This window comes from Bacillus sp. Cr_A10, assembly GCF_029222665.1.
Classification (GTDB): domain Bacteria; phylum Bacillota; class Bacilli; order Bacillales_A; family Planococcaceae; genus Psychrobacillus.
This window is the reverse complement of sequence record NZ_JARHXR010000020.1, coordinates 1-57,671: the sequence shown is the minus strand read 5'-3', so window position 1 is coordinate 57,671 and position 57,671 is coordinate 1. Positions and strand designations below refer to the sequence as shown.

The window sequence follows — 57,671 nt, the reverse complement described above, 5'->3', positions numbered from 1 at the left end:
ACGACGTTTGTGCGTAAGTTCAGCAAGTGGATTTGTTTGGTCCATGAACTGAGATAATTGCGAGCTACCAAAGAATTCTTTAATAGATGCAATAACTGGACGAATATTGATCAACTGTTGTGGAACAATTGATTGTGTATCGTTGATAGACATACGCTCACGTACTACACGTTCCATACGAGAAAGACCAATACGGAATTGGTTTTGTAGTAATTCTCCAACTGAACGTAAACGACGGTTACCAAGATGATCAATATCATCTGTGTTTCCAACATTAAATAATAGGTTAAAGAAATAACCAATAGAAGAAACGATATCAGCAGGCGTTATGTTTTTAACTTCATTTTCCACATACGCATTGCTAATTACATTGATTTCTTTTTGTTCTTCATCATTTGGCGCATATATTTTAATCGATTGAATTGTAATATCATCTTCTAAAACACCACCTACTTGAGATAATGTTCTAAATCCGATTCCATTTTCCAAATGAGGAATTAGTCGATCTAATACTCTTCGATCAATAAGAGTACCAGCTTCTACTAAAATTTCTCCTGTTTCTGGATCCACTAGCGTTTCCGCTATTGTTTGGTTAAACAAACGATTTTTAATATGCAATTTTTTGTTCATTTTGTAACGACCAACGTTTGCTAGATCATAGCGTTTTGGGTCAAAGAAGCGTGAATATAACAAGCTCTTTGCACTTTCAACAGTTGGTGGCTCACCAGGACGTAGACGCTCATAGATTTCAAGTAACGCTTTTTCAGTCGTTTCCGTGTTGTCTTTTTCAAGCGTGTTACGTAAATATTCATTATCACCAATTAAATCGATGATTTCTTGATCTGATCCAAAACCTAATGCGCGAAGTAAAACAGTAACCGGCAATTTTCTTGTGCGGTCGATACGAACATATACAACGTCTTTTGCGTCGATTTCGTATTCTAACCATGCACCACGGTTCGGAATAACTGTTGCTCCAAAACCTTTTTTACCGTTTTTGTCTGTCTTGTCGTGGAAGTAAACACTTGGTGAACGGACTAACTGAGATACGATTACGCGCTCAGCACCATTTATAACGAAAGTACCAGTTTCAGTCATTAGTGGGAAATCACCCATAAAGACATCTTGTTCTTTCACTTCGTCCGTTTCTTTGTTGTGGAGACGTACTTTTACGCGCAATGGAGCAGCGTATGTTGCGTCACGTTCTTTTGATTCGTCGACTGAATATTTCGGATCATTTAAACTATAGTCGACAAATTCAAGTGATAGATTGCCTGTAAAGTCCTCGATTGGAGAAATGTCTCTGAACATTTCACGTAAACCTTCTTCAAGGAACCATTCGTAAGATGCTGTTTGAATTTCGATTAAATTCGGAAGTTCAAGCACCTCACTAATACGCGCAAAACTTCTGCGGTGGCGGTGTTGTCCGTACTGAACTAGTTGACCTGTCAACTCATTCACCCCTCAATAAAGCTATAATTGGGTCTTTTCGATATGAACAAATTAGTGTATGATATCGAAAGACAAAAAGAAAACGAGTTCTAAATTAAGAGCTCATTTTTTATTAATCAAACTTTTTCTCGGCCAGTATACCCATATTTACTCCATTTAATTCAAAAGGGCATACTACCTCAAAATAATATTTTTGCATTTTATTATAATATCATAGCGATTTTGTCAAGTCAATCTTTTGTAGCCTTTAAAATCCAATATCCTTTGACTTTAACTACTACTTTCACTTGACCAAAAATCTCTTCCAAATGACTAAAAGTAGATGGTGCCCCTTGTTTCTTTTGAATCACAACCCACAATTCTCCCCCTGAAACCAACTTTTCATAGGATTCATTGTAAAAACGAAAAATAGTTTCTTTTCCAGCGCGAATCGGTGGATTAGTTATTATAGCCGCAAAGTTTGCAGTGTTTACTGCTGACAACCCATCACTTTCATAGATTCGTACATTTTGTATCCCGTTCGCAGCAGCATTTTTTTCTGCAAGTTGGATTGCACGTGTGTTAACATCTACTAAATGAACTGTTCTTCCTTCATTTGCTTTCGCAATGGAAAGACCGATCGGGCCGTATCCACACCCTACATCGAGAAAGTCTCCTTCTCGTTCCGGCGCTTCAAAAGCATCGATTAATACACGGGAGCCAAAATCTACTTCGCTTTTACTAAATACACCAGCATCTGTTTCAAACCGAAAATTATGTCCAAGTAACGTAAAATTCCAGTGACGTGGTTTACTTTCAGTTTGAGGTTTTCTAGAGTAATAGTGATCAGACACCGAATAACCCTCCATAATATACATACGAAGAAAAGCCCGTCGGTAAATGACGAGCTTTTTTCTTCATACTGTACAAAATTACTTAACTTCTACGTTAGCGCCAACTTCTTCAAGTTGAGCTTTGAAAGCTTCCGCTTCATCTTTAGAAATGCCTTCTTTAAGTGGTTTTGGAGCGTTATCTACTAATTCTTTAGCTTCTTTCAAGCCAAGACCAGTGATTTCACGTACTACTTTGATTACTTTGATTTTTTGATCTCCAGCAGAAGCAAGGATTACATCAAATTCAGTTTGCTCTTCAGCTGCAGCAGCACCGCCACCTGCAACCATTGCTACTGGAGCAGCAGCTGTTACACCAAATTCTTCTTCGATTGCTTTTACTAAGTCGTTTAATTCTAGAACTGTCATTTCTTTGATAGCGTCTAAGATTTGTTCTTTACTCATTTTGTTTTCCTCCTATAATGGATAATTTAGGCTATTTGCCTTATTTTAATTGTTAAGCCGCAATAATTATGCGCCTTGCTCTTCTTTTTGTTCTGCAACAGCTTTTGTTGCAAGCGCAATGTTGCGCATTGGTGCTTGAAGTACAGATAGAAGCATAGAAAGAAGACCTTCGCGTGATGGAAGTTCTGCTAATGCTTTAACGTCCTCAGCAGATGCTACAGTACCTTCGATGATACCAGCTTTAATTTCAAGCTGTTCGTTCTTTTTAGCAAAATCGTTAATGATTTTTGCAGGTGCAACTACGTCTTCGTTAGAAAATGCTACAGCATTAGGACCAACAAGATGTTCATTAATCCCGTCAACACCAGCAAATTCAGTCGCGCGGCGTGTAAGTGAGTTTTTGTAAACTTTAAATTCCACACCAGCTTCACGAAGTTGTTTACGTAATTCAGTTACTTGCGCAACATTTAAACCACGGTAGTCAACAACTACTACAGAAGCAGCAGCTTTAAACTTTTCTGCAATTTCTTCAACTTGCACTTTTTTAGTTTCAATTGCTTTGTTCATTTTGGCACCTCCTATAAGAATTGGCCATTTATACCGACAAAAGAAAAGCCTCTGGATCTACGGATAGACACAGAGGCAGAAAGTCATCATCTAATAAGAATCTGAATTTGCATGTCCTCGGTAGGATATTAAGTGACAAGTCACTCCTACTGTCTTCGGTACAAATGTATATTTCACAACAAAAGTCATCTTATCAGATAGACTTATGATTGTCAATTATTATTTTACTGATTGAGTATCAATTTTTACAGCTGGACCCATAGTAGTTGTAACATTTACAGACTTCATGTAAACACCTTTTGAAGCAGCTGGTTTTGCTTTTTGTACTACTTCAAATACTGCTAAGAAGTTTTCTACTAATTTGTCGTCTTCGAAAGAAACTTTTCCGATAGGAGCGTGAATGATACCAGCTTTGTCAGCGCGGTATTCTACTTTACCAGCTTTAATTTCTTCGATAGCTTTTGTTACGTCAAATGTAACAGTACCTGTTTTTGGGTTTGGCATTAAGCCTTTTGGTCCAAGTACACGACCGATTTTACCAACTTCACCCATCATGTCTGGTGTCGCAACGATAACATCGAAATCGAACCATCCTTGTTGGATTTTGTTGATGTATTCTACATCACCTGCGTAGTCTGCACCAGCAGCTTCTGCTTCTTTTAGTTTTTCGCCTTTAGCAAATACTAATACGCGTTGTGTTTTACCAGTTCCGTTTGGAAGCACAACTGCTCCACGGATTTGTTGGTCATTTTTACGAGTATCGATTCCTAGACGGAAAGCAACCTCTACAGTTGCATCAAAATTAACTGTGCTCGTTTTTTTAGCAAGTTCGATTGCTTCTTTAACTGAGTACAATGCATTACGGTCAACTAGTTTTGTAGCTTCTTGTAATTTTTTACCTTTGTTAGCCATTTAAAATGTCCTCCTTGATAGTGGTTTTAGCGGAATAAACCTCCCACGTGTAAAGGTTGCAGTTATTCTTAGGAACAACTACAACCTTCCAAAAAACAATTGCGTCATATCAAAATGCACATTAAGTATTAGTCTTCGATCGTAATACCCATGCTACGTGCAGTACCTTCAACCATCAACATAGCTGCTTCAACAGATGCTGCATTTAAATCTGGCATTTTTTGTTCTGCGATTTCGCGAACTTTATCACGTTTCACTGTCGCCACTTTTACGCGGTTTGGTTGACCTGATCCAGATTGAATACCTGCTGCTACTTTAAGTAACACTGCTGCCGGCGGAGTTTTTGTAATGAAAGTAAATGAACGATCTTCAAATACAGAAATTTCAACCGGAATGATTAGACCTGCTTGATCTGCAGTACGTGCGTTGAACTCCTTACAGAATCCCATGATATTAACACCCGCTTGTCCTAATGCAGGACCAACCGGTGGCGCTGGGTTTGCTTTACCAGCAGGAATTTGTAATTTAACAACTTTAATCACTTTTTTAGCCACGAGACACACCTCCTTAAGTCCGTGATGTGGTAATTGGGTTGCCCCTCCCACTCAAATATCTGTCTCTCAGCGAATTGCCGATAACATTATAAAAATTCATGCAGACTAATTTTCAGTCTGACCTTTGAAATGATACCACTATTTTCAACCTTTAGCAAGTAACAATGGAAAATAATATTTTTTGGCGTGAACTAGTTCAAAATTTAAACGTATCATTTCTGATTGTTTAAAAAGCTTCTGTACCCAGTCCGACAAGAATTATATCTTTGTTAATTGATCGAAGTCTAACTCCATATTAGTTTCACGGCCAAACATATCAACTGAAACAGTTACTTTACCTTTAGCAGTATCGATTGTTTCTACTTTACCTTGGAAATGAGCAAATGGTCCTTCTAGCACTTCTACTAATTCACCGATTTCAATATCAATTTCCACTTTACCTTCGGTATTACCCATTTGTTTTAACATAGATTGAACTTCTTCAGGAGCTATAGGAGTTGGTTTTGTCCCTCCGCCTGATGAACCTAAGAATCCTGTTACACCAGGTGTATTTCGAACTACATACCAAGCATCATCCGTCATAATAAGTTCAACGAATACATACCCAGGAAAAGTTTTTCTCGTTACAACACGTTTTTTTCCATCTTTAATATCTGTTTCTTCCTGTTCAGGGATGTATACTCGGAAAATTTTATCTTGCATCCCCATAGTTTCTACACGTTTTTCTAAGTTTGCTTTTACTTTATTTTCATACCCAGAGTAAGTATGAACGACATACCAATTTTTTTCCATAGTTGACGGACTAATCGTCCTTCCCTCCTTTTCTCAGACAAATGAAAAAACCCGTTCGTTTAAATAAGACGGGCTATTTCAAAAATATTAACATACTACATTTTATAAATCCAAATACCAACGGAAAAGTTCTGAAATCCCTAAATCTACTACAGCAAAGAATACAGCCATAATTACAACAGTTGCAAGTACAATCATTGTATATTTCGTAAGCTCTTTCTTTTTAGGCCAGCTCACTTTTCTCATTTCGGACATTACATTTTTAAAGAATCCTCCAACATTAGCCATTCTAGCTAAACCTCCACACGGAAAATCTATCTTTTTTTTACATACTCATAATGTTTGTTTATGAAGCGTATGCTCGTTACAGTGCGAACAATATTTTTTTAGTTCTACACGTGTTGCACTTTCTTTCGATGTAGGAAACGAATAATTTCGGTTTCCACATTTCTCACAACTCAAGACAATTTTCTTTGTCATTTTCTCACCTTTTTGGCGTGTAATCTTTTTCAAGATTATCATTTTACTAATTCAGTGTCAACAAAATCCCAGTGTTTAGGCATAATTACTACCAATCTCCATATATCTCTCTAGCTTACGTTTCACTCGCTGGAGTGCATTGTCAATTGATTTTACGTGCCGATTTAGTTCTTCTGATATTTCTTGATAAGACTGCCCATCCAAGTATAGCGCAAGAACTTGTTGTTCCAGTTCACTTAAAATTTCTGCCATTTTCTCTTCCATATAATCATAGTCTTCTCGATTGATTATCAATTCTTCCGGATCATCTATTACCGAACCGGCAATCATATCCATCAATGTCCGATCCGATTCTTCATCATAGATTGGCTTGTCCAGCGAAACATAAGAATTAAGTGGAATATGTTTTTGACGTGTAGCAGTTTTTATCGCTGTAATGATTTGTCGAGTAATACATAACTCTGCGAAAGCTCGAAAGGATGCTAGCTTTTCTTCTTTAAAATCACGAATCGCTTTATATAATCCTATCATACCTTCTTGAAGAATATCTTCCTTGTCTGCTCCAATTAAAAAATAGGATCTGCCTTTCATTCGAACGAAAGAACGATATTTCGTAATTAAATAATCAAGCGCTTCAGTGTTACCTTGATGAACCATCTCTACAAGCTCCTCATCTTGTAAACTATCTAATTGTTGTAGATTATGTTCGATCTTTTCCAATGAAGTCACCTCTGCAAGTTTACGATAGTTATCACAAGTATACAGGATGAAAATTTATCCAGTCAATGCATCATTTCATTCCTCTTCGCCATTTTTCGAAAATTTCTGCAATTTCGTCCGTTAGAGGGATCTTGGAAGACGGCTTATTATCTTGAATATACCTCACTTTTTTCGTTATATTCGACGATATAGCCGTCATTTCAATTTCAAATTCTCGAGCAGATTTTCTTAATGCGCCTTGTCCAAAAATAACTCTTTGCTCCGTCATATCAGAAGTAGCTACATAAATTTCTATTTTTCTACCACTTAATTCTCTTGTAAGCTTCTCAATTCGCTCATCTGCTGTTTCGTTTGTTCGAGTAAAAATAACTTCTACATCACGTTGCTTCTGCTTATTTTCAATTCCCGGAACTAAATGTGCGTCAAATACGACAATTACACGAATACCCGTAAACGCTTTATATTCAGCCATCAGTTCCAGAAGTCGGTCTCTTGCGTCTAGTAGTTTTTCTTGCTTTAAAACTCTTAACTCTTTCCATGCGCCGATGATATTATAACCATCGACAAGAAGAATTTGCATCAGGTTATCCTTAAAGAGGACGTCTTACACGCAATACTTCGTATAAAAGTATAGACGCAGCAACAGACGCATTTAAACTTGTTACATGACCGACCATTGGTAAATGGTATAAGAAATCACACTTATCTTTTAATAAACGACTCATCCCTTTACCTTCACTACCAATAATAAGCGCTAATGGAAGTGTTGCATCCATATGACGATAGTCAGTGGACTTTGTAGCATCTGTCCCCGCAATCCAAACTCCACGTTCTTTTAACTCATCCACCGTTTGCGCTAGATTTCCAGCTCGATACACCGGAATATGCTCAATTGCTCCAGTAGATGCCTTAGCAACAACTGCAGTTAGTCCCACAGCACGTCTTTTTGGAATTATAATACCGTGTGCCCCAACCGCATCTGCTGTTCTCATAATAGACCCAAGATTATGTGGATCTTCGATTTCATCCAAAATTATAAAAAGAGGATCTTCTTGTTTACTTGCAGCTAATTCAAACAAATCATCCAGTTCCGCATATCGATAAGCTGCAACCGAAGCAACGATCCCTTGGTGATTGGCATCGGTCAAGTTATCTAATTTCTTTTTTGGAACGAATTGAACGATGATTCCCGCTTCCTTAGCTAATTGAATTATTTCCGAGACTCCGCTTTTTTGTATGCCTTCAGCAATCCACACTTTATTCATATCTCTTCCTGAACGTAGCGCTTCTACAACGGGGTTTTTCCCAGCGATAATTTCTCCCGTTTGTTCTGTATTCTCTGCCATTTACTTCTTCTCCCCTTTCTGTCCGTCAATAAATTCAATTGAAAATAGAAGTAATTCTTCCAACCGTTCTTTTTGCTCACTTAGATATAAGCTTCCTACTAACGCTTCAAACGCAGTACTATAATGATATGTTTGGACATCTGTATTTTTCGGTACAGTACCAGACTTTGCATTTCTACCCCTTTTTAATACCGCAAGTTCCTCTTCTGTTAGGATTTTTTTATCTAAAAGCTCGTGAACAATTGTCGCCTGTGCTTTTGCAGATACATACTTAGTTCCTTCTCTGTGCAATATGTTTGGCTTAACTCGACCAGAACGAATGAGATGCTCTCGAACGACTTGTTCGAAGACAGCATCTCCCATATAAGCTAAAGCTAACGAGTTTAATTGTTTAACATCGGATAACTTAAAGTTAGTCATAAGTTTATCCTCTTTTCCATCGGATACCTTGCGCTGTATCTTCTAAAATAATATTCATTTCTTTTAATTGATCTCTTATTTCATCTGCACGAGCAAAATTGCGATCCTTTCTCGCTTGATTTCGTTCTTCGATTAATGCATCAATTTCTTCATCCAATACTTCTTTTTCTTGTTGGAGAGAAATTCCCAATACTGTAGTCAGTTCATCAAAAATTGTTAAGAATTGCTTTAACACATTTTCAGAAGTCTGTTTTTCTAATAGATACGTATTTGCTAGCTTAGATAATTCAAAAACTGCAGCAATTCCGTTCGCTGTGTTAAAATCGTCATCCATTGCAGTGATAAATTGCTCTTTTACTTCTCCTATTTTGTGCATCCAAATATCATGATGGTCACCTAAGTCCGCTGTCGCGTCTAAGCGATGTAACACATTTGCATACGATGTACGGATACGTTCTAGGCCAGCTTCCGCTTGTTCTACTAAATCACCGGAATAGTTAATTGGGTGACGATAATGTACACTCAGCATGAATAAACGCAATACTTGTGGATCAATATTTTGACGAATATCATTAACTAAAACGAAGTTACCTAGTGATTTTGACATTTTTTCATTGTCAATATTAATGTAGCCATTATGCATCCAATATCTCGCAAATGTTTTACCTGTTCTTGCTTCCGATTGTGCAATTTCATTTTCATGATGAGGGAAAGTTAAATCTTGCCCACCAGCATGGATATCAATTGTATCACCTAGTACTTCTCTAGCCATTACCGAACATTCAATATGCCACCCTGGACGTCCTTGACCCCATGGGCTCTCCCAGAAAATCTCTCCTGGCTTTGCAGCTTTCCATAATGCAAAGTCTAAAGCATCTTCTTTCTTTTCCCCTGCCTCGATGCGTGCACCTACTTTTAAATCATCGACCGATTGGTGAGAAAGCTTTCCATAACCTTCAAACTTTCTTGTGCGGTAGTATACATCACCTTGAGATTCATACGCATAGCCTTTTTCTTCTAATACTTTAATAAAATCTATTATTTCGGTCATGTGATCGGTCACACGAGGGTGCGAATCAGCTCGGTTGCATCCTAATGCCTCTACGTCTGCAAAATAAGCTTCAATAAAACGTTCCGTTAACTCAGAAACCTCTTCACCTAACTCATTTGCAGCTTTAATAATTTTGTCATCCACATCTGTGAAATTGGATACGTACGTTACTTCATATCCTCGATATTGCAAATATTTTCGTACCGTATCGTATACGATCACTGGACGAGCATTCCCGATATGAATGTAGTTATATACTGTTGGTCCACAAACATACATTTTTACCTTTCCCTCTTCCATTGGTACAAAGGGTTCTTTTTCACGTTTTAATGTATTAAAAATTTGTATTGCCATGTATACTTATCTCCTTTTCCTTTTTAAGTCTTTCTACTTCTTCTTGTAAATTTTTTATTTCATACTCCATCTCTCTACATCGATCAGCGAACGGATCCGGTAAGTCTTGGTGATTCAAATCTTGATGATGTGCATTGTGCTTTACTTTCACTCCATCTTGAATTACAACTACTCCAGGTATACCAACTACTGTTGAGTTCATTGGAACATCTTTTAAAACAACAGACCCTGCTCCCACCTTACTATTTTCTCCAATTGTAATCGAACCTAACACTTTGGCACCAGTTGCTATTAATACATTATTGGCAAGCGTAGGATGTCTTTTTCCTTTTTCTTTTCCTGTACCACCCAATGTGACACCTTGATATATCGTACAATCTTCCCCTATTTCACAGGTTTCCCCGATGACAACACCCATTCCGTGGTCGATAAAAAAACGTCTTCCAATCTTCGCACCCGGGTGAATTTCAATACCAGTGAAAAATCGGCTAATTTGCGAAATAACACGTGCGAGGAAAAATAATTTCTTATTATAAAAAGCGTGTGCAATCCGATGACTCCAAATAGCATGTAAACCCGAGTATGTTAATACTACTTCCAGGATACTTGTTGCTGCAGGATCTTGTTCAAATACAACTGCTATGTCTTCTTTGATTCGCTCAAACATCCTTTTTTCTCCTTTCTTAGAAACATGTAAACGTTGTAGGAAAAGCTAAACTTTTCTTCCACAATAAAAAGCGTCCCTGTCTATTATAAATAGACAGAGACGCTTTGGGCGCGGTTCCACTCTGATTGAAAAGGCAAATAAAACACCCTTCCCACTTCGCATCCTTAACGCAGATGATACGTCCAGCCTACTGACATGTTCGGCATGGCACTCAGAGGTGCATTTCAGTAACTCATTGGTTCAGACCACTTTCAGCCGGTGATGGTCCTCTCTAAAGAACTTGTGTTACTTACTTCTCCTCATCCTTGCTTTTTCTAGCTTCCGTTCGGAATTTGTATCCTCATTTTCACACCTTACTAGAGGAAAGTCAATATTATTGTTTTGCGTATTTAGCTACTCGAGCAATTACATTTTCTTTTCCGATAAGACTGATAGCATCTGCCAACTCAGGACCATGTGTTTGACCAGTTGTTACTACACGGATTGGCATAAATAAATTTTTCCCTTTATGGCCAGTTTCTTTTTGAACTGCTTTGATCGCAGCTTTAATTTCAGCTGCTTCAAATATTTCTAAAGTTTCTAACTGTGCTTTGAATGCAGCCATTACCTCTGAAACTTGTTCACCTGCTAACACTTCTTCCGCTTCTTCAGTATATGCAATATCATGTTCAAAGAACTGTGATGACAATTCAACTATTTCAGCACCAAAGCTCATTTGATCGTGGTATAGAGCAATTAGCTTCGTTGCCCAAGCATGTTGTTCCTCCGATAGTTCTGCTGGAAGTAGCTCCGCCTTTTGTAAGTGTGGCAATGCTAGTTCCACAACTTTTTCAAGTGGTAATTGCTTAATATATTGATTATTCATCCACGTTAATTTTTGTTTATCAAACATGGAAGGTGATTTAGATAAACGATTCACGTCAAATATTTTTATAATTTCCTCTTTAGAGAATATCTCTTCTTCCCCTTCAGGAGACCATCCTAAAAGTGCAAAGAAGTTGAACATTGCTTCAGGTAAGTAACCTAGATCTTTGTATTGCGTAACAAATTGAATAATAGACTCGTCACGTTTTGAAAGCTTTTTACGATTTTCATTAATGATTAACGTCATGTGACCGTATGCAGGATATTCCCACCCAAACGCATCAAATATCATTAATTGTTTTGGAGTGTTAGATAAATGCTCTTCCCCACGGAATACATGGGAAATTTTCATAAAGTGATCATCTAAAACTACCGCATAGTTATATGTTGGAATGCCATTTGCTTTTACAAGTACCCAGTCACCAATATCTTTGGATTCAAAAGTAACGGATCCACGAACTAAATCCTCAAATGTGTAGGTTACATTTTCAGGAACCCGCATACGGATTGTATAAGGCATACCTGCATCTTCTTTTTCTTGTACTTCTGTTGCAGATAAATGACGACATTTACCGTTGTACATAGGCGCAGCTATTCCGTTTGCTTTTTGCACTTCACGTTCTGCTTCTAATTCCTCTGAAGTACAGAAACATTTATACGCCTGCCCTTTTTCTAACATTTCTTCTGCATGCTTTGTATAAATATCTAGTCGTTCCATTTGACGATAAGGCGCGTATGGTCCACCAATATCAACTGACTCGTCATATTCGATACCTAACCATTTAAGATTTTCAAGCTGAGATAACTCGCCACCTTCTACATTTCGTTCAATATCTGTATCCTCGATACGAACGATAAACTTCCCGTTATTGTGACGTGCAAATAAATAGTTAAATAATGCTGTTCGAGCCCCTCCGATATGTAAATACCCTGTTGGGCTTGGCGCGTATCGTACGCGAACTTCTTGTGTCATTGTAAATCCTCCTAGTTTTCGTTCATATAAAGTGAAACTTCAGCTTGTGATAGTTTCCTTTACAGATGACCATATCTTACTATCCTTAAAGCGGGATAAACTTTATTTATTCTACCACTGCTAACGTCTTTTTAAAAGTTAGTCTTTCTTTATAAGCAATATTGTCGCCATTGAAGCAATTCCTTCTTCACGTCCCGTAAATCCAAGCTTTTCTGTTGTTGTTGCCTTCACGTTTACTTGGGATACATCCGCTTGAAGCAACTCCGCCACACGCACACGAATTGCCTCAATATAAGGTGCCATTTTAGGCTTTTGTGCAATAATTGTACAATCGATATTACCTAATTTGTATCCGTGAGCATCTACTAATTTCCAAATATGCTCCAGTAGCTTGGCTGAATCTGCATCTTTAAAATCTGGATCTGTATCCGGGAAATGTTTGCCGATATCCCCTTCACCGATTGCTCCAAGTGCTGCATCTGTAATCGTATGAAGCAATACATCTGCATCTGAATGTCCAATTAGTCCTCTTTCATAAGGAATTGTAACTCCTCCAATTATTAAAGGGCGATTTTCCGCAAATTCATGTACGTCAAATCCTTGTCCAACTCGTATCATCTTATTGTTCCTCCTGCTTCATTTTATTTAAAATCACATCACCAAAAAGGAGATCTTCTTTCGTAGTCATTTTTAAATTATCGTATGTACTCTCCACGATATGTACGCTTTCTCCTAAACGTTCGACTAGCATCGCTTCATCTGTCCCTAAAAAGCCTTCTTCATTTGCCAAGCGCTCTGCTTTTTCTAATAGCTCAAACTGAAAAGCTTGTGGCGTTTGAATAATCCATAAACTTTCTCGATCTACTGTTTCTTGAATTATACCATTTTCCACTTTTTTCATCGTATCTTTGGCACGAACTGCCGCTACCGCTGCTCTCGATTGAGTAGCAGTTTCAACAAGCTGGTGAATAACCCCTCGTTTAATAAACGGCCTTGCTGCGTCATGTACAAGTACAATCCCTTGGCTTGGAGAAGCTTTTAAACAAGCATATACACTATGCTGACGTTCTGCTCCTCCTTCCGTAATAGCTGCTACTTTTGTAATCTCGTGTTTCAATAATAATTGTTCAATGTATGTCTGTTCCTCTTTTTTAACCGCTAACACAATGTGTTGACACATGGGGTCATTCTCAAAAACGCGCAAAGTATGTATTAAAATCGGAATATCTCTCAACTTCAAAAAAAGCTTATTCTGCCCTGCTCCCATGCGCTTCCCACTGCCTGCAGCGGGTAATAATACCGTATACATCCCCTAATTCTCTCCTCTATGTAACAATAGAAAAAGGGTGTTATCCTATTGAAAATCTAGGAAACAACCCTCCCCTATTATTTCGAGTCTTGTGGTTTAGCAAAAATCATTCGACCTGCTGAAGTTTGAAGTACACTTGTCACTTCCACATTCAACGCTTGTCCAATATATGATTTCCCACCTTCTACAACAATCATCGTACCATCGTCTAGGTAAGCAACACCTTGGTTATGCTCCTTCCCATCCTTAATTACGACTACATGCATTATTTCCCCGGGAATAACGACTGGTTTAACCGCATTTGCCAGATCATTAATGTTAAGTACCCGCACCTGATGAAGATCGCAAACTTTGTTTAAGTTGAAATCATTCGTTACAACAATGCCATTCATCTTCTTCGCTAAACGCATAAGCTTCATGTCTACTTCTTGAATGTCTTCGAAATCATCCTCTACAATCTTTACTGCAGAAGCACGTTCTGTTTGTAATGTTTTCAATACATCTAGCCCTCGACGTCCTCTAGTTCTTTTTAATGTATCTGAAGAGTCTGCTATATGCTGTAACTCAGTTAGTACAAATTGTGGGACTACCAAAATACCTTCCATAAATCCTGTTTGTGAAATATCTGCAATACGTCCATCAATTATAACGCTAGTATCAAGAAGTTTATATGTTCCAGTGATTAAACCTTGCTCCTCTTCCTCTTGAGTTTTCTTCTTAGTTCCTGATTGCTTGGAAGGAGTAAAAACTTGCAAAAGCTCATCCCGCTTTTTAAACCCTACTTGAAAACCTAAATAACCAAGTACAATAGATAAAAGCACCGGCACAACCGAGCCTATACCTGGTATAGCAATATTATTAATAGCTGTTCCAAGTAAAAATGCAACAATCAAACCAATGACAAGCCCCAATGTACCAAACAGTAAGTCACCTATAGGGGCTTTTAAAAGACGCTCTTCCATCCATCGTATGAAATTAATTAAATAGTCTGTTAAAAATAATGCTGCAACGTAAAGTATGATTGCACCGATAATAACAGATACATATGGATTATGAATCCAAGGGTTATTGGATAAATTTATAAGTTCATATAAGTGCGGTAAAAATATTAACCCTAATGTACCTCCTATTAAAATGAATGCAATTTGAATAATCCATTTTAACAAACATTCCACCTCCAGTTATCATTTATTATAACGTCAAATTTTGTTATAAGTCTATTATGACTAACAGGAGCAACTAGTCACCCCTGTTAATTCATTTATAGAAACAAATATATTTTATTGAAAAGCTTCTTTCATGGCATCATTTACAGATTCAACGCCTACTACTTGAATGCCTTTCGGATAATCCCAGCCTCCTATATTAGAAGCAGGGATAATTGCTCTTTTAAACCCTAATTTTGCAGCTTCCTGCACACGTTGTTCGATTCTGGATACCCTTCTCACTTCACCTGTAAGTCCAACTTCTCCAATAAAACAGTCTGTTGGGGTAACCCCTGTATCTCTAAAACTCGATACTATACTTACTAGGACGGCTAAATCGATAGCAGGTTCATCTAATTTTACACCTCCGGCAACTTTTATATAAGCATCTTGCGTTTGTAACAGTAATCCCATACGTTTTTCGAGTACTGCCATAAGCAAAGAAACCCGATTTTGATCAATACCGGTAGCCATTCGTTTCGGATAATTAAAGCTCGATTGTGTGACAAGTGCTTGAATTTCCACTAAAATCGGTCTCGTCCCTTCCATCGATGCAACAATAGCGGAACCAGCTGCTCCATGGGAGCGTTCCTGTAAAAATAGTTCGGAAGGATTCAATACTTCTTTTAATCCTTGTTGTACCATCTCAAAAATAGCAATTTCGTTGGTCGATCCAAAACGGTTCTTTTGAGAACGTAAAATACGATACGTGTGATGGCGTTCTCCTTCAAAATATAAAACCGTATCTACCATATGTTCTAATAAACGAGGACCAGCAATTTGTCCTTCTTTTGTTACGTGCCCCACCAAAAAGATCGCTATATTCTTTGTCTTAGCAATCCGCATTAGTTCTGCCGTACATTCTCGAACTTGGGACACACTCCCAGGAGCACTCGTTACTTCCGGATGATGTACGGTTTGTATAGAGTCGACAATGACAAATCGTGGCTCTACACTTTCAATTGTTTCATTGATTAACTCTAAATTTGTCTCAGAATATATATATAGTTCCGCAGATGTGACACCAAGTCGTTCCGCTCGGAGTTTTGTTTGTCTAATAGATTCCTCACCAGATATATACAATACTCGCTCTCCTTTATTGGCAAGCAACGCAGAGACTTGTAATAGTAAAGTAGATTTACCGATACCTGGATCACCACCGATTAATACGAGCGACCCCGGCACAATCCCACCTCCGAGTACGCGGTTCAGTTCCATAAGCTCTGTTTCTACTCGTGGTTCTTCTACTGTTTCTACCGAGATAATAGGTGTGGCTTTTTGAGCTACCCCTGTGGAATGCTGAAAAGAACGTTTAGGTCCTTTGGAAACGATTTCTAACTCTTCTACCATCGTGTTCCATTCCCCACAACCAGGGCATCTTCCCATCCACTTAGCTGACTCATATCCACATGAATTACACATAAATTTCGTTTTTCTTTTAGCCATTACTTCCTCCTATGTAAAAAAAACATTAGCACCTGTCACTACACCAGAAGCATTTGCTTATTAGCTTAAGGGGTACTGCGCTGCCGCTATATTGAAAAAAAGGCATCCCTTACGTAAAGTATGGAATGCCCATAAAATTTTTATTAACCTTCAGTAACTGCTTTTGCTTTTGTGCGAACGACAAATTCATCGTTCTCTACGTCAAACACAACATGTTGACCATTGAGCACTTCGCCTTTTAGTAATTCTTCAGAAAGTCGATCTTCTACATGTTTTTGTAACGCTCTACGCAATGGGCGAGCTCCATAAGTTGGATCATATCCTTCTGTTGTAATCTTGTCTTGAGCTGCTTCCGTTAATTCAAGCTCAATACCTTGTTCTTTCAAGCGTTTCGCAAGCTGTTCTGTCATCAATGTCACGATTTGTTTTAAATGTTCTCTTTCTAGAGAGTGGAATACAATCATTTCATCTAGACGATTTAAGAATTCAGGACGGAATGCTTTTTTCAATTCTTCTAGCATTTTACCTTTCATATCTTTATAGTCTGTTTTTCCACCTTCATTTAAGTTAAACCCAACATGCTTATTGTATTTAAGGGCATCTGCACCAACGTTTGAAGTCATAATAACAACGGTATTACGGAAATCTACTGTACGACCTTTAGAATCTGTTAAGCGTCCATCTTCTAATACTTGAAGAAGAATATTAAATACATCTGGATGCGCTTTTTCAATTTCGTCTAATAAAATAACAGAGTAAGGTTTACGGCGAACTTTTTCTGTTAACTGACCACCATCGTCAAATCCAACGTATCCTGGAGGTGAACCAACAAGACGAGAAGTTGAGTGTTTTTCCATGTACTCAGACATGTCTACACGAATCATCGCATCTTCGTCACCAAACATTACTTCAGCTAAAGCGCGAGCAAGTTCTGTTTTCCCAACACCAGTTGGCCCAAGGAAAATAAATGAACCAATTGGACGTTTTGGGTCTTTTAAACCTGCGCGTGCCCGACGTATTGCACGAGAAATTGCATCAACCGCTTCTGATTGTCCAATTACTCTTTCATGAAGCTTTTCTTCTAGTTTTAATAACTTTTCAGATTCAGTTTGTGCCAGTTTTGATACTGGAACTCCCGTCCACATAGAAACAACTGCTGCGATATCTTCTACTGTTACCTCAGATTCTTCTTTGCCTTGTTTTTCTTTCCAAGTGTCTTTCATTTTTTCTAATTCATCTTTTAGTTTTTGCTCTTTATCACGGAAAGAAGCAGCTTTTTCAAATTCTTGACTTTGAACTGCAGCATTTTTCTCCGAACGAACCGCTTCTAGTTTCGCTTCTAATTCTTTTAAATTAGGTGGTGTTGTATAAGAGCGAAGTCTTACTTTTGAGCCAGCTTCATCGATTAAATCGATTGCTTTGTCTGGTAAGAAACGATCAGAAATATAACGATCAGACATTTTCACAGCAGCCTCAACAGCTTCATCTGTAATTTTCACACGGTGATGCGCTTCATAACGATCACGCAAACCATAAATAATTTGAATTGCTTCATCAACAGATGGTTCATCTACTTGAATTGGTTGGAAACGACGCTCAAGAGCAGCATCTTTTTCAATGTATTTACGGTATTCATCTAAAGTAGTCGCACCAATACATTGAATTTCTCCACGTGCTAATGCCGGTTTAAGAATATTTGATGCATCAATTGCACCTTCTGCTCCGCCCGCTCCAATTAAAGTGTGAAGCTCATCTATGAATAGAATTACATTTCCGGCTTGGCGAATTTCATCCATCACTTTTTTCAAGCGATCTTCAAATTCACCACGATATTTTGTACCAGCAACGACTGTACCCATATCAAGTGTCATGACACGTTTATCACGTAAAATTTCTGGCACTTCATTTTGTACTATTTGCTGTGCAAGACCTTCAGCAATAGCTGTCTTACCTACCCCAGGCTCACCAATCAGCACAGGATTGTTTTTTGTACGACGAGCCAATATCTCAATCACGCGGGTTATTTCTTTACTACGTCCAATAACAGGATCCAGTGTACCTTCTCTTGCTATTTGAGTTAAATCGCGCGCTAATCCGTCCAATGTTGGAGTACTGGCAGGTGCCGCACTATTGCTACCGTTGCCATGTGATTGGTCTGAGCTTCCTAATAATTGGAGTACTTGTTGACGAGCTTTGTTCAAGCTTACTCCTGCATTATTTAATACTCTCGCAGCAACGCCTTCACCTTCACGAATTAGTGCAAGTAATAGGTGCTCCGTTCCAATATAGGAATGACCTAATTTGCGAGACTCATCCACAGAAAGTTCAATCACTTTTTTCGCACGAGGAGTGTAATGAACGATTGGGCCAACTTCTTCTGTCCCTTTCCCTACTAACTCTTCAATTCCAGCTTCAATAACCTTCGGATCTACTTCGATTGCTTCAAGCGCTTTTGCTGCAATTCCGCTTCCTTCTCGGATAAGACCAAGTAATATATGTTCTGTACCAATAGATTCATGCTTTAAACGAATAGCTTCTTCTTGTGCTAGTTGTAGTACTTTTTGAGATCTTTGTGTAAATCGATTAAACATCATGCAAGTTCCTCTCCTTTTGTATTCAGTTTTTCTCCCATTTGCAACCGTTCCCTTAATAACTTCGCTCGAAACATATCTCGTTCCGAAGCATTTAATGTTGTTTCAGCATACTTTTGAAGAAAACCAGGTTGCATAAACACCATACATTCATTCAAAATAGTTACATCTACGTCTTGAATAAGTCCCATATCTATTCCTAAACGTACATCTGATAAGCATTTTGCCGCTTCTTCTGTCGAAATAATTCGAGCAAAAGAAAGCGTTCCTAGTGAACGGTATAGCCGATCTTCTAGTGTATTGGCAGAATGATTTAATAGTGAATTTCTTGCTTCTCTTTCTTTTTGAATAATTTGTTCGGTAATACTTTGAAGATCGGCAAGTATATCCTCTTCTGTTTTACCTAGGGTCGTCTGATTGGACACTTGATAAACATTGCCGAGCGCTTCGCTACCCTCACCGTATATACCCCTTACAACCATTCCTAGTCTTGAAATAATTGTAATGATTCGGTTCATTTGTTTTGTCATTGTCAAAGCTGGCAAATGCATCATAACGGATGCTCGTAAGCCTGTTCCCGTATTTGTTGGACAACTTGTTAAATAGCCAAATTGTTCATCAAACGCATATGGTAACTCTTTTTCTAATAATCGATCAATCTTATCAGCTTGATCGTATGCTTCTTGTATTTGTAGTCCCGGAAACAAGCATTGAATTCGGATATGATCTTCTTCGTTGACCATTACACTGACAGACTCATCATCCGATAGTAATACAGACCCTGTTTTTGGTGAATTGGCGAGTTTCGGACTAATTAAATGCTTTTCTACTAAAACTTGACGGCTTAACTCAGACAAATCTTTTATTTGTATAGAAGTAAAATTTGCGTGCAACTCTTCATTTGCATCTAATAAAGTAGCCGAAACGGATTGGTCAATTTTATGCGCTTCGTCTTCGGTAAATGCAAGCGGAAAGCGAAAGCCATTTAAGTTTCTAGCTAAGCGTATTCTAGTACTCATGACTATATCTGAATGCTCTCCATTCCCCGCCATCCAGCTTGATGGAGAATTGTCTAAAAAGCGTTCAATCGACATGTGTTTCGTCACCTCCCGTGGCAAGCTTACTTTCGAGTTCTCTTACCTCGTCTCTTAACTTAGCAGCTTCCTCGAAACGTTCTGTTTCAATAGCATCTTTCATTTGCAAACGAATAGCTTCTATTTTCTTCTTTATCTCTAGTATCTCTCCAAGAGCTCCTGGCGCCTTACCAACATGCGTAGTATTACCGTTATGCAATCGTTTAAATACATTGGGCAGTTGTTTTCTAAAGCTATCGTAGCAAGAAGCACAACCAAACTTCCCTTCATCTAGAAAACGTTGGATGGACCAACCGCATTCATCACAAACTAATTGTGGTTTACTTTGTTTCTGGTGTACCGGCTGCTGATCTGCATGACTGAACCAGTTGGACAGAAGCTGATGTAGGGAGAGTGGATCCTGTTTATACTCTACGTAAAACGGGTGGAGACTATTAGCGCAGACCTCACAATAATGTCTCTCAAAGTGTTCACCGTTATGCACTTGTGTAACCGTTACTTTCGCTGGTCTTTGTTTACAATTTTCACAAATCACTTTTCAACACCCCGTTTAATTCACTTTTTTTCATATTTTATCGTTAATAGCATGGCTCTTAAAATACGAGATCTCAATTCATCTCTTGCAGGAAGCGGAATCGAAAGAGTCGTACGATCCATCGCCGCTAAAATAAGCTTTGCTTCTCGTTTTGTAATGACTTCTTCATCGATTAATCGAAATACAATATCTTCCGTCATCGACTCAGATGCACCATTTTGTAAGCTTTGTATTATATGCTCAATCAAATCAGCCTTGTTATGCGCACGTACGCGGAGAATTCGAATATATCCCCCACCACCACGCTTACTTTCTACTAAATAACCGCGATCTTGGGTAAATCGAGTATTAATCACATAGTTTATTTGTGATGGAACACATTGAAACTTTTCAGCAATTTCGCTTCTTTTTATTTCAATTTGCCCCTTACTCTCTTCTTCTATAATTGACTTCAAATAACCTTCAATAATGTCAGATATATTTTTCATCTTCTCACCTCTTCTCGCAAACTGACTTTGACTAACTTTGACTATATTATAACGAGAAATTTTTAGATGTGCAATTGATACGATTCGTATCAAAAACAACAAAAAAACTACTAACCGGATTGGTTAGTAGTTAGGTTGTATCAAAGCCACGACTTATATTCCATAAATATTTCACTTGTAAATTAACTGTGTAATAAAGAAGTTCGGTTCTATTTCAATATCATTTATTTTATTGAATCCAAAACGTTCGTATAGCTGAATAGCAGGGGTATTTTTTGCTCCAGTTGAAACTTCAATTTGCTGATTTTCTTTTTTGATTTCTAACACATGCTTTAATAATGCGGATGCAATTCCTTTACGAAAAAAGTTCGGATGTACAACGAGTCTGCAAATATCTATAAGTTCTTCAGTGTTCATAAATGATATAAAGCCGGTCAACTGCATCTCTTCATAATATCCGATAAAAATTTCCTTTGACATAATTATGTCATGAATAGAATCGTGAAGCTGAGGAATTCCATCAAATTCTATCAGCTCTGCCTCCACTTTATAAGCAAGTAGTTGAATTTCTAAAATCTCCTCAGCAACTTTTTCCTCTTGGTGAAAAAGGATCTGTATCACATTAAAACTCCTTTAAAAGCAATCATATTTTCTTCTTATGATTACTTCTTTGTATTTTCGTTACTTGCTTCCATTTATCTCGTTCTACTTTTCGAGCTACGATATCATTTTTTCTTTCGATATGTGCAAGCTCTCTTAATAACTTTACATAGCTTTTATATCGCTCTTCTTTTAGGGAGCCTGTCGAAATTGCTTCTCGTATTGCACATCCTGGCTCTTTTTGATGTTTACAATCACGAAAGCGGCATTCATCCGCTAATTCTTCAATATCTTTAAAACTTGCACTTACACCTTCACTACTTTCCCATAGCTGGAATTCTCTCATCCCAGGTGTGTCTATTAGAAGGCCACCACTTGGAAGCAATGACAATTCACGGTGTGTCGTTGTATGGCGACCTTTACTATCATCTTCCCTAATGTCGCTAACTGCCATTACTTCTTCTCCAGATAAAGCATTTATTAAAGAAGATTTACCCACACCAGAGGATCCTAATAGTGCTCCTGTTTTACCAGCTGAAAGCAGTAAGGAAAGTTCGTCTATCCCTTCACCATTGACGCTACTCACGGTAAAAATATCTACTCCAAAAGCTACAGATTCCACTTCATTTATATAATAGGCCAGGTCATCACAAGTATCCTTCTTTGTAAGTACTACAACCGGTGTAGCACCTGAATCCCACGCTGCCAATAGATAACGCTCTAATCTCCGGACATTGAAATCGTGATTGAGCGACATTACAAGAAATACATAATCCACATTAACCGCGATTAATTGAATATCCGTTGTCATGCCCGCCATTTTTCTGGAAAACTGCGAAATACGTGGAAGCACTTCTTGAATGATTCCTTTTTCTTCGCCAGGCATTTGCTCAAGTACGACCCAATCACCAACTGCTGGAAATGCCTCTCGATCATGATCAAATTTAAATTTTCCAGATAGAGAACATAGCCATTCCCCTTCATTTGTAACTACACGATATAAATTTTTGTGCTCTAGTAACACACGGCCCGCAATTCCTTGAGCCGTCATTTTTTCTTCCCATTTATTAGTCCAACCATATTTTTCGATTAAATTCAATTTTGCTTCCTCCTAATTTTAAAAGCGCAAGTCGCTCGTTAATCGGCGACTAGAGCTAGACAATAAAAAACCATGACTGCACGAATCAGCAATCATGGTTTCCCGGTCATTAGTAAAGAAGCGCATCAAAAAGTTTACGAAAAACATTTGCAGTGTTGAATGCAAATGAAAAGCATATTCGTTTTACAATTAGAAACACATAGAGTGGGACATCATGAACTTACCGATTCGTTGATTTGTATATACACTTGCCATAATGCCTCACTCCTTTCCTTAAGTTATTTTCAGAATACAATAAGAATTACTAATATGTCAATAACATTTTATGCAGTTACATCGCGTTTCGTGAATGACCAATAACTGACAACTAGAAAAACTAGCACATATATCAAAATTACGGTGATTGAAAATGACATAGTTAACCCTTCTATCATCGGTTGAGCATTACCAATATATTGGGTTAAATCAGTATTCGCAAACAATATATACTTTGGAAACTCAAATTTTAGCGACAACATATATGTTATTTGTGCACCCATGAACATAAGGAAAATTGATATCCCAATTGCAAGAGAACTCGAACGGAATACAGAACCGATCATAAATGCAAGCGCTCCAATTACAAACACATTTATAAGCGACAGTCCTATTAGCAAGAAAAGTCTACCCCAGAAAGAAACCTCCACTATTTGACCATTTAGTACTTCTAAATTTGTTCCAGGAACAGAATCAAAGAAAATATACGCTCCAATTACTCCAAAAATCAGCATAATAATAGACAAAACAATTGCAAATATCCCAACAGTCAAAAGTTTGGAGGTGAGTATTTTCCACCTTTTCACCGGTCTCGTTAATAGCATTTTGATCGTCCCTTGCGAAAACTCGGACGCTACAATTCCCGCTGCTACAACTACAGTAAATAAAGTGATAAACGAAAGATAACCAGGTACTGAATTAATAAATCCATTTACACTATTTGAACTAATTGGCGCAACATCATGCTCCAATCGATGTTTCTCAAGTGCCAATTGGTCACCTATTATTTCCTTTTCATCACTAGGCAAATTGGGAACAGCCATTTGCTCTTCCAAAGACTTAATTTGATTTTGTGAAACTTGCTTCCAATTATCCGTAGACCCCATCTGACTTTCCATCCACTTTGTCATGCCTGCAGACCCAATCATTAATAACGCTATGAGCACTACCATTACCCATGTAGCTTTTTTACTCCAAAGCTTTAGCCATTCATTTTTTATGAGATTCAGCAATTTGTCCGCCTCCTGTCATTTCTAAAAATTGATCTTCTAATGTTTTTCTATGTGGATGCATGTCATAAATTTGCAAACCGTTTGATACCATTTCTTCAACTAAAGAAGGTACTTCGCTCGTTTCTATCGGAAGTAGATAGCCATTTTCATAAGCATCAGCTTTTATGTTTTTAGAAGCAAAGAATGCTAGTGCCTGCTCCTTTGGAGTAGCTTCCACATAATAATGGGATTCTTGTTCTCCTTTTACTTCTTTAATAGAAATTAGTTTTCCATTTTGAATGACAGCGATTCTATCACACATTAATTCTATTTCAGCTAATAAGTGACTAGATACAAAAATTGAAACGCCGTCTTCTACTGCTATTTTTCGTAAATACATCCGAAATTCCCGAATTCCAGCTGGATCTAATCCATTTGTAGGCTCATCTAATATTAAGAAATTTGGTCGATGCAAAAGTGCCTGGGCAAGACCTAGACGCTGACGCATACCAAGTGAATAAGTGGATACTTTCTCGTGAATTCTATTTTGAAGACCTACTTGGACAATTACTTCATCAATTCGCTCTTTTGTAACATTTTTGTTCATTCGGGCAAAATGAACTAAATTTTTATAACCACTCATAAACTTATACATTTCAGGATTTTCAACTATTACACCGACTTTACCTATTGCCTCTTCAAAATTTGTTGAAATTGCTTGCCCATCGATGTAAACCTCTCCAGATGTAGGCTTCATGAGTCCAGTCATCATTCGAATTGTCGTTGTTTTTCCAGCTCCATTGGGACCTAAAAACCCTGTTATTTGACCTGGCCACAAATCTAAACTAAGATCATCAATTATTTTCTTTTTCCCAATTACTTTCGTTATATTTTGAAGTTTAACTATTGGCTTTGTTTCCATCGATCTCACCTTCCCTAAATAGACGTGTCATCCACGTCGTAATATCTATTCTTTGTATCTCACGAATAGCTTCCACTGACTCATTAGCAATAATAGTCCCATTACGTAATACAACGATATCATCTAAAATAGGCTCCACATCTTTTAACTCGTGCGTAGATAAAATGATTGTTTGTGATTCCGTATCTACAAACTGGATGAATCCTTTAATGATCGATTGTCTCACCATAGGATCTAAGCCAGATAAAGGTTCATCTAACAGATAGTAATCCACTTCTCTCCCAAGAGTTGCAGCGATTTTCGCACGACCTCTGTTCCCTTTTGAAAGTTTTTTCAGTGATGCATTCAAATCAACCTCTAAAAATTGTGCCACTATACATGCTTTATCGTAGTTAAAATCAGTAAACTGCGAATCATAGTACCGAAATAATTGTTTAACTGTAAAATATGGATAAATCTCATCCGCATCAGGCAGATACGCTACATAATTTGCAGTTTTATGTGAAACATTTACCCCATCAAGTGTTATCTTTCCATGTTGTGGCACCGCAACCCCTGACATCATTTTTAATAATGTAGACTTTCCGCTACCGTTCTCTCCTACCAAACCTATTATGCGACCTTTTGGAAAAGTTACAGTAACATTCTTAACCGCTTCTTTTTTCCCATATTTTCTTGTAACTTCATTTAACTGAATCATTCATTTTCACCCTTGCTCCTTTTCGATATCTGAACAATCACTTCTTGCTCAGTAAACCCAAAAGACTCCATTTGATGTATAAAGTTAGTCACTAAACTCTTCATCATTTCTTCTCTAAGTACTTCTAATCGCTTTATATCTTCTGTCACAAATGTCCCCTGCCCTCGCTTAGTTTCTGTAAGGTGCATCAGTTCCAATTCTTTATACACCCTTTGCATCGTGTTTGCATTGACGCCAAATTCTAGTGCATATTCTCGAACAGAAGGTAAACGATCCCCAGGCTTTACGTTTCCCTTCAATAAATCTCCAAAAATTCTTTCCATAATTTGTTGATATATTGGTTTATCAGGTAAAAAGTCCATTATCATTTATCCTCTCACTTTCTTATCAAAAGCAAATACGGAGACAATAAATAAACATGTAAAAAAGAGGATCTCAAATATTATTTCACCCATAAAAATGTTATTGCTAACTTGGTAAGTCATATAGAAATCTTTAGAAGACACTTCACCTAGACTCATTTCAGGAAGATTTACTTCTCCGTAGCCAGTTAACGTTTTGTAGATATTGGACTCCACAAATTTAGAGTAATTATGAAAACCAAAAAAATATAAAATGACTGCTATAACGTTTGAAAAGGCAACATTGATTGGACGTACCAAACGCGCAACAACCCACATAGCAAAAATACCAATGGTGAATGTAATCGTTGAAAATAAAACTGCTATGATTAGTCCAATTTCTAATTTCATCACAGTAAAAATTGGTATCACGTTAAATTTCGAAAACAACAAACTAGCTATTGTAGTCACTACACCACTGCAAGCTAGCGACACTAGAGTAAACAGAGACATAGAAAATAATTTTGCTCCAACTAATTTAAACGAAGAGGCTGCAGTATGAAACCAAATATCTGGTCTTTTCATGTCTCGCTCTAAACTTGAAAAAAATAAAAATAACATTCCCATAACATGCAAAAAACCCAAGATGGCTGAAACTATGAGAACATGTATACCAAAATTTTGTTCTACATTAAATACTCTTTGAATTAATAATGGTCCTACTAATATTCCAAGTGTATTTACAATGATTGCTAAGTAAACAAATGTTTTATAAATGTTCCACTCTTTCCAAAGCAATCCTTTCCATTGACTCATTATTTTCCCCCTCAGTCTTAGTGTACCAGTTACATAATACACTAGTAGTAAATAAATTGTCAAACAGTTATGGCATCTTTTTTAAATTATGGTAAAGTTCGAATTAGGAGGGATGAAAATGGAATTTGATGAGACACTTTCCAAGCAATATGATAGTGGAATTAGAAGGGCACTACCTACCTATGATCCGATGCTTCGATTGATTCAAACATTTTTAAGAGCAAATACCGCGGAGGATGCAAACATATTAGTGGTAGGAGCAGGTGGTGGCAATGAAGTGACTAGCTTCAGCTCGAATAATCCAAGGTGGACGTTTATAGGGGTGGACCCATCTGAGACGATGCTGTCAGTCGCAAGAGAAAAATGCAAAGAAGCTGGAGTAAACGATCGAGTAAAATTATTACAAGGTACTGTGGAAGACGTGGAAGGTATAACTAATTTTGATGCTGCAACATGTATTTTAGTCTTACATTTCATTCATGCATATGAAGAAAAATTAAAAACACTCCAAGAGACATACGCTAGATTAAAAAATGGAGCTCCGTTCGTTTTAATCAGTAAATATGGAGAGCCTACTAGTGATGAGTTCAAGGAACGTTTGAAGCTATGGAAAAGTTACTGGCTTGATACAACCAAATTATCCGTTGAAGAAGTCGAAGCAATGGAACAGGACATTCTTTCTCTTTCTTATTTGCCTGAAGAAACAATTGTAGGATTACTGCAAGAGGCTGGTTTTGTACGTATAACAAAGTTTTTTTCTACAACGTTATTCGGCGGATGGACTTGTTTTAAGGAATAAAAAAAGAAGCATCTGCATTTGCAGACGCTTTTTTTAATTAGGCTTTGTTAAATGTACTGTTGTTATCTTAAAGCACAGATCTTGCCATACCTATATGTATTCCTTGCCGGCCGCATGTAGCTAATAGTTAAAAGTACAGAGTTTCAAAAATGTGATTCTATACTCCATGTATTCGCAGGTGTCACCAGGATGTGCGCCTTACACGCCGCATGAGCGCGAAGAATGAGACTCCGCATAAGGATGTGGGAGTGAGTGAAACGAACGACTCATCCTGCGGTGGCTCATGCGTAGCGTGCGGCAAGCGCACGTCCGTATGGTTGGCTTTACACTAGATGAACAGATTTCTTTTAAAAAACAACTATGAAAGTTAACAAAGTCTTTAATTATATAAATGGCATGCCACAAAGTGACCTGGTTCTTGTTCCTTCCAAGCTGGCTTTTCTTCTGCACAAATGGACATTGCATGGGCACAACGAGTTCGGAATACACATCCAGATGGAGGATTGATAGGACTAGGTAATTCTCCTTTTAATAGAATTCGTTGTCTTGATTCTTCAATATCTGGATCTGGAATTGGGATGGCAGATAATAATGCCTGAGTATATGGATGTAGTGGATTATCATATAACTGATTACTTGTTGTCAGTTCAACCATATGACCTAAATACATGACCCCAATACGATCAGAAATGTATTTTACCATTGATAAGTCGTGAGCTATAAATAAATACGTTAGTCCCTTTTCTTTTTGCAACCGTTGAAGCAGCTTCACTACTTGGGCTTGTACGGAAACATCAAGCGCAGAAATTGGCTCATCTGCAATAATGAATTCAGGATCTAGTGCAAGAGCACGAGCTATTCCAATTCGCTGTCTTTGACCACCAGAAAATTCATGTGGATAGCGGTTTGCATGATCTCTATTCAGACCTACGTCTTCCAATAGCTCATACACTCTATTTTTTAACTCTTCTCTTGTTTTATACAAATTATGTATTTCCATAGGTTCTGCAATAATTTCTAATACCGTTGACCGTGGATTCAACGATGCATATGGATCTTGGAAAATCATCTGCATTTTTTTCAAAAAGTCTTTACGTTCCCTGTCAATCATCGTATGCACATTCTTTTCTTCAAACAAAACGTTTCCTTCCGTTTTGTTATATAACCCTAAAATTGTTCGTCCTGCAGTAGATTTTCCACAACCAGACTCCCCAACCAGACCAAAAGTTTCACCCTTCACAATATCAAAACTAATTCCATCTACAGCTTTTAAAGTTTGGCCGTGCCCTATCTCAAAATGACGCTTTAAATCCTGTACGGACAAAAGAACTTTTTCTGCCATCTAAATCCCCCCTATACGGCAAATCTTCTTACTGCACAAATTTCCTTCTCAAGCTTAGAACCTTTTAATACTAAAATTTCAACTGTTTGTCCGGTGGATGGAGAATGAAGTAATTGTCCATTTCCATAATAAAATCCAACATGACGCACAGATCCTTTCCCTTCATCATTTGCGAAAAAGATTAAATCACCCTTTTTCCATGAAGAGATATCATGAAGAGGAACTTCTTCCCCACTAACTGCTTGGTCACTCGCATCTCTCGGAATTAAATAACCGCAAGCCTTCAACATATTGTATGAGAATCCTGAACAGTCATAACCATAAGGAGACATACCTCCCCATAAGTAAGGAACGTCTAAGTAAAGCTCGCCTAAATCCACCGCATCTTCTGCGGATTGTCGAGGAAATTGCTCCATCGTTTCAGCAAATTCTGCATGCTTTTTTTGAATCAATGCTTTACCATGAGGGGTTTGAACTTGAAAATAGGTTGCATCCTCTGAAATAACTGGAATTATCGCATTAAATGGTAGTACAAGCAGCGGTTGCTCATTCATGTCCAGTAACGGAGCTTTCATGGAGGACACACGAGCAACACCTTTTACATCAACTCGCTCTTGTTTTGCTAGTTGTGATAAAGGTATCCAACCAGGATATCCACGAGAATCCTTTTTAGAAGACTGCCATATAGCTATAATTTTAGCCCAATCTCCTTCGACTTTTTCTATAAGTACAGGCTCACCATATAAAAGTTGCGTTTGTACTCTGTTTTCATTACAAAGTGCAAGTCTTTCTTTATAAGGTAATGCTTCAAGCCATTCAACTAATAAAACAGGATTTGCAATTGCTGGTGCATCTAAATCTCTGACAGAAGCCGGTTCTGTCCAAACAGTAGCTACCTTCACAGAACAAACCCATCCATTTGCTTCTGTTGTCATTCATAAGCCCCCTATTCTGTTTTGACTCGTGATATTCCCAGTCCATTTTCATTGGAAAACTTCATTTTACTCGCTTCGTAAATGACCCCTCCAAGAACAAGATCCTTTGCTAGCATTAGTGGTGCATCAAAGTCAAAGTATTGAATGTTTGGATGACTTGCAGCAAAATGAGCAGCAGCTGTAATACCTATTTTTGTTTCAATCATACTGCCTACCATGCATGCAACACCATTTGCTTCTGCAAGTGTATTTATTTTTTTGGCGTTATATATGCCGCCTGATTTCATCAGCTTAATATTAATCAAATCTGCAGCACGCATTTCTAAAACCCTTTTGGCATCATGTACTGAAAATACACTTTCGTCAGCCATGATTGGTGTATCCGTTCGGTCGGTTACATATTTTAATGCCTCTATATCATGAGCGGGAACAGGCTGCTCTACAAATTCGATAGCAAGACCAGCATCCTCCATGTTTCGGATTGCACGCACGGCTTCTTTTGCATTCCATCCTTGGTTTGCATCAAGTCTTAGCCTCGGTCCATCTCCTACTCTTTCTCGAATTGCATGTATACGGTCAATATCATCCTTTATTTCTCCAATACCAACCTTAACTTTCAGTATGTTAAACCCTTCTTTTACATATCGTTCGGCATCATCTGCCATTTCTGTTGGTTGATTTACACTAACTGTAAAATCCGTTTCGAGTGTACTTCGATACCCTCCTAGAAATTGATACAAAGGAAGTCCGAATTGACGTGAAAGTAAATCATGTATAGCCATATCAACTGCAGCTTTCGCGCTCGTATTCCTTACAAGAGAGGTGTTCAATTTATGAAAAATCAATTCACTTTCTAATAGATTCATCCCTATTAGCTGAGGCGCTAATATTTCATTGATAGCATACCGAATACTGTCCATCGATTCTCCCGTGATGACATGTGTAGGAGGCGCTTCGCCATAACCGATTTGCCCTTCACTCGTAGTGACCTTAATATAAATGGAATAAGCCGTAGTAACAGTACGTAGCGCTGTTTTAAAAGGCTTTGTTAGCGGAACTGCTACATCACATGTTTCAATAGATTGTATAATCAACCAGAAGTCCTCCTTATTCCACACCTGGAAGGATAATAAGTGATAAGTTATCTGCATCCAACTGAGCCTCGGCACCAAGCGGAACTGCAAAATGTGGCTCACAATGCCCAATGTTGAAGCCTTTCACTGTGGGCTTTCCTAAACCACCTAAATAGTGATCCAGCACTTCATCTAAAGACAAGGAAACTTTGCGTTTTTTAGGCTCTGCATCATTAAAGTCTCCAATGACAAAACCAGCTGCATCATCCAACTTGCCTGCTTGTCGAAGCTGATTGAGCATTCCGTCTACTCGGTATGGTTCTTCCCCAATGTCTTCTATTAACAATATCTTATCTCTTGTGTCTACTTCGTATTTGGTCCCTATTCCACTTGCAAGTAGCGATAAATTACCACCTGTTAACTCTCCTCGGGCTACTCCCCCCGAAACACTAGTTAAAGGAGAAATAGCTTCTGTATAGTGAAGCTCCATTGGCTCAAATAGCTGTTGAAACATTTTTCTGGATAAATTAGAAAAAGTAGATTTCCCTACATCAGAAGCTAGCATTGGACCATGGAAAGTGACGATATTGGAATATAAATTCATCCCTGTATGTAAAAAAGTAATATCTGAATATCCCCAGAAAATTTTAGGGTGTTCATTCATTAATTGAAAATCTATTTTATCGGTGTAACGCGCAGAACCATATCCTCCACCTGCACAAATGATTCCGGCGATGTCCGGGTTAGCAAACATTTCATGTAAATCTTCTAATCTATCTTCATCATTACCAGCAAGATAACCATACACGTTTTCTACACTTTTCCCCATTTGATAAGACAAGCCTAATTCATCTAGAAATGCTAGTGAATTGTTTAGCTGTTTTAGATTAGGAGGACTGGAAGGAGCAATAATGCCAATTGTATCTCCCTTTTGCAATCTTTTCGGTCGAATTTTCATATAGGTAATCTCCTTAATATAGAAGATGCGGCACTACTTTGAGCACCGCATCCTTCATTACAAAATTTAGGCGCTTATACTTTTTATTCTTTATCTGCCCATTTTAAATCCATATAACCTACCGGATGTCTAACGATACCAGATACATTGGACTTTTCAAGTGTTACTTGGTTGTAATAATGTACTGGGAAAACTGGCATTTCTTCCATTAACATTGCATCTGCTTGGATTAACATTTCCCAACGTTTAGCTTCATCCGTTTCATTTTTAATATCAGTAATTAATTTATCATATTCAGGATTTGACCATGTTGTACGATTCATAGAAGAACCAGTTATGAAGCTTTCTAATGCGTTTACTGGATCAGCATAGTCAAATAAGAAAGATGAACGTGATAATTGGTATTTAAATTCTTTTTGCTCCGCAGCGAAAACACTAGCTTCTACGTTTTGCAGCTTCACATCTACCCCTAATACTTCTTTGAACTTACTTTGAAGAGCTTCAGCAATTTTTTTATGAACGTCACTTGTAGAGTATGTTAAGACCACTTCAGGTAATGCTGTATATCCTTCTTCAGCCATACCTTCAGCTAATAATGTTTTTGCTTTTTCTGCATCAAAACCAGTCAATTTACCTGCAGTTTCTCTGAACTCTTTTCCATCTGGACCAATGAAACCATATGGTACAAATCCTTCTGCTGGCTTTTCACCATTTTTCGTTACAAATTCCACGATTTCTTGTTGGTTAACCGCTAAGCCAAATGCTTGGCGAATTTTTTTGTTTGTAAAAGGCTCTTGTGATACGTTAAAACGATAGAAGTATAAACCTGCTTGATCCTCATTTTTAAGCTCTGGATCACTCATTAGTTGATCTGCAAGTTCAGATGGAACACCAGAGACATCTAGTTCTCCAGTTTCGTACATTTGATATTCCGTATTAGAGTCATCTACCATCGCCCATTCCACTTTGTCTAGCTTAACAGAACCTGCATCCCAATAGTTTTCATTTTTTGCAAACGAGAAGCTTACATCATGTTCCCATGATGCCAATTTAAATGGCCCGTTTCCAACAAATGTGTCTGCTTCTGTAAACCACGTTGGGTTTTCCGTCGCCACTTTTTCATTTACCGGGAAAAAGCTTGGATTTGTAATAATATTCAAAAATGCCTCTGTAGGTGCATTTAATTTTACTTCGAACACTTTTTCTTCTAACGCTTTTATTGCAACAGCATCAGCAGTACCTTCCCCATTATTGTAAGCCTCTGCTCCTTCAATGAAATATGCAAGAAATGCGGCTGGAGATGCCGTTTCTGGATTTAACATATGCAACCAGCCATATACGAAGTCACTTGCTAACACAGGGTCTCCATTAGACCATTTAGCATCCTCACGAATTGTAAATGTATATGTCAAACCATCTTCTGATACATCTACTTTCTCAGCCGTAGCTGGCTCTGCAATATGATCCTTTGAAAGTCTTACTAATCCTTCCATCAGATTATTTAATGCATTCCAAGATACTGCATCAAACCCTACGGATGGGTCAAACGAGGTCGGCTCGTTTCCGTTATTTAGATAGAGTATTTTTTCTGTAGCTACTTCTACTTCTTCGTTTTCTTCCTCTGTTGTTGTCTCTGCAGGTTTTTCTTCTCCTGCATTTTTGTTTGCTGTACAAGCTGATAGCACTAATGCCAAAAATGCTAATACAAACAATGATAACCACTTTTTCATTCTAGTTCCCCCTTTATTGTATATGTGAATGCACTTTCGCGCTCTCATCCAATCCTATCTTTGTTCTAATAATACTTTCGCCCGCTCATCTTGAAGCCAGCAATCCACCGCATGGGCTTCGGATAATCTGGCCGTAAATGGATACGCATGCTCACAAACTTCCATTGCATAATCACAACGGGCAGTGAAAGGACACCCCTTTGGTGGTGAAAATAAATCAGGTGGAGTACCTTCTATTGGTTGTAATTCTTCTTCCTCCAGATCTAGTCGCGGTACCGAATTTAATAATCCTTTAGTATATGGATGCTCTGGAGTATAGAAGATTTCTCTCTTATCACCGATCTCCACAATTTTCCCTGCATACATAACCGCTATTCTGTCTGCAATCTTTGCCACAACCCCTAAATCATGTGTGATTAATATAATTGATATGTCCGTTTTTCTTTGAATCTCTTCAAATAGTTCTAAAATCTGCGCTTGAATCGTCACATCTAATGCTGTTGTCGGCTCATCCGCGATCAATAATTCTGGATCGCAAATAAGTGCAATTGCAATCACTATTCGCTGACGCATACCACCTGAAAACTGGTGGGGAAATTGCTTTAATCGTTCTTCAGGATTTGGAATCCCTACAAGATTTAACATCTCAATTGCTTTCTTTTTTGCTTCTTGCTTCCCTATTTTTTGGTGCGTCCGTAGTCCTTCCGTCAGTTGCTCTCCAATGGAAATTGTAGGATTTAACGCTGTCATAGGGTCTTGGAATATCATCGAGATGTCAACACCCTGTATTTTTCTAAGCTGCGCTTTAGACAATTTAGTCAAATCTTTCCCTTTGAAAACAATACTCCCATTTTTAATGATTCCAGCCGGTTGTGGAATTAACCCCATAATTGCATTGGAAGTAACACTTTTACCACACCCAGATTCACCTACAATTGCAAGTGTCTCCCCTTTATATAAATCGAAACTTACACCTCTAATGGCCTCTACTTCCCCTCCAAAAGTGCGGAAAGAAACTTGTAAGTTATCCACTTGTAAGATTTTTTGTTTTATGTCATTCACCTACAGCTACCTCCTCAATTTTGGATCAAGTGCATCTTGTAAACCATCTCCCAATACATTAAAAGCAAACATCGTCAGGGAAATGAAAAGTGCTGGAAATAATAAACGCCACCAGTGCCCCGATAAAATTACAGGCAATGCATCATTTGCCATAACACCCCAACTTGCAAAGGGAGCAGCAATTCCTAATCCTAAAAAGCTTAGAAATGCTTCTGCAAAAATAGCACTTGGAACAGTAAGCGTCATTTGAACTATAATTGGACCCATTGTGTTCGGCAGGAGGTTTTTGCGTAAAATTCTAGAAGTCTTTGCACCAAAGGATTTGGAGGCGGTCACGAATTCATAGTTTTTTATTTGAAGTACCTGTCCTCGAACAATACGAGCCATACCTACCCACCCTGTCACCGTAAGTGCAACAATAATAGTGGTTAAGCTCGCCCCCATTACAACCATTAGTAAAATAACAACCAACAAATGCGGCAATCCGTAAAGCACTTCTACTATACGCATCATTACTGCATCCGTTCGTCCACCTTTATATCCACTCAAACCGCCATAAATAATTCCAATGAAAAAGTCGATAAGGGCTGCCATTACTCCTACAAATAAAGAGATTCGAGCACCATACCATGTCCTAGTAAATACATCACGACCTGCCTCATCCGTGCCAAACCAATGGGCAGCAGAAGGCGCCTGATTTTGACTAGGATAATCAGTGGCTGTTACTGAATAAGGAGAAAAAATTGGACCAAATATGGCAAAGAGCGTAAGTAAAATAAGAAATATTAGCCCGCCCATTGCAAGTTTATTTTTTCGGAGTCTGCGCCATGCATCTTTCCAATAAGATAACGACGGCCTTACAACAGCCTCCGCTTTTTCTTGATTTTTTGGTTTTGGTCTAAACCACTCGTCCTGTACATTTTGTGGGGAAACCACATTTTGTGGGTTTGTCATTACGCATCCCCCTCTTTACGGTGTAATTTTATTCGTGGATCTAGAAATCCGTATACAATATCTACAAGAAATAACATGAATACGAGAAACGCACTATAGAAAACGGTAGACCCCATAATAACCGGATAATCTCGGTTATTAATACTCTCTACGAAGTATTTTCCCATTCCTGGAATGGCAAATATCCGCTCAATAACAAAAGTCCCTGTTAATATACCAGCAAGCATTGTTCCTAAAATAGTTACAACCGGCATAAGGGCATTTCTTAACGCATGTCGCACGACAATTCTCACCGGTGAAAGACCTTTTGCCCGGGCCATTTTTATATAGTCCTGAGTCAATACTTCGAGCATGCTAGATCTCGTTAATCGTGCAATTATTGCTGTAGGACCTGTTGCAAGAGCTAAAGTAGGTAATATCATATGTATCGGGCTGCTCCAAGTAGCCGCTGGAAACCACTCCAAGTTTACTGCCAATTGTTGAATAAGTAAGGTTGCTAGCACGAAATTCGGGACAGAAATCCCTACAACGGCAAAAGTCATTGCTAAGTAGTCAATTATTCCGTTGTGCCGGAGTGCAGCAAGCGTCCCTAAGATAATTCCAGATATTAAAGCGACTAGTATCGTAACCATTCCCAACTCAAAAGATATTGGGAATCCCCTTGCAAGTAATTCATTTACGGAGTCATTCGGCTTTTTAATCGATGGTCCAAAGTCAAATGTCACAATCGACTTTAAATAATACAAATACTGAACATGCATCGGTTCATCAAGTTTGTAAAACTTTTCTAAGTTTGCTTGAATCGTAGGATTAGATGTCCTTTCTCCTTCAAATGGAGACCCTGGAACCGAATGCATTAATATGAAGGTTACGGTAGCAATGATAAGAATCGTAGCAATCATCATAATAAAACGTTTAATAATATATTTCGCCATAAGCAAACTCCCCCCTTAACAAAATTTCGTTTGCATTGCTAGCTCTACCATTACAAGCATCGCCCGGTATGCTTCTAATATATCTTTTGCCTCGAACTTAACTATTGTCGTTCCTTCTATAATTTCACAACCAGGCATAAGTGCCGCCCATTCCGCTTGACCATAATTAACAAATTCAATACGTAATGTTGGATTTTTAGGAGGGGTGAGCGGTTTGATTTGATCTCTATTACTAATCGCTACAGCTACCTTTTCTCTCAATAGTGCATGTGCTTTTCGTGGATGCAATGTCTTAACCGCTGATCTTGAGATAGACTCTTTCACTACTGCAGTAACAACTCCAGGAATCAGTGCCTCAGCCTCTTTACACGCACCATCATCGCCTGCAACCATAATAACTGGTACACCAAAGTGCCCTGCTACATATGCATTTAATCCCAGTTCACCAATTTCTACATCGTTTATATACATATTTCTAACTCCGAATATCATCGAGTGACTCATTACTCCAGGTTGTCCTGCTCTCGAATGATAACCAGCAAATACTGCACCAAGGTAAGATTCATCTAATGCCTGCACCATCGAAAACGGCTTCACATCTCCCGTTATTAAAGAAGCTTCTGGATGCAGCTCTTCTACTAAAATATTATTCATTTTAGAGTGACTATCATTAACTAAAATCTCTTTTACACCTACAGATAGAGCACCTTCTACAATTGCATTTGCCTCTTGTGTCATTATACGGCGAGCACGTTCATAATTATGCTTACTGGAGTCCACAAAAGTATGATCCGGCAAACCTGTGATTCCTTCCATATCAATTGAAAGAAAAAGCTTCATTTCCATCCCCCTTAATCATTTCACCCATCAAAATAAATATAACTTTATCAAAATATATAGAAAATTACAATATGTCTAAATATTTATAATGCCTTTTTTTTGGTAAATACACGGATTCGGTGAGTAATGCGAACATTAACAAAAAATTTAAATCAAGGTAATAGATTAAGGACTTTACACACAAAAAAAGCAAATGCGCTTTTAAAAAAGGCATTTGCTCCTGCGTTTCGGTAGCTACTCGTCGCAGTTAAGTTCGTTGCTTCTGCGCCGTTTCACTTGGTCGTCGCAGTTAAAACAATAATATCCTTAGTAACGAGGACCGAAGAAAGGACGTTGGAATGGTTGTTGGAATCCTCCTTGCGGATATGGGTATGCTTGTAGGGGTGGATTCACAACTACATTTCGATTAGTTTCTGTAAAGTAATGCTGTGGAACATTTACAATATGCTCGCGATTCACATTAACGATTGGATGAATTACAGGTTGCATTCTCGGTATAAAGGAATCACGTACACGATATTGCGGTGGACATACAATTGGCTGCGCAGGTGGTTGTTGCCATGGGGATACTTGAGGTTGATGGCATGAATGACAAGGTCTATGATGATATTGGTTCACGATAAATTCACCTCCTTCTTGCACTTATATTAGTAAATGCAAAAGCAGGCTATAGAAACTAGACAAACACCTCAGTTAATTGCAAATAAAAATGAACCCGAATAACTAATCAACCCCTTTGCCAGTATATAGACAAGGGGGTTGATTAGTTCAAAACTCTGTGTGGTGTAAAATAAATACTTTCTTTCTCTATTGATCAAATGGGATCTTCAAAAAAGAAGTTTTATATTTAACTCGATGCACTTCTTACGAATGGGTAACTGAAGTGAACGAGGTGAAACCAAAGCCAAAATTCTTTCCATATAGCTCTTTAAATCAAATAAAACCTCTTCTTAGAAACAAGAAGAGGTTTACACGTCGTTAAGTGATTATTCTCTTCTTATCTTCAAGCCTAAAAGCTTTTGGAATTAGCACAGTGCAAAAATGCCTGTTGCTGAGGTATCCTAGGGCCAAGTCCCTCCACCTCTCTTGATAAGAAAGTTGTTATATTTGATTAATACCCACTATACAGATAGAAATTATATATGTCAATACTATTTTTTATTTAATCAAACTTTTCCAGTCATTATAAATAATTTATAGGTTAAATATTATGAGGTGTGTTTTGATGGAAGTATGCGAATATGAGATAATGGCAACATGCATTCAATGTAAAAGTGAGGTTTTGATATGATTCAAACGATGGGCATTACAACCGATCACGAAATAATATGTGATTTTCCTCTCCATGATATTAAAAATAAAACGTTTGAATGGTATTGGATTGATATTGGAGAACCTTCTCAAGAAGAAGAGAATCTTCTTAGCTCTTTTTTCCATTTCCATCCGCTAGCAATAGAAGACTGTTTACTAAGACTTCAACGTCCAAAGTTAGACCATTATGATGGGTATGCTTTTTATGTTCTACATACCATTAATGAAGAAACGTTAGAAGCGGAAGAGCTAGATATTTTTGTTGGAAAGGATTATGTTGTCACCTTCCACTTTCCACCTATGCATGAATTGGCTCAAGCACGAGAACGCATTATTCGAAATTCAGAAGGCTGGGAACGTGGGGCGATGCATGCAACCTATCATATCGTCGATAAAGTAGTGGATGCTTATTTTCCAATCGTCTATAAAATTGAGGATTATTTGAATGAAGTAGAAGACAAGCTTTCTTCAGATATGAGACATTTATCTATAGATCAAGTTTTTGACTTACGTAGTGATTTGCTTAGATTACGTAGAACAGTGATACCTATGCGGGATTTATTGTACCGTATTATGAATTCCGAACGAATAAATTTACAACACTCTGAACGTGCATATTTTGGAGACATTTATGATCACTTGCTAAAGCTCACGGAAATGATTGAATCTAATCGAGAACTTACTGCAGATATTAGAGACAGTCATATGTCGATTAACTCTAGTCGAATGAATCGGATTATGATGATTTTAACGATCGTATCCACCGTTTTTATACCATTGACATTTATCGTAGGAGTATACGGAATGAATTTTGCGTATATGCCTGAGCTAGAGTGGAAATATGGTTATTTTGTCGTGATGGGATTAATCGTTGTTATTGCTCTTTCCATGCTTGCTTGGTTTAAATTTAAAGGCTGGTTTTCTCTATTTAAAAACTAAAAAAGAGCTGACGTCGTAATGTCAGCTCTTTTTTATTTTACGTTACCGGTCCAATAGTAAAATAATGCAGTAAAAGTGAGTTTTTGAGCATGGGTCAAGTCATGTGCAAGCGACACATGCACGTTTACTGCTTGTATTTCAAATGCAGGATGAGTTGCATAAGGAAAAATTCCAAAACGATACGTAGCTAACCGTTTTCCATTGGAATCATCGACATCAATATCTCCATACATACTTTTTGCTTCCATTTGCAGTATCTTCTCATTGTTCGCATTAAAAATAATGGCTCTATTTTTAACTGAAAAAGGAGGCATGACAACAGTGGATAAATGGTTTTTTGTGTGGTCATAAACTTTTATCTGCATAAATTTTAATTTATTTTTCAAAGTGAATTGACTTACTATGCTATCATCCATTGTTTTTAAATTGTATGTAATAGGTATCAACATTCCCTTTTGAAAGATCTCAAATGCAGATAGCATCTTCTTAACTCCATGATCCTTAGCAGGTTCAATCTTATATAAACGTTCTCCTCTTCCTGAAACTAAGTAGGTAACTGGAATAATAGATACATCCCTTTGAAAATTAAGTTCTTTTATGGGAAATTCAGCAGAATAATATTCACTATCTATTTGCTGCTCTTTCGGTAATTTGTCTGCAGCATTTTGAATGACAAAAGAAGTACTAAACAATATAAAAAACGTAAATCCTATTAAAAAATGAGTCTCAAAATCGTACAACAGTACATCTCTAAAAATAACTACTAAAACTATGTATAGGCCAAATATTAGTATAGATCCTAGCTTTGTATATTTTGCAGCACGTTCGTATATATGTTGCATAGCCCATCACTCCTTCTTTTATGCTTACGAATGAACATTTGAAATGGTTTCATTATGATAAAGCATTTCAAAGTAAGGGATTGAATCTTGATCTAAAGAAAAAAACCTTTAGAAGACCTATTTTAAGGGACTCCTAAAGGTTTTTTAGTGTTTTTCAATTGCACGAACGTATAATTTTTTCAAGAAATATCCTAATACATATAAACTAATAAGCGCAAAAGCAATTAGTAATAGGTCCTCTACTGCAGTTGGTAAACTTAGAGGAACTATAAAAATGCTGAATAAGACAAATAAATAAATAATACCTGCAATACCCGCTATAAGCACTACTCCAATAATAGAAAGCTGTGCATAGGTGAGCTGTTTAATATGGTGTCTTTGCCTAATTATTTCAAGAACAATAGCAAGTGCTATGATTGTGAATGTGATAGTAACCTCGCCAAAATACGCGTAGTTTATTAAATATACAACGAGCAGCGTGATCATAATATACTTATAAAATTCATCTATTTGTTTAAGCATATATTCACATCCTTATCAATTAGTAATTCATCTCTAATCGCTGTTTACGATGGATACGTCTAGCAGGACCTGATTCAAATAAACGAGTTTCTTCTTCTGTTTCAGGATGAATACCCGGTACCGAAACAGGCTTACCATTTTCATCTACTGCAACCATTGTTACAAAAGACTCCGTTGTAAGTTTTTCTTCTCCAGTTATTAAATTCATCGAGGTTACTCGAACATAAACTTCCATAGATGAACGACCTGTATTTGAAACAACAGCCTCTAACTCCAATACATCCCCTACTTTTGCAGAAGAAAGGAAATCAACAGAGTCTATTGAAGCAGTTACCACTGCACCTTGCGCATGCTTCATGGACGAAATCGCTGCGATCTCATCGATAAATGCAAGTACCCGTCCACCAAAAATAGTTTGGTGATGATTTGTATCAGGCGGAAGGATCAAGTGGGTTTGTATAGTTCTAGATTGACTCATTGGATTTGTGTTCATCATGTATTACTCCTCAAAATTTTCTTTATTTGCTCTATCGTTTTTTCGTAAAGCATATCAGTTATAGTATAGCATGAAGATCATTCAGAGTTCGAAGATGAAGCTGCGGCACTTGAAGCAGCGATCGTTGAAATCATCATTGCCTGTTGTGCTTGAAGTAGCATTTCAAGCGATGTTGCCATTGAGATGGCCGCTGTAGCATAAGTGTCTTTGGAAGCTCTCATTTCCCATCCAAGAGCGATAGATAGAGCACTATCCTTATACCAAGAGAATAGTTTCATACTCGCTAGTGATTCATATGTTGTAACTATTGCTTTTAGTTGTTCTTCATTCATTTTCAGTGCAGCCATAAATCCAATCATAGGATATTGAGGGGCTGATGTTTTTATCTTTACACTTTTTAATCCATCTCGAATAATGACTGCACGTTTCACCAAGTCTTCCTCATATTCAGCATTTGTATACGTTAGTACCTGCGACATCCATTGTAGTTCATTTCCGGAGTAGAATTTATAATTTCTAAGCTCCTTATAGTAGCGATTCATCGTTTCTGCACGGACAGCGGTATCTCCATTTAATTTCCCTAAAAACATGGCATAGGGATAATCGTCTGTTGATGTTAAAAACCGATGGTGCTTTTTCATATCTGCCATTAGCTGTTTAGCCCGTTCCATTTCCTCTGCCCAGTTTACTTTGTCATCTGACATCAATAACGCTGCTAAATAAGTATAACTATTTACTTTAAAGGAAGAGTTTTTTAATGCTTCTATCTTCTCTAATAATAAATCTACAGCTTGTTGTGGCTCTTGGCCTGCTACATCTAATGTAGCAATGAAAAGCGGGTTTAAGTGAGAACGTAATGGAGAGAATATACCCGCTTTCTTTTTAATAACGATCTCTATTTCCTTGAATCTACTTTCATTTAGTTCTTTATCTAGAGTCACATAATAACCAGCAAGCGAGAGAGTGACACGTTTATCAACACCCCAGCTTAATAATTTTTTTAAAGTGTTGAATGTCTCTTCTATTTTTTGATTAATCGTCATAGTCAATCACTCCTTTTCTTTTTTACGCGCTTTACTCTAAAATAGTTTCAAGTTTTGTTATAATCATTCTAACAAGAAAAGTAGGTGTTTTAGGATGCGCATTAATAAATTTTTAAGTGAAGCTGGAATTGTCTCAAGACGTGGTGCCGATAAGTGGATAACAGATGGTAGAGTAACTATCAATGGAGTGATGGCTGAACTTGGAAGTAAAGTGGAAGCTGGAGACGACGTGCGTGTAGACGGAAAACCGATTGCCGTTGAACAACCATTAGTGTATCTCGTTTTGAATAAACCGGTCGGTATCACCAGCACAACAGAACGTCACGTAAAAGGTAATATTGTCGATTTTGTCAATCACCCACTTCGTATTTTTCATATTGGTCGCTTAGATAAAGATTCGGATGGATTAATTTTGCTGACGAATGATGGAGACATAGTGAATGAAATATTACGGGCTGAAAATAAACATGAGAAAGAATATATTGTTACTGTAAATGAAAGAATAACCGATTCATTCATTGAAAAAATGGCTTCTGGTGTAAATATTTTAGGAACGAAAACACTACCCGCAAAAGTAAAAAAAGTTGGTCAAAATACTTTTAATATAACTCTTACACAAGGTTTAAACAGACAAATAAGAAGAATGTGCTCTGCACTAGGATTTACTGTGAAGAGATTACAACGTATTCGTATTATGAATATAACATTAGAAGGTCTATCTATTGGAGAATGGAGAGAATTGACCGATTTAGAGAAAAAAGAATTGTTTTCTACGCTTAACTATTCACCAAAAAGGTAATAGAACCTTAGGAGGTGGAGAATATGCTTGCGTTAAAAAGCACGGAAAATATGACGGGCGTATTAATTAGTGGTGATTTTTGGGATTTAGATGAGCTTTGCTCTGCAATACATCATCTGACGGGAAAAGAAGATCGATATATGGACTGGCAAGGAGCTCGAATGCGTTTATTAGGTGTAACATCCGAAATACGTTATGCCTATCAAGGAAATCGCAATATTGATTTTGTAGCAAATGGCTTACACAAAGAAATGATGAAATCCCATGACTTTATAGCTCCAGAAAATAATATTTATTACTCTACCGAGATTTTGTGGCCTGAGCTAGTTTTCTCATTTATTGCCTTAAATGATTTTATCCAGTTATATAAAAAATACGAATTTGCGAATGATTTTGATTTGCATATTGTAAATGTTCGCAAATTCCAAGCACTTATTTCGGAAGCATGGAAGGATATATTAACAAACGAAGAATATGCAGTAATACTTAGTGCTGTTTATTCACCAGAAACAACTGTAGAAGAATATGCAATTCAGTATATTGATATGTTAAATCTATCTTATATTGAGATGACTAAAGATCAACGAACTAAATCTTTTTCTTCAATCGTCCAAAATATCGTAATGGAAAATGGCGAATATGAGGCTATCAAGAAAAAAGTAATTGCGGAAGCTAGTAAAACAAAAAGTGCTATACACGATTTACGTTTTAATGTGAACTACCCAGAACAGATTGATTGGTAATCACTTGACATGAAACCATTTTGTTTCGTATTATTTTATATGAAACCATTTGGTTTTATTTTTTTTGGAGAAAGAAGGATATTAATTGGGAAATAAACTTAAAGATATTATTCAAACAGTCACTATAAATGCACCTATTCAAAAAGTATGGGAAAATGTATCAACCGCTGACGGGATTGCAAAATGGTTTATGCCGAATGACTTTCAATTAGAAGAGGGATACGAGTTTCATATTCAATCTCCTTTCGGTCCATCCCCTTGTAAAGTAACAGAAGTAGACCCGCCAAATAAGCTTTCTTTTATTTGGGATACAGAAGGATGGTTTGTTTCATTTATTTTAAAAGTGATGGACGATAAAACAGAATTTACTCTTATTCATGGCGGTTGGAAAGAAGCAGATGACAAACTTATAAAACCGAATGAAAAAAGTTCTGTTATCCGTGATAGAATGGCTCATGGTTGGGAAGGAATCGTACAAGAGCGCTTAAGAAAGGCTATTGAAAACTAATTGGAAACTTCTGCAAAAAAGTATGATGTATTTCAGGCCATAGCCGATCCAACTCGCAGAGAGGTTTTAAAGTTACTTGCTGAAAAAGAGCTACCGATTTCGGAAATCACTTCCCACTTCCCAATGAGTCGTACCGCAATAGCAAAACATCTTAACGTGTTAACGGAGGCTGAGTTAGTCAGTGGTCAAAAGGTTGGAAGAGAAAAGATCTATCGCCTTCATACAGAACCATTACAGGAATTAAAACAATGGCTTTCTTACTATGAGCAATTCTGGCATAACAAACTATCCATCCTTAAGCATGTAGTAGAAAATAGTGAAAATAATACCCGAGAAACTGAGTAAAGGGAAGTACCCTTGTCTGCATTTGAAAATTGCGCCATTTAAAAGCAAAACTATTTTCAATCGTTTCCAAATAGCTATGGACAGACTTGGCTACATCATTACCGTGTGATTTTTAGGAGAGGAGGATCGTGACTAGCGTCACGACCTCCTCTCTTTTGTAATTCGAAAATCACCATACTTTGGTAATTGTTATACGGTTGGAACGCGGGTTTTAAATGTGGTTTAGAAACGAAAGTTTCTCCAATAATATCTAGAGGAATTGTCATTTGCATGTTTTAGATCGGCGCTCGCCCGCGGAATGCGTCCGCTTGGAACGGAATAATATCGCACTTTTAAATAGCAGCTATGAAGAAAGAGGCTGCCCTTAAAAGTCTTTTTTATGACTCTCAGAACAGCCCCTGTTTTACTTTTACGAGTTCCCTGCTACACGTTTTTCAAGTGGTTGGAATAGCTTCTTTTTGTCTACATCTGGTCGAATGGTTTCCAGTTGTTCCAACGCAATCTTTGCACCATAATCCATACCTTGACATCCAGCCAGTAACAATAGATCGCCATCCGTCACTTCTCCCAAACTACGTTCAATTGCATCTGGTAACTCTTCGTACAGATGAACTTTAATACCTGCTTCATCCATTACTTCTTTAAATACTGCAACCTCCGCATCTGAAACTACATCCTTCTGAGTGACATGTGATCGGCTAAGGGTTGCAGTGATTTCATGAATACCAAGTCTAGGAGCCCATCTTGCAATAGCTTCTGCATTTTCTTTATTGACCGTTACTCCACGATCTCCCCGAATAGCATATACAAGTGATACGCGATTGAATTCCATTTTTTCTAATGTTCCTAACGTAATATCTATATTTCCACTATTAGCGAAATGATCATCAATAATTTTAAAATCTTCTTCAAAGATTATTTCAAAACGACGTTCCACTCCAACAAATTCAAATAAGCTTTTTTGAATAGTTTTAACAGGTACTTCACAAAGTAACCCAATGACAATGCTTACCATTGAGTTATATACTGAATGGAATCCAGGAGTAGAAAGTTCAATTTGAAATTGCTGCTTTGGAATAACAAGATCTGATGTAATTAGGTCACGTGTAATATCTACAGTAAATATAGCTCGTCCTGTCGATAAATCTAAGTTTTTACATAAGACGTCTGCCGTTTGATTTTCTACTCCTATTGTGATTACTTTTGCTTTTGTTTTATTTACAAGCGAAGCAGAATATTTATCGTCTAGATTTAAAATAGCGACCTTGTCAGCTCCCGCGTTACGAATAAGACTAGATTTATGCATAAAATAATTCTCGAAAGAAGAATGCAAATCAATATGCTCTCTACTTATATTATTTAGAGTAACTATATCAAAATCAACACAGCCCACTCGATTTAACTCTAGTGCTGAAGAAGAGACTTCCATTGTTGCGTGAGTAACTCCAGCGTCGACCATTTGTGCGTAAAAGCGTTGTAAATCTAGAGATTCTGGAGTCGTTAATTCGGATGGCTCTGCATAATCTCCAATTTTTACAACTACCGTCCCCATTAATCCTGTAGTCAATCCATGATTCTCTAAAATGGCATTTGTCATAAAGGATGTAGAAGTTTTCCCATTTGTCGCAGTTATTCCAATTGTTTTTAATTTTCTCGTTGGGTGATTATAAAATGTATCTGCAAGTGTCGCAAGAGCAACACGACCGTTCTCTACCTTGTACTGAGGAACTTCTAATCCCTCTATAAAATCTTCGACAACTAATGCAATCGCACCATTTTCAACTGCTTGTCCCGCAAATTGATGTCCATCTACCTTAAATCCTTTTATACAAACAAATACTTGTCCTTTTTCTACTTTTCGAGAGTTATAGGCAAGTCCGGTTATCTCTATCTCTTTTTCGTTTTTGACTTCTAATATACTTACATATTCCATTATCTTTGTAATTTCCATTAAAATGGCCACCTTTGTTAATGATGAAATTCGCCTTGGCGTCTTTATGTCTAGATGTTTATCGAGCTCGCCCGATAAAGTCTCCTTAAAATCTGTCACATTCATGCAGGAATTAACATTATTTCGTAGTGGTGATTTCCTGATGAATAGTGTTAAATCATTATCTTACAGTTTACCCCAATTATCAAAAGAAGAAAACAGCTAAGATAAATCGCTGCGTGAATAAACATTTTTATACATAAAAAAAGAGAAGGATCTCCCTTCTCTAAAGTATTTTTTATATTGCCTCGTTAAAATGTTCCTTACAAAAGTTGAGAACAAGTGCCTCTTCTTCGTCTTCTAAACCAAAATCCAATACTTTGCCATTGCTTCTGTTTAAAATGTGATATTGAACAATTCGTTCCACTGCATCTTCCACTGCTAAAATAACCCTTATGTCTAAAGAATCGCCTTCTTCAAATAGTTCATCATCTTCCGGTACTTCAATACCAAGTAAAAATTCGTAACGATCCCCTACAATGATTCCTGTAGGATCTTTTATTTTTTCAACCTCATAGGATGTTATGTTCAAAAATTCCACCTCCATTAAATTATTTTATCACTTTCTAGTTAGAAAATAATGCCCTAACTATTTTGTTGTTATAATGAATATAGAAAACATATTAGGGGGAGAACAAACTGAAACTTAACGCAGAAAAGATTATATATATTATTGTCCCACTATATCTTCTATTATTAGTATTTGGAAAAGGTCTTAATAGTATCCTTTTCTCCATTCTTTCATTGGTCTTGGGAATCACTATGCTCTATCTAGCCTATAAACTACTACGAAAACAAAGAGAAGAGCGAAAAAAGAGTTAAAAAATCCTGCATTACTTCTGCAGGATTTTTTAATCTTATCACATCAGTTCATCTTCTATTTCTTTCATTACTTTAAATGCGCCTTTAGAGATATTTGCACATATCGCTAGTGTGATGTTAGATTCTGGATAAAAAGCAGAATGGAAGCTTACTCCAGGGTCATAACCCATTACATGATACTTAAAAATAGTTCCCTCTTTTTTAGCAATCCATACTCCATAACCATAAAAGTCATTCCCATCTTCCAGTACATGTGGAAAAAGTAATTGATTGGTTACCGATTCACTTAATAGTGCATTACCCAAAAGAGCATCCCAAAACTTCACCATGTCCATAGCACTTACAAAGGCTCCTCCATCCGAACCTCCCTGGACAGGCAATGAATATACATTTGTTTTCCAAGTGCCGTCCTTGTAATCTATATACCCAGTAGCAACATTTCCAGGAAGTTTATCTAAAGCAAAATAACCGGAATCGAGCATTCCTGCTTTATCAAAAACATGTTGTTGTACATAATCGGTAAATACTTGTCCACTCACTTTTTCAATGATTAAACCAAGAAGAATATAGCCAGCATTATTATAGTGAAATCGCTCACCTGGATTAGCTTTCATTTTTTCATTTTGAAAAAAAGGTAAAAAATCCTCCAAATGACGCATATGATACATCGGTTTAGCTATCCATAATTCTTCAAAATCATCCATAACCTCTTCATCAAAATAATCGGGAATACCTGATGTATGGGTTAATAGGTGATGAATTGTTATATTTTCATCAAAATTTGGAAAAGTGATTTCTAAGCATTCCGTAAGCTTCGTATCAAACGTTAGCTTTTGCTTCTCAACAAGCTGACAAATAGCAACAGCTGTAAAGATTTTACAGCCAGATGCGATACCGAAACGTGTATCTTTCCTATTTTTTATAGAATCTCCACGATTAGCATAGCCAGTGTTAGACTCTAAAAGCACTGATTCTCCATTTTTAACAAAAGTCACCCCTGAAAAATCTATTTCTCTTTGAATTTGCTCTATTTTTGTCATTAAACTACCCATCATTTTTTATTCCCCCTGTTTTGTATAAAGATTCAGCCATGCACCGCTATCCTTCTCCAGCAAAGGTTTTTGTACTAGTTTCTTAAAAACTTCTGGATTAATTAATTGAGAAAAGTCGTTTCCAAACCATTCTTTCACATTAGCTTTCTTAACGACATATGTTCGATCTGAATACTGTAAATTTATTTCTTCTATATTTTTAATTAGCACAAAAGCAGCTGTAGTGTTGTAAATGACTGCTTTTTCCGTTTCTTCACTACTTAGAGAATCATAGTTTACAACTAATATTAATTTCTCCGAATCCATTTCTATACTTTTTTTATCATTAGCTAGCGGCAAGTTATTGAATAGATTACTTGTATTAGCTGCATCACCCATGTAGTCATTTTCATAAGCCAATACTTTCTCAAAAGAGTGAGTAGCTACACTTAACTGACTTGTTTTATCCTCTATTACGTTTTTTTGATTGTTATTTAAAACATAAACTACACCGATAAGTAAAAGCATAGCCATAATGATGATTAGCCATGTGTTTTTTTGCATTCAATTCCCTCCAAGCTATGCCACTGTATAAGAACATCACTAGTATAAAATCATTAAGTAATCTACAATATAATTACTAGAATATAGAAAACGAGGGATTCCATGAGTAAACTTAATGAAGATTTATATAATTATTTAATAGAGAATAAATCAAAAATTACAGATGAATGGATTACCTGTCAACTTCTCGCAAACCCAACATATGTTACATTAAAAACTGAAGCATATTTAAGGAAAGAAAATGAAGCTTTAATAGAAGCTATTACATCTATTTTTGTACAAAACAAAGATAAATTTAAAGAATATATTGATAATCGTGCATTTAAAGTTGCTGAAAAAAGAGCTACAGAATCATTCCCTATTCATGAAAGTATTCAGGGATTTAATAATACACGTAAAGTTTATTGGAACTTTGTGCAAGAATTCATTAAATCTACTGATAAGATAGTTACTGTAGACGATGTCTCTAGTTGGTCAAATGAAATGAATTCAGCCTTTGATTATATAGTGCAAATATTTTCAAAACATCATTACGAACTAACTCAGAAAATGCTCGAATATCAACAAGCTCTAATTTTAGAGCTAAGCAGTCCTGTCATCCCAATAAAGGAGGGCATTGGTGTGTTACCACTTGTTGGTAAAATCGATTCCCAACGGAGTCAAATAATATTGGAATCGACTTTAGAGCAATGCACTGCAAAAAAACTTTTTACTATTTTTATTGATTTATCTGGAGTTCCTATTCTGGATACAATGGTGGCCCAACAGCTATATCAACTTCTAGTAGCACTTAAACTGATTGGTGTAGAGCCTATTTTTTCTGGTATACGACCAGAATTAGCAAGGACAGCGCTATCCTTAGAAATAGACTTTTCATCGATTAAAACATATTCTACTTTATCCCAAGCACTGATAGCCCATCAAAATTAATAGCGAACAAATGCGGCAAGGAGAATTCTAAAGAGGAATTTTTCTGTCGCTTTTATTGTTTTATTTGCATCTTTCCGTCATTCAATACTATAAGGCGTTGGCCATCTTCAAGCTCTATTTCTAAAGGAGAATTTTCGCTTATTTTTTTGGAAAAGTACCATCTTCTATTAGGTGGAACTAACAAAATAAACGTATCTTTAGTTCCTAAAAAGTTGAGTTCATCTGGTTCAATGTCTACGTGACCTGAAATTGGTATACCAATATTTTGGAGTTGATCTCCTACTTCTTGAACAAAAGGGGTAGTAATACTTACCTCACTTAAATTCAATAGTGATTCCACACTAAAGTCGCTCCATTTGTCCACACTGCGTCTTGCAATGAATTCAATTACATTCCCTGCTGGATCTTCAAAATAGAAAGCATCTGCATCAAAACGTTTATAGTAAATTTCGTCTACAGAATCTTCTCTGTTTAATGTCACTCTTTCTAATGCCCAATGCTTAGCAAGCGTAAATTGATTACCTGGAATATTAATAGCAAAATGGTATAATGTCGATTGCTCGGACTCACAAAAAGTAAGCGTGGACGTACCAATAGATACTGTGAAATAGGAATTACTTGACTCTAAAATTTGAAGCCCTAACACATTGCTATAGAAACCTTTTAGTATCTTTAATTGATTTGTATAAAACATAACAGCTTTGAACATCTTCTCACCCCATTATTTGGTATTGATTAACTCAAAGCGCTCACAAACTAGCAACATATCCTCGGAGAACTCTAAATTTACTTCCTCTAATGCTTTTGTAAAAAACTGAACATGAGCATTTTTCCAGTGATTGTAAGAACGATTTCCTTCTCCTTCAGCATATGCAAATTCTGCAGATACCTTGTTCATAGGTAAAATTTTTACTTCAGTAGTTCGAATAATACAAACTGGCTCATCTTGGCTATTTAGCACAACACTGTAGTCATCCACTTTTGGTAGAGGTTCTTTTTCTAATTTATAAAAGATGTGTCCAGAACAAGTTGCCGTTTTAACCCCATCCACAACTAGTTGGGCTAACTCATCTGGAATTCCTCCAAACTGCCATGCACTAACAGATGTAGGTTTCACTCTCCCTTTCCAAAATGTATCCCAATAAAATTGTGCAGATGAGTTCATAATTTCCCCTCAATTCTTCTATATAGTTCCAGTATAGGGAAGAATGACAATAAATACTATTGCAAATTTATTATTTTAATCGTCAATTTCATACTGCATTGACTAAAGGTTGCCTATGTACAGTCAATTAGAACGTGAATAGATTTTTAACTCAAGATATTACAAAGAGGTGTCTTTGAGAGAAATCCTTTATGAAGAACTAGGAGACCAGATTAAAAATGCGGTCTCCTCTTTATCATGCTATATTTTAAGAAAGGAGTGATAGCACGTGACGATTAAACTTTATTATAAAGATGCATACATACAAACATTTTCCGCAAAGGTTATTAAAAAAGAGCAGGATTATGTTGTCCTTTCGGAAACTACGTTTTATCCTACTGGTGGCGGGCAACCACATGATACAGGCACATTAAATAATATAGCTGTTACGAATGTAGAAACAATAGATGGGGAGATTAGACATTACTTAGCAACAAACCTTCCTTCCGATATAGAGTATGTGGAAGGAGCTATCGATTGGAAAAGACGCTTTGACCATATGCAACAACATAGTGGGCAGCATATATTGTCAGCTGCTTTTGACAACTTGTTTGGTTTGCAAACGGTTAGCTTTCATTTAGGCAAGGATAGCTCCACAATTGATATAGATACGAGTGAAGTTTCAGAGGAACAGTTACAACATGTTGAAGACCTCGCAAATCAAATTATTTTGGATAACCGGACTATAGAGACAAAATGGGTTACGGAAGCAGATCTTAAGGACTATAAACTTCGAAAAGCTACAAAAGTCAAAGAAGATATACGTCTTGTTCTTATCCCAGATTTTGATGATAATGCATGTGGTGGTACACACCCAACATCAACAGGGCAGATTGGTCTAATCAAAATACTGCAAACCGAAAAACAAAAACGAATGATTCGAGTGGAGTTTGTTTGTGGTAATCGAGTAATATCGCATTTACACCGTAAACAATCAATAGTCTCTAATTTGATACAAAGCTTAAGCTCACCTGAAGAAAAACTAGAAGACACTGTAAGGGCATTGCTGTATAACGGAAAAGCACATGAGAAACAAATAGCAAACTTAAAAGAAACGCTTGTGCATTATGAAGCAAAACAACTTATTCAAAATAATCAAGGACGACTAATCTCATCAACTTTCCAAGGACGAACAATTCAAGAGCTTCAAAAGCTTGCAAAATTCATCACTTCTGAATCAGAGCAATCAATCTGTATCTTAATATCTGAAAATGAAGATCGCTTACAATTAGTTTCCGCTAAAGGTCAAGCTGTGGAACAAAGTATGAAACAACTAATGGAATCTATCTTGCCTTTCATAAACGGCAAAGGTGGAGGAAACGATACTATTGCCCAAGGCGGAGGAGAAAAGATTCTCTCAAGTGAGCAATTACTAGAAAAAGCACTAACTAATATCCATTCCTTATAACCGTTCCATATTAATCCTCCTCACATATACTATGTTGAATATATAGTGAAAGGAGGATTTATTAATGAATCAATTCCCAGATTTTCAACCAGGTAGAGGACAGTTTCCAGGGCAATTCCCGGGAGGGCAATTTCCAGGGCAGGGTCCAGGGCAGTTTCCAGGACAGTTTCCAGGACAGGGTCCTTCTTTTCCACCAGGATTTCCACCTGGTCAGCAACAGCAAGGAGGAGCGCCTACAAGTGCCCCTCCATCCTTCGTTCCTCAAAGACAACAGAGTGTAGGAGTTTTTGCAGTAGATCCAGGTGCTATTCGTGGTTGTCTATTCCGCAATACCTATGTATGGCTAACAAATGGACGTTCTTTCTGGTTCTTCCCAACTTTTGTTGGTAGAAATTCAGTTGCTGGCTGGAGATGGAACGGTCGCAGATGGACATATTATGGTACAGATTTAAATAGAATCGCTTCATTCCAATGCTTCTAAGAATCAAGCGCACTATTTTTTAATACGCTCAGACTGCAGACAAACTCAAAGAATTTTGAGCTTGTCTGCAGTTTTTTCTTTTACAATAAAAAAATGCTGAATAGACTGTTGATTTCTACTTCTGGCGGAAGCTTTCCGCTGAGGAGCCGCCCTCTGTAAATCAATCGTGCGGATAATTACATGATGGTCCAACATGGCGTATCGCTAATTCTTAGGGTTCGATTTCCATACTAAAATGTCGCACTTAATTAGTATCCTTTTTTATGTGCGATTTCGATAAGCAGGATGTTTTTAAGGAAGCATAAGACCCAATTGCTGCTGCGCTATAAAAAAAACCATAAAAATACCTGCGGACAAGTCATGAGGGTGACTGTGAATATAGAAATGAATAATCCAATTATTGTTGCAATTGATGATAAATATTGTGGTTTAATGGGGAATACCTTTTTCACTATTTCTGTTATTATGAGAATAACAGGTACTGCCCAAATAGAATCCCAAACGTTCGTGTGAATAATAGGAAACTCTGTCATCACATTATGTCCTTCGAATCAATACCTTTACAAATTTCGAACATAGAAGTAAAATATTTAACTAGGTAAACAATAAAATAATCGTATAAGGAGTTTCCGAATAATGAATCCACTTTTTCATGAGCTTTTTCAAAAAACTCGTTATTTAACAAACGAGATAAATTATACATTAAAAAAACATAATTTATATGCATCGCAATGGTCTGTTCTTTTCTGCATTAAGAAGCATGGAGAAATGTCTTTAACTCAAATTTGGAAGTATTTAAATGTGGAAGCTCCTACGATTACTCGTACAGTTTATCGCTTAGTTGAGCTCGGATGGGTAGATATTTACCCTGGTAAAGATCGCAGGGAAAAAATCGTGAAATTGTCGGAAAAGGCCCTACTTGATTTTCCGGAAATTAAAGCTTCAATTGTTGAATTTGAAGAGAGAACTGTCTCTAATCTCACGCCTGAAGAGCAAATTTTACTAATCCAGCTCCTACAAAAAATGAAATAAACAAGGTGGCGTAATTGTTTTGAAAAAGAAAGAACCCATATGGACAAAACCATTTATCAGTTTGTTCACAACAAACTTTTCTATCTTTATTATATTTTATGGTTTAGTTTCTGTGCTTCCTCTTTATGCAACAGATGTATTATCTCGTTCAGATGAAGATGCTGGTTTATTAATGACCATTTTTTTAATTTCTGCAATTTTAGTTAGACCTTTCTCTGGTAAAATTCTAGATATCGTCGGAAAGCGAAAAATGCTTTGGACAACGTTGTCTCTATATTTAGTATGTACAGCGCTTTACTATTTTATTGAACCATTTGAAGCATTATTAGTTTTACGATTTGTTCAAGGTATTTTCTTTAGTATCGCAACTACCGCAAGCGGATCGATGGCTGCAGATAATATTCCGATTTCAAGACGCGGTGCTGGACTAGGTTATTTTACAATGTCTACTAACTTAGCAGTAGTTGTAGGCCCATTGATTGCATTAACACTAGTTCAATATTTTTCTTATGAATTCATGTTTTTAGCCTTAACCGCTTTATTAGTAATTGGTGCACTTACTGCACTCATGATTCCAGAAGATAAGAAGCCTGCTAATTCGCTACCCAAAACTAAATTAACTTGGAATGATCTTTTTGAGAAAAAGGCTTTAACAGTAGCATTGATGGCTAGTTTAATTGCTTTTTCTTACGCTAGTGTGTTGTCTTATTTATCTATTTACTCACAAGGTAAAGGATTGCTTCATTTAACAAGCAGCTTTTTTGCCGTTTTTGCCATAGTAATGCTTGTAACAAGACCATTTACTGGACGAATTTTCGACGAGAAAGGACCTAAATATATTATTATTCCAGGTATACTTTCCTTTATCTTAGGGCTTGTTTTACTTGCTTATGTAGATTCTCCTTTTCTATACTTACTTTCAGGAGCATTTGTTGGCCTAGGATATGGAGCAGTAGTGCCAAGCTTCCAAACGCTTGCAATCCAATCGACGAAGCATGAGAGAAGCGGCTATGCAACTGCCACATTTTTTACACTCTTTGATACAGGCTTAGCGATCGGTTCCTATATACTTGGAATCATTGCAACCCAACTTGGTTATCAAAATTTATATTTATTTTCTACTATTTTTCTTATAATCGCTCTGATTGTATTTATAGTTAGACAGAAGAAAACGACCGTTTAGCATACACGCTAAACGGTTTTCTTTACCATTTTTATTAATCATTCATGTATATTTACCCTAAATTTGGTAAGACTTGAATGGAATATCATTTGGGGAGGGTAATTAGTTGAAAATACAATACATTTTTTATTTAATGGTAGTAACAATCTTCATGGGAGGATGTAACTTTTCCTCGGCAGATGCAGATTTAAATGAATCGTTACAAGTTTCATTATTGAACACAGAAGGAAAAGAAGTTGGACAAGCTACACTTTCTGAACATTCTAAAGGAGTACACATCCTGTTAAAAGCGGAAGGACTAACTCCGGGAACGAAGGCGATCCATTTTCATGAAAAGGCTATTTGTGAAAAGCCAGAGTTTACTACTGCAGGAGCGCATGTTAACCCAGAGCATAAAGAGCATGGCTTCCAAAATCCAAAAGGATATCATGCTGGGGATTTACCTAACATAGAAGTCGACGAAGATGGTAAAGTAGAGTTAGAAACAGTTTCACCCGCTGTTGTATTAACTGCTGGGAAAAGCAATTCACTGTTAGATGCGGATGGTAGTTCTATAATTATCCATGAAAATGCGGATGATTATAAAACCGATCCTGCTGGAAACTCAGGTGCTCGAATAGTGTGTGGTGAAATAAGTAAGTAAGTTAGGCGGTGATTGCGATGAGAAAAATAGGTTGGTTTTTACTATTAGTTTTAGCCATTTTCTTCTCTAGACCATTATGGGAAGAATATGCTTCCGAATATGTAGATTTAACCTTCTTAACACCCGTAGATAATTGGATTGACTCTTTAGAGGTCGGTCAATATTTAAATGAGGCAAAAGCATATTGGGAGGAATTAAAAGAGGAACCAGCTGATACAATTTCTTCTGAACAAAAGCCTTCTACAGGAAATGGGATAGAACTAGATAAAATAACAATTGGTATGAAAAAAAGTGAAATTGAGAAAATTCATGGTGCTGCTAAAAGAGTTAGTCTGAATGAGTATAACTTAGTTTGGCATACGTACCATGAGAACTATAAAAATTTCATGATGGTTTCATATGATATTAATAACGTAGCAAACGCTATGTTTACGAACCAGCCTTCTCAGTCTTCTTTTCTAGGCTTGAATATAGACAGTACTAGGGATGAGGTCCATGCGGTGCTTGGTGAACCTCTCACTAAACTCAAGAAAGGTAACATAGTCTATATCCTACCAAATAATGGGGAATATGATTTATATTTAATAGATGGAAATTATATAACGATATTTTATGATCTACATGAAAGTAACACGATTACTGCTTTACAAATAGTAGCCCAATCTGTTGAGAAGGACCATCAAACGACATTTGGGGAGCCTTCCGAAGAGCTAAAAAAGGGGTTTGAGTTTCAGCTTTTTGACTTAACAAATTCCGCTCGCGTTATTCGTGGCCTTTCTATTCTTACGTATGATGAGGCAGTAAGTGAAACGGCTCGAAAACATAGTGAAGATATGGCCATCCATAATTACTTCAGTCATGAAAACCTCAATGGAAAATCTCCATTCGATCGACTTGAAGATGATGGTTTACTATTTTCTTATGCAGGAGAAAACTTGGCTTATGGACAATCTAGTAGTATTTTTGCCCATGAAGGACTAATGAATTCTATGGGGCACCGTAAAAATATACTAAGTGCAGATTTTGAAAGCTTAGGAGTAGGCACAGCGTTTAACAAAGAAGATACCCCGTATTACACGGAAAATTTCTTTTCGGAATAATAGTTGTACAATTGCTACACCATTACCATGAATCGAGATTGGAGACAAAAGGCAGTTTACTATTTGTTCTTTGTTCTTGTTCATAACTTTTTTTGTCATCATTTTCTATTAACTCAAGATGATTAGTGTGCCTAAGTATTTAATGCGGGAAAGCGAGACTGACGAGAACCCGCACGTAGCGTACCATGACACTAAAAAAGTCTATAGAATTTGACTTTACTAAATAATTTCGTCCGATAAATAAGAAAATCGTTGAAACGGCTCCCTTTCCGCGGGCGTTGCCTTAGC

At 37.1% G+C, this 57,671-nt stretch carries 65 protein-coding genes, 1 riboswitch and 2 other annotated features (1 of these 68 running past the window's edge); of the genes, 14 read left to right on the top strand and 51 right to left on the bottom strand.

Annotation, left to right across the window (positions count from 1 at the left end; translation table 11 throughout):
- The 31 genes from rpoB to P2Q73_RS17730 form a co-directional block, all read right to left on the bottom strand.
- Positions 1–1,452, bottom strand: the 5' portion of a protein-coding gene (gene rpoB / locus P2Q73_RS17880; protein WP_053591306.1) for a DNA-directed RNA polymerase subunit beta. 2,103 nt of this gene lie to the left of the window's left edge; the window shows 1,452 of its 3,555 coding nt (coding positions 1–1,452); the start codon lies at positions 1,450–1,452; its stop codon lies off the left edge, out of view.
- 230 nt (positions 1,453–1,682) lie between these two features.
- Positions 1,683–2,285 carry a class I SAM-dependent methyltransferase gene (locus P2Q73_RS17875; RefSeq protein WP_056831193.1) on the bottom strand — a complete coding sequence of 201 codons (603 nt, stop codon included), beginning with the start codon at positions 2,283–2,285 and terminating at the stop codon, positions 1,683–1,685.
- Positions 2,286–2,363: 78 nt separating this feature from the next.
- The gene (rplL, locus tag P2Q73_RS17870) at positions 2,364–2,726 is read right to left on the bottom strand and encodes a 50S ribosomal protein L7/L12 (RefSeq protein ID WP_053591304.1); all 363 of its coding nucleotides are present in this window, start codon (positions 2,724–2,726) and stop codon (positions 2,364–2,366) included.
- 66 nt (positions 2,727–2,792) lie between these two features.
- A complete protein-coding gene (gene rplJ / locus P2Q73_RS17865) occupies positions 2,793–3,293 on the bottom strand; it encodes a 50S ribosomal protein L10 (protein ID WP_053591303.1) in 501 nt (166 codons plus the stop codon).
- Positions 3,294–3,325: 32 nt separating this feature from the next.
- Positions 3,326–3,470: a sequence feature (ribosomal protein L10 leader region), on the bottom strand.
- Between the two features lie 42 nt (positions 3,471–3,512).
- Positions 3,513–4,205 carry a 50S ribosomal protein L1 gene (rplA, locus tag P2Q73_RS17860; protein ID WP_053591302.1) on the bottom strand — a complete coding sequence of 231 codons (693 nt, stop codon included), beginning with the start codon at positions 4,203–4,205 and terminating at the stop codon, positions 3,513–3,515.
- Between the two features lie 128 nt (positions 4,206–4,333).
- Positions 4,334–4,759 carry a 50S ribosomal protein L11 gene (gene rplK / locus P2Q73_RS17855; protein WP_053591301.1) on the bottom strand — a complete coding sequence of 142 codons (426 nt, stop codon included), beginning with the start codon at positions 4,757–4,759 and terminating at the stop codon, positions 4,334–4,336.
- A 258-nt stretch (positions 4,760–5,017) separates the two neighbouring features.
- On the bottom strand, positions 5,018–5,551 hold the full coding sequence (gene nusG, locus P2Q73_RS17850; RefSeq protein WP_053591300.1) for a transcription termination/antitermination protein NusG: 534 nt from the start codon (positions 5,549–5,551) through the stop codon (positions 5,018–5,020).
- Between the two features lie 102 nt (positions 5,552–5,653).
- Positions 5,654–5,839 carry a preprotein translocase subunit SecE gene (secE, locus tag P2Q73_RS17845; protein WP_053591299.1) on the bottom strand — a complete coding sequence of 62 codons (186 nt, stop codon included), beginning with the start codon at positions 5,837–5,839 and terminating at the stop codon, positions 5,654–5,656.
- Positions 5,840–5,884: 45 nt separating this feature from the next.
- A complete protein-coding gene (gene rpmG / locus P2Q73_RS17840) occupies positions 5,885–6,031 on the bottom strand; it encodes a 50S ribosomal protein L33 (RefSeq protein WP_082355294.1) in 147 nt (48 codons plus the stop codon).
- 75 nt (positions 6,032–6,106) lie between these two features.
- A complete protein-coding gene (gene sigH, locus P2Q73_RS17835) occupies positions 6,107–6,751 on the bottom strand; it encodes an RNA polymerase sporulation sigma factor SigH (protein ID WP_053591298.1) in 645 nt (214 codons plus the stop codon).
- 70 nt (positions 6,752–6,821) lie between these two features.
- Positions 6,822–7,331 (bottom strand): NYN domain-containing protein, encoded by a 510-nt coding sequence (locus P2Q73_RS17830; RefSeq protein ID WP_053591297.1) that lies wholly within the window; start codon positions 7,329–7,331, stop codon positions 6,822–6,824.
- 10 nt (positions 7,332–7,341) lie between these two features.
- The gene (gene rlmB, locus P2Q73_RS17825) at positions 7,342–8,097 is read right to left on the bottom strand and encodes a 23S rRNA (guanosine(2251)-2'-O)-methyltransferase RlmB (protein ID WP_053591296.1); all 756 of its coding nucleotides are present in this window, start codon (positions 8,095–8,097) and stop codon (positions 7,342–7,344) included.
- On the bottom strand, positions 8,098–8,517 hold the full coding sequence (locus tag P2Q73_RS17820; RefSeq protein WP_053591295.1) for a Mini-ribonuclease 3: 420 nt from the start codon (positions 8,515–8,517) through the stop codon (positions 8,098–8,100).
- Positions 8,518–8,521: 4 nt separating this feature from the next.
- Complete coding sequence (cysS, locus tag P2Q73_RS17815; protein ID WP_056831195.1) at positions 8,522–9,922, bottom strand: cysteine--tRNA ligase; 1,401 nt, start codon at positions 9,920–9,922, stop codon at positions 8,522–8,524.
- Positions 9,903–10,589, bottom strand: a complete 687-nt coding sequence (gene cysE / locus P2Q73_RS17810; RefSeq protein WP_056831197.1) for a serine O-acetyltransferase — start codon at positions 10,587–10,589, stop codon at positions 9,903–9,905. The genes cysS and cysE overlap by 20 nt, the downstream gene beginning before the upstream one ends.
- Positions 10,590–10,681: 92 nt before the next feature.
- Positions 10,682–10,904: a binding site (T-box leader), on the bottom strand.
- Between the two features lie 58 nt (positions 10,905–10,962).
- A complete protein-coding gene (gene gltX, locus P2Q73_RS17805; RefSeq protein WP_275789663.1) occupies positions 10,963–12,426 on the bottom strand; it encodes a glutamate--tRNA ligase in 1,464 nt (487 codons plus the stop codon).
- A gap of 138 nt (positions 12,427–12,564) precedes the next feature.
- Positions 12,565–13,044, bottom strand: a complete 480-nt coding sequence (gene ispF / locus P2Q73_RS17800) for a 2-C-methyl-D-erythritol 2,4-cyclodiphosphate synthase (protein ID WP_056831201.1) — start codon at positions 13,042–13,044, stop codon at positions 12,565–12,567.
- 1 nt (position 13,045) lies between these two features.
- Complete coding sequence (gene ispD, locus P2Q73_RS17795) at positions 13,046–13,735, bottom strand: 2-C-methyl-D-erythritol 4-phosphate cytidylyltransferase (protein WP_275789659.1); 690 nt, start codon at positions 13,733–13,735, stop codon at positions 13,046–13,048.
- Between the two features lie 77 nt (positions 13,736–13,812).
- Positions 13,813–14,901, bottom strand: coding sequence for a PIN/TRAM domain-containing protein (locus tag P2Q73_RS17790; RefSeq protein ID WP_056831205.1), 1,089 nt, complete (start codon positions 14,899–14,901; stop codon positions 13,813–13,815).
- A 114-nt stretch (positions 14,902–15,015) separates the two neighbouring features.
- Positions 15,016–16,386, bottom strand: a complete 1,371-nt coding sequence (gene radA, locus P2Q73_RS17785; protein ID WP_053591288.1) for a DNA repair protein RadA — start codon at positions 16,384–16,386, stop codon at positions 15,016–15,018.
- Between the two features lie 143 nt (positions 16,387–16,529).
- On the bottom strand, positions 16,530–18,980 hold the full coding sequence (locus tag P2Q73_RS17780) for an ATP-dependent Clp protease ATP-binding subunit (protein ID WP_056831206.1): 2,451 nt from the start codon (positions 18,978–18,980) through the stop codon (positions 16,530–16,532).
- Positions 18,977–20,071 (bottom strand): protein-arginine kinase McsB, encoded by a 1,095-nt coding sequence (gene mcsB, locus P2Q73_RS17775; RefSeq protein ID WP_056831208.1) that lies wholly within the window; start codon positions 20,069–20,071, stop codon positions 18,977–18,979. The genes P2Q73_RS17780 and mcsB overlap by 4 nt, the downstream gene beginning before the upstream one ends.
- Positions 20,061–20,606, bottom strand: coding sequence for a UvrB/UvrC motif-containing protein (locus P2Q73_RS17770; RefSeq protein ID WP_053591285.1), 546 nt, complete (start codon positions 20,604–20,606; stop codon positions 20,061–20,063). Before P2Q73_RS17770 ends, mcsB begins: the two co-directional genes overlap by 11 nt.
- A 20-nt stretch (positions 20,607–20,626) precedes the next feature.
- Positions 20,627–21,094 carry a CtsR family transcriptional regulator gene (locus P2Q73_RS17765; RefSeq protein ID WP_053591284.1) on the bottom strand — a complete coding sequence of 156 codons (468 nt, stop codon included), beginning with the start codon at positions 21,092–21,094 and terminating at the stop codon, positions 20,627–20,629.
- A 171-nt stretch (positions 21,095–21,265) separates the two neighbouring features.
- Positions 21,266–21,715 (bottom strand): GNAT family N-acetyltransferase, encoded by a 450-nt coding sequence (locus P2Q73_RS17760; protein WP_275789652.1) that lies wholly within the window; start codon positions 21,713–21,715, stop codon positions 21,266–21,268.
- Positions 21,716–21,737: 22 nt separating this feature from the next.
- Positions 21,738–22,745 carry a ribosome small subunit-dependent GTPase A gene (gene rsgA, locus P2Q73_RS17755; RefSeq protein ID WP_345798861.1) on the bottom strand — a complete coding sequence of 336 codons (1,008 nt, stop codon included), beginning with the start codon at positions 22,743–22,745 and terminating at the stop codon, positions 21,738–21,740.
- A gap of 371 nt (positions 22,746–23,116) precedes the next feature.
- Complete coding sequence (locus P2Q73_RS17750; RefSeq protein ID WP_275789646.1) at positions 23,117–24,061, bottom strand: ABC transporter permease; 945 nt, start codon at positions 24,059–24,061, stop codon at positions 23,117–23,119.
- Positions 24,039–24,962 carry an ABC transporter ATP-binding protein gene (locus P2Q73_RS17745; protein ID WP_275789643.1) on the bottom strand — a complete coding sequence of 308 codons (924 nt, stop codon included), beginning with the start codon at positions 24,960–24,962 and terminating at the stop codon, positions 24,039–24,041. The genes P2Q73_RS17750 and P2Q73_RS17745 overlap by 23 nt, the downstream gene beginning before the upstream one ends.
- Positions 24,940–25,662, bottom strand: coding sequence for an ABC transporter ATP-binding protein (locus P2Q73_RS17740; protein ID WP_056831219.1), 723 nt, complete (start codon positions 25,660–25,662; stop codon positions 24,940–24,942). Before P2Q73_RS17740 ends, P2Q73_RS17745 begins: the two co-directional genes overlap by 23 nt.
- Positions 25,659–26,024: a GntR family transcriptional regulator gene (locus tag P2Q73_RS17735; RefSeq protein ID WP_345798860.1), complete on the bottom strand. Its 366-nt coding sequence runs from the start codon at positions 26,022–26,024 to the stop codon at positions 25,659–25,661. Before P2Q73_RS17735 ends, P2Q73_RS17740 begins: the two co-directional genes overlap by 4 nt.
- Positions 26,025–26,030: 6 nt before the next feature.
- Positions 26,031–26,819: a hypothetical protein gene (locus P2Q73_RS17730; RefSeq protein WP_275789586.1), complete on the bottom strand. Its 789-nt coding sequence runs from the start codon at positions 26,817–26,819 to the stop codon at positions 26,031–26,033.
- A gap of 118 nt (positions 26,820–26,937) precedes the next feature.
- Here P2Q73_RS17730 and P2Q73_RS17725 point away from each other — a divergent pair, with 118 nt between their 5' ends.
- Complete coding sequence (locus tag P2Q73_RS17725) at positions 26,938–27,618, top strand: class I SAM-dependent methyltransferase (RefSeq protein ID WP_275789584.1); 681 nt, start codon at positions 26,938–26,940, stop codon at positions 27,616–27,618.
- A gap of 379 nt (positions 27,619–27,997) precedes the next feature.
- On the opposite strand, the gene P2Q73_RS17720 is transcribed toward P2Q73_RS17725, so the two are convergent.
- The 10 genes from P2Q73_RS17720 to P2Q73_RS17675 form a co-directional block, all read right to left on the bottom strand.
- Positions 27,998–28,960, bottom strand: coding sequence for an ABC transporter ATP-binding protein (locus P2Q73_RS17720; protein WP_056831227.1), 963 nt, complete (start codon positions 28,958–28,960; stop codon positions 27,998–28,000).
- A gap of 11 nt (positions 28,961–28,971) precedes the next feature.
- The gene (locus P2Q73_RS17715; RefSeq protein ID WP_053591274.1) at positions 28,972–29,895 is read right to left on the bottom strand and encodes a C40 family peptidase; all 924 of its coding nucleotides are present in this window, start codon (positions 29,893–29,895) and stop codon (positions 28,972–28,974) included.
- Between the two features lie 11 nt (positions 29,896–29,906).
- Entirely contained in the window at positions 29,907–30,989 is a 1,083-nt protein-coding gene (locus P2Q73_RS17710; RefSeq protein ID WP_275789579.1) for a mandelate racemase/muconate lactonizing enzyme family protein, read from the bottom strand.
- Between the two features lie 13 nt (positions 30,990–31,002).
- Positions 31,003–31,926: a S66 peptidase family protein gene (locus tag P2Q73_RS17705; protein WP_275789577.1), complete on the bottom strand. Its 924-nt coding sequence runs from the start codon at positions 31,924–31,926 to the stop codon at positions 31,003–31,005.
- 83 nt (positions 31,927–32,009) lie between these two features.
- Complete coding sequence (locus P2Q73_RS17700) at positions 32,010–33,656, bottom strand: peptide ABC transporter substrate-binding protein (RefSeq protein WP_056831237.1); 1,647 nt, start codon at positions 33,654–33,656, stop codon at positions 32,010–32,012.
- A gap of 54 nt (positions 33,657–33,710) precedes the next feature.
- Positions 33,711–34,718, bottom strand: a complete 1,008-nt coding sequence (locus tag P2Q73_RS17695) for an ABC transporter ATP-binding protein (RefSeq protein ID WP_375220060.1) — start codon at positions 34,716–34,718, stop codon at positions 33,711–33,713.
- A gap of 6 nt (positions 34,719–34,724) precedes the next feature.
- Positions 34,725–35,672 carry an ABC transporter permease gene (locus tag P2Q73_RS17690; RefSeq protein ID WP_053591270.1) on the bottom strand — a complete coding sequence of 316 codons (948 nt, stop codon included), beginning with the start codon at positions 35,670–35,672 and terminating at the stop codon, positions 34,725–34,727.
- A complete protein-coding gene (locus tag P2Q73_RS17685; RefSeq protein ID WP_053591269.1) occupies positions 35,672–36,607 on the bottom strand; it encodes an ABC transporter permease in 936 nt (311 codons plus the stop codon). The genes P2Q73_RS17690 and P2Q73_RS17685 overlap by 1 nt, the downstream gene beginning before the upstream one ends.
- 15 nt (positions 36,608–36,622) lie before the next feature.
- The gene (locus P2Q73_RS17680; RefSeq protein WP_275789573.1) at positions 36,623–37,447 is read right to left on the bottom strand and encodes a M55 family metallopeptidase; all 825 of its coding nucleotides are present in this window, start codon (positions 37,445–37,447) and stop codon (positions 36,623–36,625) included.
- Positions 37,448–37,753: 306 nt separating this feature from the next.
- Positions 37,754–38,065: a hypothetical protein gene (locus P2Q73_RS17675; RefSeq protein ID WP_197275675.1), complete on the bottom strand. Its 312-nt coding sequence runs from the start codon at positions 38,063–38,065 to the stop codon at positions 37,754–37,756.
- Between the two features lie 376 nt (positions 38,066–38,441).
- Positions 38,442–38,543: riboswitch (SAM riboswitch) on the bottom strand.
- A gap of 191 nt (positions 38,544–38,734) precedes the next feature.
- On the opposite strand from P2Q73_RS17675, the gene corA reads away from it, so the two are divergent.
- On the top strand, positions 38,735–39,697 hold the full coding sequence (gene corA / locus P2Q73_RS17670) for a magnesium/cobalt transporter CorA (RefSeq protein ID WP_056831241.1): 963 nt from the start codon (positions 38,735–38,737) through the stop codon (positions 39,695–39,697).
- Between the two features lie 32 nt (positions 39,698–39,729).
- Here corA and P2Q73_RS17665 read toward each other — a convergent pair whose 3' ends face one another.
- The 4 genes from P2Q73_RS17665 to P2Q73_RS17650 all read right to left on the bottom strand — a co-directional run bounded on the left by P2Q73_RS17665 (position 39,730) and on the right by P2Q73_RS17650 (position 42,600).
- On the bottom strand, positions 39,730–40,539 hold the full coding sequence (locus P2Q73_RS17665) for a hypothetical protein (RefSeq protein WP_275789566.1): 810 nt from the start codon (positions 40,537–40,539) through the stop codon (positions 39,730–39,732).
- Between the two features lie 144 nt (positions 40,540–40,683).
- A complete protein-coding gene (locus tag P2Q73_RS17660; protein WP_053591265.1) occupies positions 40,684–41,061 on the bottom strand; it encodes a hypothetical protein in 378 nt (125 codons plus the stop codon).
- 19 nt (positions 41,062–41,080) lie between these two features.
- Positions 41,081–41,557, bottom strand: a complete 477-nt coding sequence (locus tag P2Q73_RS17655) for an acyl-CoA thioesterase (protein ID WP_056831249.1) — start codon at positions 41,555–41,557, stop codon at positions 41,081–41,083.
- 77 nt (positions 41,558–41,634) lie between these two features.
- A complete protein-coding gene (locus P2Q73_RS17650; RefSeq protein ID WP_275789562.1) occupies positions 41,635–42,600 on the bottom strand; it encodes a DUF4003 family protein in 966 nt (321 codons plus the stop codon).
- A 94-nt stretch (positions 42,601–42,694) separates the two neighbouring features.
- Between P2Q73_RS17650 and rluF the strand changes: the two genes are divergently transcribed.
- The 4 genes from rluF (at position 42,695) to P2Q73_RS17630 (ending at position 44,995) form a co-directional block, all read left to right on the top strand.
- Positions 42,695–43,399: a 23S rRNA pseudouridine(2604) synthase RluF gene (gene rluF / locus P2Q73_RS17645; protein WP_053591262.1), complete on the top strand. Its 705-nt coding sequence runs from the start codon at positions 42,695–42,697 to the stop codon at positions 43,397–43,399.
- 23 nt (positions 43,400–43,422) lie between these two features.
- On the top strand, positions 43,423–44,142 hold the full coding sequence (locus P2Q73_RS17640) for a DUF6904 family protein (protein ID WP_275789557.1): 720 nt from the start codon (positions 43,423–43,425) through the stop codon (positions 44,140–44,142).
- Between the two features lie 85 nt (positions 44,143–44,227).
- Positions 44,228–44,650, top strand: coding sequence for an SRPBCC family protein (locus P2Q73_RS17635; protein ID WP_275789554.1), 423 nt, complete (start codon positions 44,228–44,230; stop codon positions 44,648–44,650).
- Positions 44,651–44,995 (top strand): ArsR/SmtB family transcription factor, encoded by a 345-nt coding sequence (locus tag P2Q73_RS17630; RefSeq protein WP_056831257.1) that lies wholly within the window; start codon positions 44,651–44,653, stop codon positions 44,993–44,995. It abuts the gene before it with no gap.
- A gap of 409 nt (positions 44,996–45,404) precedes the next feature.
- Here the strand turns inward: P2Q73_RS17630 and P2Q73_RS17625 are convergent, their stop codons facing one another.
- The 4 genes from P2Q73_RS17625 to P2Q73_RS17610 all read right to left on the bottom strand — a co-directional run bounded on the left by P2Q73_RS17625 (position 45,405) and on the right by P2Q73_RS17610 (position 49,402).
- Positions 45,405–46,946 carry a Mur ligase family protein gene (locus tag P2Q73_RS17625; RefSeq protein ID WP_275789551.1) on the bottom strand — a complete coding sequence of 514 codons (1,542 nt, stop codon included), beginning with the start codon at positions 46,944–46,946 and terminating at the stop codon, positions 45,405–45,407.
- A 277-nt stretch (positions 46,947–47,223) separates the two neighbouring features.
- Positions 47,224–47,517, bottom strand: a complete 294-nt coding sequence (locus P2Q73_RS17620) for a DUF6509 family protein (RefSeq protein ID WP_275789549.1) — start codon at positions 47,515–47,517, stop codon at positions 47,224–47,226.
- 328 nt (positions 47,518–47,845) lie between these two features.
- Entirely contained in the window at positions 47,846–48,862 is a 1,017-nt protein-coding gene (locus P2Q73_RS17615) for a serine hydrolase domain-containing protein (RefSeq protein ID WP_275789547.1), read from the bottom strand.
- Between the two features lie 3 nt (positions 48,863–48,865).
- Positions 48,866–49,402, bottom strand: coding sequence for a DUF4825 domain-containing protein (locus P2Q73_RS17610; protein WP_275789545.1), 537 nt, complete (start codon positions 49,400–49,402; stop codon positions 48,866–48,868).
- Between the two features lie 102 nt (positions 49,403–49,504).
- Here P2Q73_RS17610 and P2Q73_RS17605 point away from each other — a divergent pair, with 102 nt between their 5' ends.
- Positions 49,505–50,332, top strand: a complete 828-nt coding sequence (locus P2Q73_RS17605) for an STAS domain-containing protein (RefSeq protein ID WP_275789543.1) — start codon at positions 49,505–49,507, stop codon at positions 50,330–50,332.
- 52 nt (positions 50,333–50,384) lie between these two features.
- Here the strand turns inward: P2Q73_RS17605 and P2Q73_RS17600 are convergent, their stop codons facing one another.
- Positions 50,385–51,041 carry a glyoxalase gene (locus P2Q73_RS17600; protein WP_275789540.1) on the bottom strand — a complete coding sequence of 219 codons (657 nt, stop codon included), beginning with the start codon at positions 51,039–51,041 and terminating at the stop codon, positions 50,385–50,387.
- Between the two features lie 12 nt (positions 51,042–51,053).
- Entirely contained in the window at positions 51,054–51,497 is a 444-nt protein-coding gene (locus tag P2Q73_RS17595) for an ASCH domain-containing protein (protein WP_275789538.1), read from the bottom strand.
- A gap of 268 nt (positions 51,498–51,765) precedes the next feature.
- Here P2Q73_RS17595 and P2Q73_RS17590 point away from each other — a divergent pair, with 268 nt between their 5' ends.
- The 7 genes from P2Q73_RS17590 (at position 51,766) to P2Q73_RS17560 (ending at position 57,383) form a co-directional block, all read left to right on the top strand.
- Positions 51,766–52,944, top strand: a complete 1,179-nt coding sequence (locus P2Q73_RS17590; protein WP_275789535.1) for an alanyl-tRNA editing protein — start codon at positions 51,766–51,768, stop codon at positions 52,942–52,944.
- Positions 52,945–53,008: 64 nt separating this feature from the next.
- Entirely contained in the window at positions 53,009–53,425 is a 417-nt protein-coding gene (locus P2Q73_RS17585; RefSeq protein WP_275789532.1) for a transporter, read from the top strand.
- Between the two features lie 372 nt (positions 53,426–53,797).
- Positions 53,798–53,938 (top strand): hypothetical protein, encoded by a 141-nt coding sequence (locus P2Q73_RS20455; RefSeq protein ID WP_481747169.1) that lies wholly within the window; start codon positions 53,798–53,800, stop codon positions 53,936–53,938.
- A gap of 123 nt (positions 53,939–54,061) precedes the next feature.
- Entirely contained in the window at positions 54,062–54,457 is a 396-nt protein-coding gene (locus P2Q73_RS17575; RefSeq protein WP_056831274.1) for a MarR family winged helix-turn-helix transcriptional regulator, read from the top strand.
- A 19-nt stretch (positions 54,458–54,476) separates the two neighbouring features.
- Positions 54,477–55,640 carry an MFS transporter gene (locus P2Q73_RS17570; protein ID WP_275789528.1) on the top strand — a complete coding sequence of 388 codons (1,164 nt, stop codon included), beginning with the start codon at positions 54,477–54,479 and terminating at the stop codon, positions 55,638–55,640.
- A 106-nt stretch (positions 55,641–55,746) separates the two neighbouring features.
- Positions 55,747–56,283, top strand: a complete 537-nt coding sequence (locus P2Q73_RS17565) for a superoxide dismutase family protein (protein ID WP_275789525.1) — start codon at positions 55,747–55,749, stop codon at positions 56,281–56,283.
- A 17-nt stretch (positions 56,284–56,300) separates the two neighbouring features.
- A complete protein-coding gene (locus P2Q73_RS17560; RefSeq protein ID WP_275789522.1) occupies positions 56,301–57,383 on the top strand; it encodes a CAP domain-containing protein in 1,083 nt (360 codons plus the stop codon).
- The last annotated feature ends 288 nt before the right edge of the window (positions 57,384–57,671 follow it).

Bases quoted from the DNA above. Each gene is read 5' to 3' on its own strand.
- P2Q73_RS17730 (WP_275789586.1), bottom strand. From the start codon at position 26,819: ATGAGTCAATGGAAAGGATTGCTTTGGAAAGAGTGGAACATTTATAAA.
- P2Q73_RS17665 (WP_275789566.1), bottom strand. From the start codon at position 40,539: ATGCAACATATATACGAACGTGCTGCAAAATATACAAAGCTAGGATCT.
- P2Q73_RS17560 (WP_275789522.1), top strand. From the start codon at position 56,301: ATGAGAAAAATAGGTTGGTTTTTACTATTAGTTTTAGCCATTTTCTTC.
- cysS (WP_056831195.1), bottom strand. From the start codon at position 9,922: ATGGCAATACAAATTTTTAATACATTAAAACGTGAAAAAGAACCCTTT.
- P2Q73_RS17780 (WP_056831206.1), bottom strand. From the start codon at position 18,980: ATGATGTTTAATCGATTTACACAAAGATCTCAAAAAGTACTACAACTA.
- P2Q73_RS17595 (WP_275789538.1), bottom strand. From the start codon at position 51,497: ATGAACTCATCTGCACAATTTTATTGGGATACATTTTGGAAAGGGAGA.
- P2Q73_RS17655 (WP_056831249.1), bottom strand. From the start codon at position 41,557: ATGATGAACACAAATCCAATGAGTCAATCTAGAACTATACAAACCCAC.
- P2Q73_RS17615 (WP_275789547.1), bottom strand. From the start codon at position 48,862: ATGATGGGTAGTTTAATGACAAAAATAGAGCAAATTCAAAGAGAAATA.
- P2Q73_RS17610 (WP_275789545.1), bottom strand. From the start codon at position 49,402: ATGCAAAAAAACACATGGCTAATCATCATTATGGCTATGCTTTTACTT.
- radA (WP_053591288.1), bottom strand. From the start codon at position 16,386: ATGGCTAAAAGAAAAACGAAATTTATGTGTAATTCATGTGGATATGAG.
- secE (WP_053591299.1), bottom strand. From the start codon at position 5,839: ATGGCTAATGTTGGAGGATTCTTTAAAAATGTAATGTCCGAAATGAGA.
- P2Q73_RS17680 (WP_275789573.1), bottom strand. From the start codon at position 37,447: ATGAAGCTTTTTCTTTCAATTGATATGGAAGGAATCACAGGTTTGCCG.
- gltX (WP_275789663.1), bottom strand. From the start codon at position 12,426: ATGACACAAGAAGTTCGCGTACGATACGCGCCAAGCCCAACAGGGTAT.
- P2Q73_RS17745 (WP_275789643.1), bottom strand. From the start codon at position 24,962: ATGGAAACAAAGCCAATAGTTAAACTTCAAAATATAACGAAAGTAATT.
- rlmB (WP_053591296.1), bottom strand. From the start codon at position 8,097: ATGGCAGAGAATACAGAACAAACGGGAGAAATTATCGCTGGGAAAAAC.
- rsgA (WP_345798861.1), bottom strand. From the start codon at position 22,745: ATGACGGCTCAAGGAATTGCGGGCCGTGTGTTACTAGAGCACAAAAAT.
- cysE (WP_056831197.1), bottom strand. From the start codon at position 10,589: ATGTTTGAGCGAATCAAAGAAGACATAGCAGTTGTATTTGAACAAGAT.
- P2Q73_RS17705 (WP_275789577.1), bottom strand. From the start codon at position 31,926: ATGAAAATTCGACCGAAAAGATTGCAAAAGGGAGATACAATTGGCATT.
- P2Q73_RS17820 (WP_053591295.1), bottom strand. From the start codon at position 8,517: ATGACTAACTTTAAGTTATCCGATGTTAAACAATTAAACTCGTTAGCT.
- P2Q73_RS17650 (WP_275789562.1), bottom strand. From the start codon at position 42,600: ATGACGATTAATCAAAAAATAGAAGAGACATTCAACACTTTAAAAAAA.
- ispD (WP_275789659.1), bottom strand. From the start codon at position 13,735: ATGTATACGGTATTATTACCCGCTGCAGGCAGTGGGAAGCGCATGGGA.
- rplJ (WP_053591303.1), bottom strand. From the start codon at position 3,293: ATGAACAAAGCAATTGAAACTAAAAAAGTGCAAGTTGAAGAAATTGCA.
- rplL (WP_053591304.1), bottom strand. From the start codon at position 2,726: ATGAGTAAAGAACAAATCTTAGACGCTATCAAAGAAATGACAGTTCTA.
- nusG (WP_053591300.1), bottom strand. From the start codon at position 5,551: ATGGAAAAAAATTGGTATGTCGTTCATACTTACTCTGGGTATGAAAAT.
- mcsB (WP_056831208.1), bottom strand. From the start codon at position 20,071: ATGTCGATTGAACGCTTTTTAGACAATTCTCCATCAAGCTGGATGGCG.
- P2Q73_RS17605 (WP_275789543.1), top strand. From the start codon at position 49,505: ATGAGTAAACTTAATGAAGATTTATATAATTATTTAATAGAGAATAAA.
- P2Q73_RS17735 (WP_345798860.1), bottom strand. From the start codon at position 26,024: ATGGACTTTTTACCTGATAAACCAATATATCAACAAATTATGGAAAGA.
- P2Q73_RS17715 (WP_053591274.1), bottom strand. From the start codon at position 29,895: ATGACAACAGAAGCAAATGGATGGGTTTGTTCTGTGAAGGTAGCTACT.
- P2Q73_RS17625 (WP_275789551.1), bottom strand. From the start codon at position 46,946: ATGGAAATTACAAAGATAATGGAATATGTAAGTATATTAGAAGTCAAA.
- P2Q73_RS17575 (WP_056831274.1), top strand. From the start codon at position 54,062: ATGAATCCACTTTTTCATGAGCTTTTTCAAAAAACTCGTTATTTAACA.
- ispF (WP_056831201.1), bottom strand. From the start codon at position 13,044: ATGATACGAGTTGGACAAGGATTTGACGTACATGAATTTGCGGAAAAT.
- P2Q73_RS17720 (WP_056831227.1), bottom strand. From the start codon at position 28,960: ATGGCAGAAAAAGTTCTTTTGTCCGTACAGGATTTAAAGCGTCATTTT.
- P2Q73_RS17725 (WP_275789584.1), top strand. From the start codon at position 26,938: ATGGAATTTGATGAGACACTTTCCAAGCAATATGATAGTGGAATTAGA.
- P2Q73_RS17600 (WP_275789540.1), bottom strand. From the start codon at position 51,041: ATGTTCAAAGCTGTTATGTTTTATACAAATCAATTAAAGATACTAAAA.
- rpmG (WP_082355294.1), bottom strand. From the start codon at position 6,031: ATGACAAAGAAAATTGTCTTGAGTTGTGAGAAATGTGGAAACCGAAAT.
- corA (WP_056831241.1), top strand. From the start codon at position 38,735: ATGATTCAAACGATGGGCATTACAACCGATCACGAAATAATATGTGAT.
- P2Q73_RS17740 (WP_056831219.1), bottom strand. From the start codon at position 25,662: ATGATTCAGTTAAATGAAGTTACAAGAAAATATGGGAAAAAAGAAGCG.
- rluF (WP_053591262.1), top strand. From the start codon at position 42,695: ATGCGCATTAATAAATTTTTAAGTGAAGCTGGAATTGTCTCAAGACGT.
- P2Q73_RS17685 (WP_053591269.1), bottom strand. From the start codon at position 36,607: ATGGCGAAATATATTATTAAACGTTTTATTATGATGATTGCTACGATT.
- P2Q73_RS17765 (WP_053591284.1), bottom strand. From the start codon at position 21,094: ATGAAAAATATATCTGACATTATTGAAGGTTATTTGAAGTCAATTATA.
- P2Q73_RS17700 (WP_056831237.1), bottom strand. From the start codon at position 33,656: ATGAAAAAGTGGTTATCATTGTTTGTATTAGCATTTTTGGCATTAGTG.
- P2Q73_RS17830 (WP_053591297.1), bottom strand. From the start codon at position 7,331: ATGCAAATTCTTCTTGTCGATGGTTATAATATCATCGGCGCATGGAAA.
- P2Q73_RS17660 (WP_053591265.1), bottom strand. From the start codon at position 41,061: ATGCTTAAACAAATAGATGAATTTTATAAGTATATTATGATCACGCTG.
- P2Q73_RS17690 (WP_053591270.1), bottom strand. From the start codon at position 35,672: ATGACAAACCCACAAAATGTGGTTTCCCCACAAAATGTACAGGACGAG.
- P2Q73_RS17585 (WP_275789532.1), top strand. From the start codon at position 53,009: ATGAATCAATTCCCAGATTTTCAACCAGGTAGAGGACAGTTTCCAGGG.
- P2Q73_RS17640 (WP_275789557.1), top strand. From the start codon at position 43,423: ATGCTTGCGTTAAAAAGCACGGAAAATATGACGGGCGTATTAATTAGT.
- rplA (WP_053591302.1), bottom strand. From the start codon at position 4,205: ATGGCTAACAAAGGTAAAAAATTACAAGAAGCTACAAAACTAGTTGAC.